The 54,537-nt window shown below is 44.0% G+C and carries 55 protein-coding genes, 4 tRNA genes and 1 pseudogene (1 of these 60 cut by a window edge); 39 read left to right on the top strand and 21 right to left on the bottom strand.

From position 1 onward, the window contains the following. Positions 1-210 precede the first annotated feature (210 nt). From gyrA to dnaA, 7 genes are all read right to left on the bottom strand, one after another. The gene (gene gyrA, locus BTA30_RS05545; protein ID WP_076760225.1) at positions 211-2,688 is read right to left on the bottom strand and encodes a DNA gyrase subunit A; all 2,478 of its coding nucleotides are present in this window, start codon (positions 2,686-2,688) and stop codon (positions 211-213) included. A gap of 201 nt (positions 2,689-2,889) precedes the next feature. Next, positions 2,890-4,803 carry a DNA topoisomerase (ATP-hydrolyzing) subunit B gene (gene gyrB / locus BTA30_RS05540; protein WP_076760274.1) on the bottom strand — a complete coding sequence of 638 codons (1,914 nt, stop codon included), beginning with the start codon at positions 4,801-4,803 and terminating at the stop codon, positions 2,890-2,892. 59 nt (positions 4,804-4,862) lie between these two features. Beyond that, complete coding sequence (gene remB, locus BTA30_RS05535) at positions 4,863-5,105, bottom strand: extracellular matrix regulator RemB (protein WP_076760223.1); 243 nt, start codon at positions 5,103-5,105, stop codon at positions 4,863-4,865. Positions 5,106-5,123: 18 nt separating this feature from the next. After that, positions 5,124-6,236, bottom strand: coding sequence for a DNA replication/repair protein RecF (gene recF / locus BTA30_RS05530; protein ID WP_076760221.1), 1,113 nt, complete (start codon positions 6,234-6,236; stop codon positions 5,124-5,126). A 17-nt stretch (positions 6,237-6,253) separates the two neighbouring features. Beyond that, positions 6,254-6,469: a S4 domain-containing protein YaaA gene (gene yaaA, locus BTA30_RS05525; protein WP_076760219.1), complete on the bottom strand. Its 216-nt coding sequence runs from the start codon at positions 6,467-6,469 to the stop codon at positions 6,254-6,256. A 169-nt stretch (positions 6,470-6,638) separates the two neighbouring features. Next, entirely contained in the window at positions 6,639-7,775 is a 1,137-nt protein-coding gene (gene dnaN, locus BTA30_RS05520; RefSeq protein WP_076760218.1) for a DNA polymerase III subunit beta, read from the bottom strand. A gap of 188 nt (positions 7,776-7,963) precedes the next feature. Beyond that, positions 7,964-9,304, bottom strand: coding sequence for a chromosomal replication initiator protein DnaA (dnaA, locus tag BTA30_RS05515; RefSeq protein ID WP_076760216.1), 1,341 nt, complete (start codon positions 9,302-9,304; stop codon positions 7,964-7,966). Between the two features lie 640 nt (positions 9,305-9,944). Between dnaA and rpmH the strand changes: the two genes are divergently transcribed. The 12 genes from rpmH (at position 9,945) to BTA30_RS05450 (ending at position 20,729) form a co-directional block, all read left to right on the top strand. Further along, complete coding sequence (gene rpmH / locus BTA30_RS05505; RefSeq protein ID WP_003178075.1) at positions 9,945-10,079, top strand: 50S ribosomal protein L34; 135 nt, start codon at positions 9,945-9,947, stop codon at positions 10,077-10,079. Positions 10,080-10,165: 86 nt separating this feature from the next. Further along, on the top strand, positions 10,166-10,525 hold the full coding sequence (rnpA, locus tag BTA30_RS05500) for a ribonuclease P protein component (RefSeq protein WP_076760212.1): 360 nt from the start codon (positions 10,166-10,168) through the stop codon (positions 10,523-10,525). 167 nt (positions 10,526-10,692) lie between these two features. Continuing rightward, complete coding sequence (spoIIIJ, locus tag BTA30_RS05495; RefSeq protein ID WP_083696870.1) at positions 10,693-11,493, top strand: YidC family membrane integrase SpoIIIJ; 801 nt, start codon at positions 10,693-10,695, stop codon at positions 11,491-11,493. After that, positions 11,490-12,113 carry an RNA-binding cell elongation regulator Jag/EloR gene (gene jag / locus BTA30_RS05490; protein WP_076760208.1) on the top strand — a complete coding sequence of 208 codons (624 nt, stop codon included), beginning with the start codon at positions 11,490-11,492 and terminating at the stop codon, positions 12,111-12,113. The genes spoIIIJ and jag overlap by 4 nt, the downstream gene beginning before the upstream one ends. 346 nt (positions 12,114-12,459) lie before the next feature. After that, positions 12,460-13,839, top strand: coding sequence for a tRNA uridine-5-carboxymethylaminomethyl(34) synthesis GTPase MnmE (mnmE, locus tag BTA30_RS05485; RefSeq protein ID WP_076760206.1), 1,380 nt, complete (start codon positions 12,460-12,462; stop codon positions 13,837-13,839). Positions 13,840-13,855: 16 nt separating this feature from the next. Then, positions 13,856-15,742, top strand: coding sequence for a tRNA uridine-5-carboxymethylaminomethyl(34) synthesis enzyme MnmG (mnmG, locus tag BTA30_RS05480; protein ID WP_076760204.1), 1,887 nt, complete (start codon positions 13,856-13,858; stop codon positions 15,740-15,742). 13 nt (positions 15,743-15,755) lie between these two features. Continuing rightward, positions 15,756-16,475 carry a 16S rRNA (guanine(527)-N(7))-methyltransferase RsmG gene (gene rsmG / locus BTA30_RS05475; protein WP_076760202.1) on the top strand — a complete coding sequence of 240 codons (720 nt, stop codon included), beginning with the start codon at positions 15,756-15,758 and terminating at the stop codon, positions 16,473-16,475. Between the two features lie 97 nt (positions 16,476-16,572). After that, positions 16,573-17,424 carry a nucleoid occlusion protein gene (gene noc, locus BTA30_RS05470; protein WP_076760200.1) on the top strand — a complete coding sequence of 284 codons (852 nt, stop codon included), beginning with the start codon at positions 16,573-16,575 and terminating at the stop codon, positions 17,422-17,424. A 56-nt stretch (positions 17,425-17,480) separates the two neighbouring features. Continuing rightward, positions 17,481-18,338: an RNA polymerase sigma-70 factor gene (locus tag BTA30_RS05465; protein ID WP_076760198.1), complete on the top strand. Its 858-nt coding sequence runs from the start codon at positions 17,481-17,483 to the stop codon at positions 18,336-18,338. 66 nt (positions 18,339-18,404) lie between these two features. After that, positions 18,405-18,845 (top strand): carboxymuconolactone decarboxylase family protein, encoded by a 441-nt coding sequence (locus BTA30_RS05460; protein WP_076760196.1) that lies wholly within the window; start codon positions 18,405-18,407, stop codon positions 18,843-18,845. Between the two features lie 281 nt (positions 18,846-19,126). Continuing rightward, a complete protein-coding gene (soj, locus tag BTA30_RS05455) occupies positions 19,127-19,888 on the top strand; it encodes a sporulation initiation inhibitor protein Soj (protein WP_076760273.1) in 762 nt (253 codons plus the stop codon). Continuing rightward, positions 19,881-20,729, top strand: a complete 849-nt coding sequence (locus BTA30_RS05450; RefSeq protein ID WP_076760194.1) for a ParB/RepB/Spo0J family partition protein — start codon at positions 19,881-19,883, stop codon at positions 20,727-20,729. Before soj ends, BTA30_RS05450 begins: the two co-directional genes overlap by 8 nt. Positions 20,730-20,764: 35 nt before the next feature. Here BTA30_RS05450 and yyaC read toward each other — a convergent pair whose 3' ends face one another. After that, positions 20,765-21,382, bottom strand: coding sequence for a spore protease YyaC (yyaC, locus tag BTA30_RS05445; RefSeq protein WP_076760192.1), 618 nt, complete (start codon positions 21,380-21,382; stop codon positions 20,765-20,767). Positions 21,383-21,734: 352 nt separating this feature from the next. Here yyaC and BTA30_RS05440 point away from each other — a divergent pair, with 352 nt between their 5' ends. The 6 genes from BTA30_RS05440 to rpsR all read left to right on the top strand — a co-directional run bounded on the left by BTA30_RS05440 (position 21,735) and on the right by rpsR (position 25,611). Next, entirely contained in the window at positions 21,735-22,748 is a 1,014-nt protein-coding gene (locus BTA30_RS05440; protein WP_076760189.1) for a YkvI family membrane protein, read from the top strand. Between the two features lie 122 nt (positions 22,749-22,870). After that, the gene (locus BTA30_RS05435) at positions 22,871-23,077 is read left to right on the top strand and encodes a DUF951 domain-containing protein (RefSeq protein ID WP_076760272.1); all 207 of its coding nucleotides are present in this window, start codon (positions 22,871-22,873) and stop codon (positions 23,075-23,077) included. A gap of 181 nt (positions 23,078-23,258) precedes the next feature. After that, entirely contained in the window at positions 23,259-24,359 is a 1,101-nt protein-coding gene (ychF, locus tag BTA30_RS05430; protein ID WP_076760187.1) for a redox-regulated ATPase YchF, read from the top strand. 113 nt (positions 24,360-24,472) lie between these two features. Beyond that, positions 24,473-24,760 (top strand): 30S ribosomal protein S6, encoded by a 288-nt coding sequence (gene rpsF / locus BTA30_RS05425; protein ID WP_076760184.1) that lies wholly within the window; start codon positions 24,473-24,475, stop codon positions 24,758-24,760. A gap of 46 nt (positions 24,761-24,806) precedes the next feature. Beyond that, positions 24,807-25,319 (top strand): single-stranded DNA-binding protein SsbA, encoded by a 513-nt coding sequence (ssbA, locus tag BTA30_RS05420; RefSeq protein ID WP_076760182.1) that lies wholly within the window; start codon positions 24,807-24,809, stop codon positions 25,317-25,319. Between the two features lie 52 nt (positions 25,320-25,371). Continuing rightward, positions 25,372-25,611, top strand: coding sequence for a 30S ribosomal protein S18 (rpsR, locus tag BTA30_RS05415; RefSeq protein ID WP_076760179.1), 240 nt, complete (start codon positions 25,372-25,374; stop codon positions 25,609-25,611). A gap of 73 nt (positions 25,612-25,684) precedes the next feature. Here rpsR and BTA30_RS05410 read toward each other — a convergent pair whose 3' ends face one another. Beyond that, the gene (locus BTA30_RS05410) at positions 25,685-26,233 is read right to left on the bottom strand and encodes a recombinase family protein (protein ID WP_076760176.1); all 549 of its coding nucleotides are present in this window, start codon (positions 26,231-26,233) and stop codon (positions 25,685-25,687) included. Between the two features lie 218 nt (positions 26,234-26,451). On the opposite strand from BTA30_RS05410, the gene BTA30_RS05405 reads away from it, so the two are divergent. The 3 genes from BTA30_RS05405 (at position 26,452) to BTA30_RS05395 (ending at position 29,706) form a co-directional block, all read left to right on the top strand. Further along, positions 26,452-27,921: a SulP family inorganic anion transporter gene (locus BTA30_RS05405; protein ID WP_076760174.1), complete on the top strand. Its 1,470-nt coding sequence runs from the start codon at positions 26,452-26,454 to the stop codon at positions 27,919-27,921. Positions 27,922-27,935: 14 nt separating this feature from the next. Then, positions 27,936-28,355, top strand: coding sequence for a universal stress protein (locus tag BTA30_RS05400; protein ID WP_076760172.1), 420 nt, complete (start codon positions 27,936-27,938; stop codon positions 28,353-28,355). Positions 28,356-28,434: 79 nt separating this feature from the next. Further along, positions 28,435-29,706: an MFS transporter gene (locus BTA30_RS05395; RefSeq protein WP_076760170.1), complete on the top strand. Its 1,272-nt coding sequence runs from the start codon at positions 28,435-28,437 to the stop codon at positions 29,704-29,706. 307 nt (positions 29,707-30,013) lie between these two features. Here the strand turns inward: BTA30_RS05395 and BTA30_RS05390 are convergent, their stop codons facing one another. Next, positions 30,014-30,217, bottom strand: a complete 204-nt coding sequence (locus BTA30_RS05390) for a putative holin-like toxin (RefSeq protein WP_076760167.1) — start codon at positions 30,215-30,217, stop codon at positions 30,014-30,016. Positions 30,218-30,453: 236 nt separating this feature from the next. Beyond that, on the bottom strand, positions 30,454-31,752 hold the full coding sequence (locus BTA30_RS05385; RefSeq protein ID WP_076760163.1) for an MFS transporter: 1,299 nt from the start codon (positions 31,750-31,752) through the stop codon (positions 30,454-30,456). Positions 31,753-31,967: 215 nt separating this feature from the next. Between BTA30_RS05385 and BTA30_RS05380 the strand changes: the two genes are divergently transcribed. After that, positions 31,968-33,434 carry a SulP family inorganic anion transporter gene (locus BTA30_RS05380; protein ID WP_076760161.1) on the top strand — a complete coding sequence of 489 codons (1,467 nt, stop codon included), beginning with the start codon at positions 31,968-31,970 and terminating at the stop codon, positions 33,432-33,434. A gap of 17 nt (positions 33,435-33,451) precedes the next feature. Then, positions 33,452-33,871: a universal stress protein gene (locus BTA30_RS05375; RefSeq protein WP_076760158.1), complete on the top strand. Its 420-nt coding sequence runs from the start codon at positions 33,452-33,454 to the stop codon at positions 33,869-33,871. 49 nt (positions 33,872-33,920) lie between these two features. Here the strand turns inward: BTA30_RS05375 and BTA30_RS05370 are convergent. After that, positions 33,921-34,388, bottom strand: a pseudogene (locus BTA30_RS05370) (spore coat protein). A gap of 166 nt (positions 34,389-34,554) precedes the next feature. On the opposite strand from BTA30_RS05370, the gene BTA30_RS23255 reads away from it, so the two are divergent. The 4 genes from BTA30_RS23255 to rplI all read left to right on the top strand — a co-directional run bounded on the left by BTA30_RS23255 (position 34,555) and on the right by rplI (position 38,323). Next, positions 34,555-34,692, top strand: coding sequence for a hypothetical protein (locus BTA30_RS23255; protein ID WP_162274719.1), 138 nt, complete (start codon positions 34,555-34,557; stop codon positions 34,690-34,692). A 233-nt stretch (positions 34,693-34,925) separates the two neighbouring features. Further along, entirely contained in the window at positions 34,926-35,858 is a 933-nt protein-coding gene (locus BTA30_RS05365) for a YybS family protein (protein WP_076760271.1), read from the top strand. Between the two features lie 36 nt (positions 35,859-35,894). Beyond that, entirely contained in the window at positions 35,895-37,877 is a 1,983-nt protein-coding gene (locus BTA30_RS05360; protein WP_076760156.1) for a DHH family phosphoesterase, read from the top strand. After that, positions 37,874-38,323 (top strand): 50S ribosomal protein L9, encoded by a 450-nt coding sequence (gene rplI, locus BTA30_RS05355; protein ID WP_076760154.1) that lies wholly within the window; start codon positions 37,874-37,876, stop codon positions 38,321-38,323. The genes BTA30_RS05360 and rplI overlap by 4 nt, the downstream gene beginning before the upstream one ends. A gap of 41 nt (positions 38,324-38,364) precedes the next feature. Here rplI and nagE read toward each other — a convergent pair whose 3' ends face one another. The 7 genes from nagE to BTA30_RS05320 form a co-directional block, all read right to left on the bottom strand. Then, positions 38,365-39,744: an N-acetylglucosamine-specific PTS transporter subunit IIBC gene (nagE, locus tag BTA30_RS05350; RefSeq protein WP_076760151.1), complete on the bottom strand. Its 1,380-nt coding sequence runs from the start codon at positions 39,742-39,744 to the stop codon at positions 38,365-38,367. 2 nt (positions 39,745-39,746) lie between these two features. Beyond that, a complete protein-coding gene (gene murQ, locus BTA30_RS05345) occupies positions 39,747-40,643 on the bottom strand; it encodes an N-acetylmuramic acid 6-phosphate etherase (RefSeq protein WP_076760148.1) in 897 nt (298 codons plus the stop codon). After that, positions 40,640-41,371: a GntR family transcriptional regulator gene (locus BTA30_RS05340; RefSeq protein ID WP_076760144.1), complete on the bottom strand. Its 732-nt coding sequence runs from the start codon at positions 41,369-41,371 to the stop codon at positions 40,640-40,642. The genes murQ and BTA30_RS05340 overlap by 4 nt, the downstream gene beginning before the upstream one ends. Further along, entirely contained in the window at positions 41,368-42,114 is a 747-nt protein-coding gene (gene nagB / locus BTA30_RS05335; protein WP_076760142.1) for a glucosamine-6-phosphate deaminase, read from the bottom strand. The genes BTA30_RS05340 and nagB overlap by 4 nt, the downstream gene beginning before the upstream one ends. 2 nt (positions 42,115-42,116) lie before the next feature. Next, positions 42,117-43,316, bottom strand: a complete 1,200-nt coding sequence (gene nagA / locus BTA30_RS05330) for an N-acetylglucosamine-6-phosphate deacetylase (RefSeq protein WP_491523021.1) — start codon at positions 43,314-43,316, stop codon at positions 42,117-42,119. 202 nt (positions 43,317-43,518) lie between these two features. Further along, on the bottom strand, positions 43,519-44,724 hold the full coding sequence (locus tag BTA30_RS05325) for a CynX/NimT family MFS transporter (protein WP_076760138.1): 1,206 nt from the start codon (positions 44,722-44,724) through the stop codon (positions 43,519-43,521). Positions 44,725-44,790: 66 nt separating this feature from the next. Beyond that, positions 44,791-44,934, bottom strand: a complete 144-nt coding sequence (locus BTA30_RS05320; RefSeq protein ID WP_076760135.1) for a YycC family protein — start codon at positions 44,932-44,934, stop codon at positions 44,791-44,793. A gap of 137 nt (positions 44,935-45,071) precedes the next feature. On the opposite strand from BTA30_RS05320, the gene BTA30_RS05315 reads away from it, so the two are divergent. Continuing rightward, complete coding sequence (locus BTA30_RS05315) at positions 45,072-45,296, top strand: hypothetical protein (RefSeq protein ID WP_076760131.1); 225 nt, start codon at positions 45,072-45,074, stop codon at positions 45,294-45,296. Between the two features lie 32 nt (positions 45,297-45,328). On the opposite strand, the gene BTA30_RS05310 is transcribed toward BTA30_RS05315, so the two are convergent. Further along, the gene (locus BTA30_RS05310) at positions 45,329-45,526 is read right to left on the bottom strand and encodes a DUF2188 domain-containing protein (protein WP_076760129.1); all 198 of its coding nucleotides are present in this window, start codon (positions 45,524-45,526) and stop codon (positions 45,329-45,331) included. 221 nt (positions 45,527-45,747) lie between these two features. Between BTA30_RS05310 and dnaB the strand changes: the two genes are divergently transcribed. Beyond that, positions 45,748-47,112, top strand: a complete 1,365-nt coding sequence (dnaB, locus tag BTA30_RS05305) for a replicative DNA helicase (protein ID WP_076760127.1) — start codon at positions 45,748-45,750, stop codon at positions 47,110-47,112. Positions 47,113-47,129: 17 nt separating this feature from the next. On the opposite strand, the gene BTA30_RS05300 is transcribed toward dnaB, so the two are convergent. Beyond that, entirely contained in the window at positions 47,130-47,396 is a 267-nt protein-coding gene (locus BTA30_RS05300) for a holin (protein WP_076760125.1), read from the bottom strand. 274 nt (positions 47,397-47,670) lie between these two features. Between BTA30_RS05300 and purA the strand changes: the two genes are divergently transcribed. From purA to BTA30_RS05245, 10 genes are all read left to right on the top strand, one after another. Then, the gene (gene purA / locus BTA30_RS05295; protein ID WP_076760123.1) at positions 47,671-48,963 is read left to right on the top strand and encodes an adenylosuccinate synthase; all 1,293 of its coding nucleotides are present in this window, start codon (positions 47,671-47,673) and stop codon (positions 48,961-48,963) included. A 59-nt stretch (positions 48,964-49,022) separates the two neighbouring features. Continuing rightward, complete coding sequence (locus BTA30_RS05290) at positions 49,023-49,436, top strand: NUDIX domain-containing protein (RefSeq protein ID WP_076760121.1); 414 nt, start codon at positions 49,023-49,025, stop codon at positions 49,434-49,436. Positions 49,437-49,528: 92 nt separating this feature from the next. After that, positions 49,529-49,604, top strand: a tRNA-Lys gene (locus BTA30_RS05285). 8 nt (positions 49,605-49,612) lie between these two features. Further along, a tRNA-Glu gene (locus BTA30_RS05280) sits at positions 49,613-49,684 on the top strand. 89 nt (positions 49,685-49,773) lie between these two features. Beyond that, positions 49,774-49,850 (top strand) — tRNA-Asp (locus tag BTA30_RS05275). 17 nt (positions 49,851-49,867) lie between these two features. Further along, positions 49,868-49,940 (top strand) — tRNA-Phe (locus BTA30_RS05270). A 396-nt stretch (positions 49,941-50,336) separates the two neighbouring features. Beyond that, positions 50,337-51,044, top strand: a complete 708-nt coding sequence (gene walR / locus BTA30_RS05260; RefSeq protein WP_076760115.1) for a cell wall metabolism DNA-binding response regulator WalR — start codon at positions 50,337-50,339, stop codon at positions 51,042-51,044. Positions 51,045-51,051: 7 nt separating this feature from the next. Beyond that, the gene (walK, locus tag BTA30_RS05255) at positions 51,052-52,896 is read left to right on the top strand and encodes a cell wall metabolism sensor histidine kinase WalK (RefSeq protein ID WP_076760112.1); all 1,845 of its coding nucleotides are present in this window, start codon (positions 51,052-51,054) and stop codon (positions 52,894-52,896) included. Continuing rightward, on the top strand, positions 52,886-54,253 hold the full coding sequence (locus tag BTA30_RS05250; protein WP_076760111.1) for a YycH family regulatory protein: 1,368 nt from the start codon (positions 52,886-52,888) through the stop codon (positions 54,251-54,253). The genes walK and BTA30_RS05250 overlap by 11 nt, the downstream gene beginning before the upstream one ends. Next, on the top strand, positions 54,240-54,537 hold the beginning of the coding sequence (locus tag BTA30_RS05245; RefSeq protein ID WP_076760110.1) for a two-component system regulatory protein YycI. It continues 551 nt past the right edge of the window; only the first 298 of its 849 coding nucleotides appear in the window; its start codon is at positions 54,240-54,242; the stop codon falls past the right edge of the window. Before BTA30_RS05250 ends, BTA30_RS05245 begins: the two co-directional genes overlap by 14 nt.

The raw sequence follows: 54,537 nt of genomic DNA, 5'->3' as shown, positions 1-54,537 counted from the left end.
TTAGTTTTCAAAGAACTTCGTTGCCGCTCTCAAAGCGACCACTTAAATATAACATCTGAGAGACGAGCGGTCAATACTTTTTTAAAAAAAGTTTTGCTTTTGCTTTCTTTATAAGCGGCCAAAAAATATTATAGCATATGATTGATTTGGAGAAAAGACCCTAATCTATATTACACAACAATAAAAAATGCAGCCCGCAGGCTGCATTTTTTATGATTCATCGGCTTCAAGCTCTTCAGTTTCCGTGTCATCGATTTCTTCGTCTTTTTCAACCAAGGCTACAGTAGCTACATGCTCCTGATCACCTAACCGGATAAGGCGGACACCCTGCGTTACACGGCCGGTAATGGAAATATCATTAATATCCATCCGTATGATCACTCCGCTGGCGGTGATGATCATCAAATCTTCTTCTCCTTTTGTTGCTTTGACTGTAACAAGAGGCCCGTTGTTTTCCGTGATCTTGCAGGTTTTCAACCCTTTTCCTCCACGGCTTTGCGTTCTGTATTCTGAAGCAGGCGTCTGTTTGCCGTATCCTTTTTCCGTTACGATTAAAACATGGGAATCCTCTTCTAAAATTTCCATGCCGACAACCATGTCGTCACCTGTGAGCGTGATGCCCTTAACACCGGCTGCGGTTCTTCCCATCTGTCTTACATCGGTTTCTGAGAATCGAATCAGCAGTCCGTTTTTCGTTCCAATAATAATTTGCCTGTTGCCGTCAGTCAATCGGACAGCCATCAGCTCATCTTCGCCGCGAAGACTTAAGGCAATTAAACCGTTGTTGCGAATATTGGCGAATTGAGAAAGCGGTGTCCGTTTTGAAATTCCGTGTTTAGTGGTAAAGAACAAGTATGATTCATCATCAAACTCGGAAACCGGAATGATCGCATTGATCCATTCTCCTTTTTCCACTTCAAGCAGGTTGATGATTGGAATTCCCTTTGCAGTTCGGCCGAATTCAGGAATTTCATACCCTTTGGCACGGTATACCTTCCCTTTATTTGAGAAAAAGAGAATCGTGTCATGAGTGGATGTGGAGATCAGGTGTTCAACGAAGTCATCTTCATTTGTTCCCATACCCTGGATTCCTTTTCCGCCCCGTTTTTGGCTGCGGTAAGTGGAAGAAGGCAGGCGTTTGATATAGCCATTATGAGTTAAAGTGACAACGATATTTTCTCTCGTAATGAGATCTTCGTCCTCGATTGTTTCAAGTCCTGACGTCACGATCTCCGTCCGGCGCTCATCATTGAAGCGGTCTTTAATCTCTGTCAGTTCTTCACGGATGATTTCAAGAACCTTTTCTTCGTCTGCTAAAATCGCTTTTAACTCTGCGATCAGCTCAACCAAGCTTTTGTATTCTTCTTCGATTTTTTCACGTTCGAGACCTGTTAACCGCTGAAGACGCATGTCCAAGATGGCTTGTGCTTGTTTTTCAGTCAATGAAAATTTCTCTATTAACCCATTTTTCGCAATTTCAGCCGTTTGCGAGTTTCTGATTAAGGAAATAACTTCATCAAGGTGGTCTAGAGCGATCCTCAATCCCTCAAGGATGTGAGCTCTCGCTTCCGCTTTTCGAAGTTCGAAAGCCGTACGTCTTTTGATCACCACTTTTTGGTGATCGAGGTAATGCTCAAGACATTGCTTTAAGCTCAATACTTTCGGCTGTCCGTCCACGAGCGCTAAAAGATTAATACCGAATGATGTTTGGAGAGCCGTTTGCTTGTACAAGTTATTTAACAGGACGTTGGCATTTGCATCCCTTCTCAGCTCGATAACAATCCTCATTCCGTTTCGGTCTGATTCATCGCGGAGATCTGTGATTCCTTCGATTTTCTTATCCCGGACAAGGTCGGCGATTTTTTCAATCAGTTTCGCTTTATTCACCTGGTACGGTATTTCCGTAATGATGATGACCTGTTTGCCAGAGGATGTTTCTTCGATTTGAGCTTTGGCCCGAATCGTGATTGAACCCCTGCCTGTTTCATAGGCTTTACGGATTCCGCTTCTGCCCATGATCATCCCTGCTGTCGGGAAGTCCGGCCCCGGAATGATTTCCATCAATTCTGCGAGCGTCATCTCAGGGTTCTTGCTGACAGCCAATACACCGTCAATAATTTCACCGAGCTGGTGAGGCGGAATGTTTGTCGCCATACCTACTGCTATCCCGGCAGCTCCATTGACAAGCAGATTTGGAAATCTGGCAGGCATGACAATCGGTTCTCTTTCAGATCCGTCATAGTTGTCCTGATAATCGATCGTGTCTTTATTAATATCTCTCAGAATTTCCATGGATATTTTCGACATTCTCGCTTCTGTATAACGCATAGCCGCAGCCGAATCGCCATCGACAGAACCAAAGTTTCCATGGCCTTGAACGAGCATATACCGATAGTTAAAGTCCTGCGCCATTCTGACCATGGATTCGTAAACGGCAGAATCACCATGAGGGTGGTACTTACCGATAACTTCGCCGACGATCCGCGCGGATTTTTTATATGGTTTGTCACTTGTCATCCCAAGGTCGTTCATCGCGTACAGGATTCTTCTATGCACCGGTTTAAGGCCGTCTCTTACATCTGGAAGAGCGCGGGAAACAATAACACTCATCGCATAATCTAAAAAAGATGTGCGCATTTCCTGACTGATATTAATTTCCTTAACTTGGGGCTTATGTTGTTCACTCATTAAAAAACCTCCCTGGAGAATCTACATGAGTTGTGTGGGAGTAGATTTGTATTTATACTCTTCAACGAATAAGGCTATTCTCCATTATATCAATAATCTTGATTTTATACACATTAAATTACTAGAATATGAAAGGTTTCACCCTTTCATATTTTAGAAAAGACCTTATTTCATTTAAGCGAAAATAAGGTCTTATCGGTGTTAAATATCTAGGTTCTTTACATAGCGGGCATTTTCTTCGATGAAGTTTCGCCGCGGCTCCACCTTGTCTCCCATCAGCATTTCAAAGGTTTCATCGGCATCGATTGCATCTTTGAGCGTCACTTGAAGCAATGTTCTCGTTTCCGGGTCCATCGTTGTTTCCCAAAGCTGAGTCGCATTCATCTCTCCCAAACCTTTATAGCGCTGAAGGCCGGGCTTAGGATTTTGCGGAAGCTCTTTTAAAATTTCTTCAAGCTGCTTGTCATTGTATGCATATTCGACGCGTTTCCCCTGCTGCACTTTATAGAGCGGCGGCTGGGCAATGTAAATATATCCTTTTTCGATGATTTGCCGCATATATCGGTAGAAAAAGGTGAGCAGAAGTGTTCTGATGTGCGCGCCGTCGACATCGGCATCTGTCATGATCACGACTTTTTGATAGCGGGCTTTTTCCAGGTTGAAATCTTCGCCGATTCCCGTACCGAGCGCGGTGATCATTGACCGGACTTCATTGTTGGATAAGATTTTATCAAGACGGGCTTTTTCGACGTTTAAAATTTTACCTCTCAATGGCAAAATCGCTTGGAAATGACGATCCCGGCCTTGTTTTGCCGATCCTCCCGCCGAATCACCCTCAACGATATAGAGCTCAGAAATCGACGGATCTTTTGAAGAACAGTCAGCCAATTTTCCCGGCAGATTCGACACTTCCAGAGCGCTTTTTCTTCGCGTCAGCTCGCGCGCTTTTTTGGCCGCCATGCGCGCTCTTGCCGCCATGACCCCTTTTTCGACGATTTTTTTCGCAGAATCCGGATTTTCAAGCAAGAAAGTTTCCAATGCTTCTGAAAACAAGGCGTCCGTTATGGTGCGGGCTTCTGAATTACCGAGCTTCGTTTTTGTCTGCCCTTCGAATTGCGGGTCCGGATGTTTGATTGAAATGATCGCTGTCAAACCTTCACGGACATCTTCACCGCTTAAGTTCGGGTCGTTTTCTTTGAATACGCCGTTCTTTCTGGCATAATCATTGATGACGCGGGTCAAGCCTGTTTTAAACCCGGCTTCATGCGCTCCGCCTTCATACGTATGAATGTTATTGGCAAATGAATAGATGTTGCTTGTGTAGCTGTCATTGTATTGAAGCGCTACTTCAACAGTAATCCCGTCTCTCGATCCTTCAATATAGACCGGCTCCTCGTGGACCACTTCCCTTGAACGGTTTAAGTGTTCAACATAGCTTTTAATTCCGCCTTCATAGCAATATTCATTTTTCTGTTCTTTTCCTTCACGCTTATCTTCAATTGTGATTTTTACGCCTTTTGTCAAAAAGGCGAGTTCACGAACACGAGTGGCAAGCGTATCGTAGTCATACTCGATTGTTTCTGTGAATATTTCACGATCAGGAATGAAGTGAGTGGTCGTTCCTGTTACATCGGTCTCGCCGATCACTTTCAAATCGGCCTTCGGAACGCCCCGTTCAAATTCTTGGTAATGAATTTTCCCGTCCCTGTAAACCGTTACATCCAGCTGGGTTGAAAGGGCGTTGACAACAGAAGCCCCTACGCCGTGCAAACCGCCGGAAACCTTATAGCCGCTTCCGTCAAATTTACCTCCGGCGTGCAGGACTGTCATGATGACTTCGACAGCCGGACGGCCCATTTTTTCATGAATACCGACCGGAATCCCCCGACCGTTGTCTTTTACCGTGATGCTGTTGTCATTTTCAATGACAACATTGATTTCAGTGCAGTAACCGGCCAAAGCTTCGTCAATGCTGTTATCGACGATTTCCCATACTAAATGGTGCAGACCTTTGCCGCTTGTCGACCCGATGTACATCCCCGGTCTTTTTCGAACGGCTTCCAATCCCTCTAGAACCTGTATCTGATTTTCATCGTAATTATTATGCTGTTCCATTGCCACGCACATTCACCTACACTTTTCTTCAAACATAATAAATTTATAGTAAAGATTCTTTATGAATCAATTTCCGGCTTGGATTGCGCCCGCTTTTTCAACGTGCCTGAGGCTAAAGGAGAAAAATAAATCGTTTGTACTGTGACAACAATTGATTTGGGCGTGCTGTTTGAAGAGACAATCCGCTTTTTTTGTTTCGTTAAGAACTCTTCAACGATCGGAGATGCCTTTGCCTTATAATCAAAAATAGCCACAATTTCACGTGTCGAGACAACAAAGTCGTCACCTAAATGGATATACAATCCCTCACCCCATTTTTCTCAGTCCAATAGCGTGCCATTTTCAACACGAAAGATACCTGCTTCATTTAAGGTTTCATGATCAATTCCATCAACGCTTGTCGTAGTAACGAATGTTTGAACACGGCCTTGGATAGTGTGGAGCAAGTGAGACTGCCGATAGTCATCCAGCTCTGATAATACATCATCCAAAAGCAGAATCGGATATTCCCCAATTTCCTCCTGAATCAAATCAATTTCCGCCAATTTCAGGGACAGTGCTGTCGTCCGCTGCTGGCCTTGCGATCCGTAAGTCTGTACATCCCGCCCATTGACATAAAAAAGAACATCATCTCTGTGAGGACCTGAAAGGGATACACCCCGTTCAATTTCTTTATCTCGTAATTTAGAAAACGTTTCTTGATAACTATTGATCATTTTCGACAAATCAGGCGAATCTGATACGTGAAGAGATGTATGATACTTCAAGGTCAGTTCCTCCAGCCCTCTTGAAATTCCTGAATGGATGGGCTGAGCCCATTTTTCGAGCTGATCGACAAACTGAAGTCGTTTCATCACAACCTTTGCCGCGAATTCCGTGAGCTGTTCCGTCAGCACATCAAGCATTGTTTGATCAGTCTGTTTTCTCGTTTGGAGCTGCTTCAAGAAGTGATTTCGCTGTGAAAGGATTTTTTGGTAAAGAGAAAGGTCATGAAGATAGACTGGTGATACTTGGCCGATTTCCATATCGAGAAATCTTCTTCTGACCTGGGGGCTGCCTTTTACAAGATTCAAATCCTCCGGCGCAAACATAATCGTGTTAACGGCCCCGACATACCGGCTGAGCTTCTGCTGCTCAATATGATTCACTTTACCTTTTTTTCCTTTTTTGGAAATCACAAGCTGAATGGGAACAGAACCGTTTTTTTTAATGACCCTGCCTTCTATTTTAGCATAGTCTTCATCCCATCGTATGAGTTCTTTATCATTTGAGGTTCGATGAGATTTTGCCATTGCAAGCACATAGATCGCTTCCATCAAATTTGTTTTGCCTTGGGCGTTCTCTCCAATGATCACGTTTACTTTGTTCTCAAATTGGAGCTCAAGGCGCTCATAGTTACGGTAAGATGATAATGTAAGATTTTGGATATACAATCAATATCACCTGCTTTTTAGCCGACGACTTGAAATGAACCGAACCCTTCAATCGTCACGACATCTCCAACATATAGCTTCCGGCCGCGGCGGTTATCCGGCTCACCGTTCACGATCACTTCATATTCTGATAAAAACCATTTTGCCATCCCGCCTGACTGAATGACATCCGCTAATTTCAGAAACTGACCGAGGGTAATCATGTTTGTATCAATAGCCACCGTCTTTGTCATTTTATCGACCTCTTTCAATATCACTAATATCTAATTGTACTAAAAAATAGGGAAAGAAGGAAAGGGGAAACTTGTGGCATCAAAAACAGCGGCAGGGCAAGATCATCTTTTCTCCCATGAAATAAGAGAAGCTGCCGGATTGGCCGGCAACTTTCTCTAGGTTTCGAAATTAATACGTCCGGACAGGAAGAATTAATTGAACGATTGAATCATCATTCGGAGTGCGGATCAGAAAAGGTCTCATTGCGCCTGTAAAGCTGACATGAATGTCCTCTCCTTCAAGAACTTTAAGAGCATCCAGCATATATTTCGGACTAAAGGATATCTTTAAGTCTTCCCCTTCAATTTGTTCGGCATTCACCGTTTCTACAACCTTTCCGATTTCTGGAGAGTTTGAGGAAATTTCGATGGACTCATTGGCAACAGTCGAAAGTTTTACCACATTGTTCCGTCCTTCTCTTGCCAGAAGCGAAGCCCTGTCGATCGCCTGAAGAAATTCCTTTGTATTGATGATCATGTTCGTTTTGCTTTCCTGAGGAATCAGGCGGTTTGTGTCAGGATAATTGCCGTCAAGCAGTCTTGAGAAGAACAGTACGTTTTTTGTCTTAAACAGCACTTGCGTCTCTGTAATGACAATATCGACAAGCTCCTGATGATCATCAAGGATCTTGCTCAGCTCGGTCAAGCTTTTTCCGGGGATGACGACATTGTATGAGCTTTCCTCATCGATATCGAGCTTCGCTTTTCGCAGTGCCAGACGGTGGCTATCCGTCGCAGTGCATATTAATTCACCGTCTGTGACGTTCCAGTTTACACCTGTCAAGATTGGGCGTGTTTCTGAGGTGGACACCGCAAAGACGGTTTGGCGAATCAAGTTTTTTAATAGGTCAGTCGGAATTTGAAAAGCATGATGTTCTTCGATTTGCGGTAAAAGCGGATATTCGCTTGCGTCCAGCCCGTTTAGGTTAAATTCTGCTTTTCCTGAACGAATGATCGTCAAATATTGATTCTGAACTTCAATCTCCACCGTTGACATAGGCAGTTTTTTGACGATTTCACTAAAAAAACGAGCTTGAAGAACGATGCTTCCCGGCTGTTCGATTGTCACGATCTCCAAATCGCCGTCTTCTTTTGGAATGAACGATTCTATTGAGATATCTGAGTCGCTTCCTGTCAGCGAAACACCTTCATCAGAGGCGACGATCTTAATACCGGTTAAAATCGGAATCGTTGTTCTTGAAGAAACGGCCTTTAACACATCTTGGACACCTTCGACTAAACGATCTTTTTGAATTGTGAATTTCATAATCATCCTCCTTGCGGAAATCTATTAATTATTATGTTTTATAAAAATAGCAGAAGTACTAGTAGGGGCTGTGGATTTGTGGATAAGTGGAGAGAGTGAACGGAAATACAGCCTATCCACATGTGGACAGACTGTGCAAGACTATGTTTCAGTTATTCACACTTTCCCATTCTCCACTTGAATGAAGATTACCTCAGCTGCTCTTTTATTTCTTTAATCTGCTGCTGAAGTTGTTCATCATTGCTCAGCAGCTTCGATATTTTTTCATGGGCATGGATGACCGTTGTATGGTCGCGCCCTCCAAATTCTTCGCCGATTTTTGGGAGCGAGGAATCTGTCATTTCCCTTGATAGATACATAGCGATCTGCCTCGGAAATGCCACGGATTTCGTCCGTTTTTTCGCTTTGAAATCTTCCAGTTTGATATTAAACTGCTGCCCGACAATTCTTTGAATGTCTTTGATCGTGATGACTTTCGGCTTTGAAGAAGGAATAATATCTTTCAAAGCTTCCGCGGCTAAATCGGCATTGATGTCTTTATTGATCAAAGAAGAGTATGCGACAACACGGATTAAAGCCCCTTCAAGCTCTCTGATATTGCTGTCGATCTGATTGGCAATATAAAGCATGACTTCATTAGGGATATCTAGTCCCTCTGCTTTTGCTTTCTTTCTTAAAATTGCGATTCTCGTTTCCAGATCAGGAGGTGTGATATCTGTGATCAATCCCCATTCAAAACGGGAGCGCAGGCGGTCTTCAAGCGTCGGAATCTCTTTAGGCGGCCGGTCGCTGGAAATCACGATTTGCTTTGTTTCCTCATGCAGCGTATTAAACGTATGGAAAAATTCTTCTTGCGTCTGTTCTTTTCCAGCCAAAAATTGAATATCATCTATCAAAAGAACGTCGACATTTCGGTAGCGATTGCGAAAATCGACAGCCTTATTGTCGCGGATCGAGTTGATAAATTCATTTGTGAATTTTTCAGAAGACAAATAAACCACTTTTGCAGACGGATTATGATCAATGACATAGTGTCCGATCGCATGCATTAAGTGAGTTTTTCCAAGTCCGACTCCCCCATAAATAAACAGCGGATTGTATGCTTTCGCCGGCGCTTCGGCCACCGCTAGGGATGCAGCATGGGCAAATCGGTTTCCTGACCCTATAACGAAAGTGTCGAATGTGTATTTGGGATTCAGCATGTTTTGCGGAAAGTCAGCCGGTTCTTCTTTCGACATTTTTTTGATTGGAGACTTCGGCATAAATTCTTCTTCATTTTGATTCTGAGGAATGACAAATTTAATGCTCAGCTCTTCCCCGGTTAAATCGTAAATCGTATCGGCTATCAAGTGAAGATATCTTGATTCAAGCCAATCTCTTGCGAACTCGTTCGGAGCGGTAATGATCAGCGTGTCCCCCTGTAATGAATGAGCCTTTGTCGACTTCATCCATGTTTCAAAACTGGGCTTGCTCAATTTTTTTTCGATCTGCCCAAGGGCTTGACTCCAAAGATCTGAAATGTTTTTCATAATGGCGGTTCGTCCCTCCTTTACCAGAAATATTTGCGTGTTCATCATCTGTTATAGAACACAAAAAAAGAGCAAATGGATGGCTCCATTCGTTGATGAAATGTTGAAAACATATAATATAGTAGAAAAACGTCTTTTCGACATCATTCACAAGATGTGGACAAATTCTTGCACACCCTGTGAAAAAACTTTCCACATGTTATCCACAGTTTGTGGATAACGATATAACAGCCAATTTGTTATCAAGAGTTAAAACACAAATATAATATCAGAATAAGAGAGACGTTGCAATGGTTGACAGGAACTTATCCACACACTATACAAACTGTTGAAAAAATATTGTCCACAACGGTTAGTTTTGTGAAAATGTTGTCGATAATGATTGTGGATAGAAAAAATGAGGCGAAAGATATCCACATTGGATATTTTCGATCAGGAAGTCGACATTTCCCGCTTCCAAAAAAATCTTTTAAGCTAAAATTGAGGAAAAATGAAAATAGACTTTCGGAGTCGATTCATCTGTGTTATCCTATTATGGTGCGAAAAAGAAATGTATGAGCAAAGTTGACAATGAACGGCTCATCCAAATATAATAAATTAGACTGTCTTTAACAGCTATTCCTCGAGGGAGGTGTCATACATGAAAAGAACATTTCAACCAAATAACCGTAAGCGCAGCAAAGTTCATGGCTTTCGCAGCCGTATGAGTTCTAAAAATGGACGTCTTGTATTAGCACGTCGCCGCCGCAAAGGAAGAAAAGTATTATCAGCTTAGGCCACTGAATAATGTCAGTGGTCTTTTTTACATAGAGGAATGACCAGGGCCCTTTTTGCCAGCTTGTTATCGGAGTGAAGGAAGACATGAAAAAGCGAAATCGATTAAAAAAAAATGAAGATTTTCAAAAGGTATTTAAAAAAGGCAAATCGATGGCAAACCGGCAGTATGTTTTATATGTGCTTCATCAGCCTGAGGCGAAAGAGTTTCGGGTCGGTCTGTCGGTCAGCAAGAAAATCGGGAACGCCGTCGTGCGTAACCGGGTAAAGCGGCTGATTCGCCAGGTCATCCAAGAAGAGCGGAATCAATTAAAACAAGAAAATGACTACATCATTATTGCGAGAAAACCAGCTGCTGATTTGACATATGAAGAAACAAAGAAAAGCCTGCAGCATCTTTTCAGAAAGTCGTTTGTTTACCGGAAAAAATCGAATAAGCCATCATAACCCGAGTAAATAAATAAGCCATAGCCGCATATTTTTAAGCGCTTCCTTTTAGCTTGAAAAATGTCAGCGCCCATTCAGTGGTGAAAGATGATAAAATACGATAAAGTATGTCTTTTTAATGATCATAACCACATTAAAACGGTTTAAGAATGAAGATTTAGGAGGAAATGTTGTTGAAGAGGCGAATTTTATTATTATTCAGTATGATCGGCGTTCTCGTGCTTTTAGCTGGATGTACGGAAATCAATCAGCCGATCACTTCAGAAAGCGAAGGATTTTGGAACAACTACATCGTTTACCCTTTGTCACAGCTGATTACGTACGTTGCAAATGTAACGAATAAAAACTTCGGGCTTGCGATTATTGTCGTGACGATTTTAATCAGACTTTTGATTTTGCCGCTGATGATCAAGCAGACAAGAAGCTCCAAAGCGATGCAGGCTCTGCAGCCTGAAATGCAAAAACTTCGCGAAAAATACAGTTCAAAAGATCAGAAAACACAGCAGAAACTTCAGCAGGAAACAATGGCTCTCATGCAGAAGCACGGGGTTAACCCGCTTGCAGGATGTTTCCCAATCTTAATTCAAATGCCGATTTTAATCGGATTCTATCATGCGATTATGAGAACGCGGGAGATCGCGGAGCACAGCTTTTTATGGTTTGACTTGGGAGAGCGTGATCCGTATTTCATCCTTCCGATTCTAGCGGGTGTGTTCACTTTCATCCAGCAAAAACTGATGATGGCCGGAACAGCTCAGCAAAATCCGCAAATGGCGATGATGCTTTGGCTGATGCCGATCATGATCGTTGTATTCGCTATCAGTTTCCCGGCGGCTCTTTCTCTGTACTGGGTAGTCGGCAACTTGTTTATGATTGCTCAAACCTTCTTTATTAAAGGTCCTGATTTAAAGGCAGAGAAGCAAGAAGCGGCAGCCGGAGGAAAAAAATCCGGAGGTAAGAAAAAGTGAAGGAACTGACTGCTACTGGACGTACCGTCGATGAAGCAGTGCAATCCGGGCTTAAACAGCTGGAACTTCAAGCAGACGATGTTGAAATTGCCGTGATAGACAAAGGAAAAAAGGGATTATTCGGCATTTTCGGCCATCAGCCTGCAGTTGTTAAAATTCGAGAAAAAGCAGATCCTATCAAAGAAGCCAAACAGTATTTGGAAAATGTTATTTCAAATATGGGAATTCAAGCACAGGTGATGGCAGAAGAGGAGCCAAAAAGGGTCGTTTTCCGATTACAAGGAGATAAAACCGCACTTTTGATCGGAAAAAGAGGACAAACATTAAATGCCCTTGAAACATTGACACAGCTCGTAATCAATAGGCATTCCGACCGCTATATCCATGTGGTTGTCGATGCTGAAGGATACCGTGCCAAGCGAAAGGAAACATTGACACAGCTGGCATTGAAGCTGGCCGATCAGGCAAGCAGGCAGAAAAAAGACATTCATCTTGAGCCGATGCCTTCCAGCGAGCGGAAAGTGATCCATGACATCCTTTCAGGCTATTCAAAAGAAATTGAAACATACTCTACCGGAGAAGATCATAACCGGCACCTTGTCATCTCATATAAAAAATAACATGAAAACCGAAGTTCTCAAAAACGGGGACTTCGGTTTTTTGTGATGCCAAAACGACCTGAATTTCATTTATCACCGGCTATATCCGTTTTAGTTCGGCTCTTTTCAGTGTAAGCTGTTGATGAAAATGAAATTTAATTGTTATTCACATGTGGATAAGTTAAAGTAATTAATGATGGCTTGCAGCAGTTGTGGATAACGGTTCAAGTCACTTCCACTTCAATTCAAACTATGTTATCTTTAAATTTTGATTACAATAAAAGTTTTTCATCTATTTATATTGTTTGGAAGATGACCCGTCAAATGGGGATAATAGATAAAGGAATGAAAAAGAGAGGTGAAAGCCATGGATACAATCGCTGCGATTTCAACGCCGATGGGAGAAGGAGCGATTGCGATCGTCCGGATGAGCGGCCCAGAAGCACTGTCGATTGCAGATAAAGTATATAAAGGACCTCGCGGGAAACGGTTGAGCTCTGTTGATACACACACCATTAATTATGGCCATATCGTTGATCCGGAAACAGAAAAGGTCGTTGAAGAAGTGATGGTGTCCGTTTTAAAGGCACCGAAAACTTTTACAAGAGAAGATATTGTGGAGATCAACTGTCACGGCGGAATTGTGACAGTCAATCAAGTGCTTCAGCTTGTCTTGAGAGAAGGAGCGAGACTTGCTGAGCCTGGAGAATTTACGAAAAGGGCCTTTTTAAACGGGAGGATCGATCTTTCCCAGGCGGAGGCTGTCATGGATCTCATCAGAGCGAAAACGGACCGCGCCATGAATGTAGCCATGAATCAGATGGAAGGAAGGCTTTCTTCACTGATCAAACGATTGAGAGCCGAGCTTCTTGAGACGTTGGCCCATGTAGAAGTAAATATTGACTACCCGGAATACGATGATGTTGAAGAAATGACGCATAAGCTCTTAATCGAAAAGGCGACAAAGGTCAGAAATGAAATCGAGGCGCTCCTTACGACATCAGAGCAGGGTAAAATATTAAGAGAAGGCATCTCAACGGTTATTATCGGCCGGCCCAATGTCGGGAAATCATCGCTGTTAAACAGCCTCGTTCACGAGACGAAAGCGATTGTAACAGACATTCCGGGTACGACGAGGGATGTCATTGAAGAATATGTGAATGTAAGAGGCGTCCCGCTGCGTCTTGTCGATACAGCAGGAATCCGCGAGACCGAAGATATCGTCGAGCGCATCGGCGTTGAGCGCTCCAGGCAGGTATTAAAAGAAGCGGATTTGATTCTGCTTGTCCTCAATTACAGCGAGTCTCTGTCAGAAGAAGACATCAAGCTTTTCGAAGCAACGAAGGGCATGGATTTGATTGTCATCGTCAATAAGACCGACCTCGAGCAAAAGCTTGATCTCGATCGTGTTCAGGAATTGGCCGGAGAACGTCCTGTCGTTACAACCTCTTTATTGAAAGAAGAAGGAATTGACGAGCTGGAGGAAGCTATTCAATCGCTGTTTTTTACGGGAGCGATCGAGAGCGGCGACTTGACGTATGTCAGCAATACAAGGCATATCTCCCTCTTGCATGAGGCTAAGCGCGCCATTACAGACGCTCTTGAGGGAATTGAGAATGATGTGCCGATTGATATGGTTCAAATCGATTTAACAAGATGCTGGGAAGTTCTCGGGGAGATCATTGGCGACGCCGTGCATGAAAGCTTGATCGACCAGCTCTTTTCCCAATTTTGCTTAGGAAAATAAAGGAGGAACAAAGCATATGGGCTATGAAGCAGGCCAATATGACGTCATTGTCGTTGGCGCCGGCCACGCCGGGGTCGAAGCGGCGCTGGCATCGGCCAGACAAGGCGCAAAAACGCTTGTCTTAACCATCAACCTTGATATGGTTGCTTTCATGCCGTGTAATCCGTCTGTCGGCGGTCCCGCTAAAGGGATTGTCGTCCGCGAAATCGACGCGCTGGGCGGAGAAATGGCTAAAAATATTGACAAAACCCACATTCAAATGAGGCTTTTAAATACAGGAAAAGGCCCGGCCGTCCGGGCGCTCCGCGCACAGGCGGACAAATTCCAATATCAGCATGAAATGAAAAAAACGCTTGAAAATGAACCCAATTTGACATTGCTTCAAGGAATGGCGGAATGCCTTTTGATCGAAGACGGAGAATGCCGCGGCATTATGACCCAAACAGGGGCGGAGTACCGTTCCAAAACGGTGGTGCTGACGACGGGAACATTTTTAAGAGGAAAAATTATTCTTGGAGATCTGTCCTATTCAAGCGGACCGAACAACCAGCAGCCCTCTATCAAGCTTTCTGAGCATCTGGAAGAGCTCGGGTTCGATCTCGTCCGCTTTAAAACAGGGACACCGCCGCGGGTCAACAGCCATTCGATTGACTACAGCCAAACGGAAATCCAGCCCGGTGATGAAGTGCCGCGGGCCTTTTCGTATGAGACGGTGGAATACATTACAGATCAGCTTCCTTGCTGGCTGACCTATACGAGCCCGGAAACGCATGAGATCATCGATGACAATCTTCACCGTTCACCGATGTATTCCGGCATGATCAAAGGAACGGGGCCGAGATACTGCCCTTCTATTGAAGACAAAGTCGTCCGCTTTAACGATAAGCCGAGACACCAGATCTTTCTCGAGCCTGAAGGACGCAATACACAGGAAGTCTATGTACAGGGACTGTCAACAAGTCTTCCTGAGGACGTTCAGAAAAAAATGCTGTCAACAATTCCGGGACTTGAAAAAGTGGAAATGATGCGTGCAGGGTATGCGATTGAATATGATGCGATCGTACCGACTCAGCTTTGGCCGACACTTGAAACGAAAAAAATACCGGGGTTGTTCACAGCAGGGCAAATCAACGGGACGTCAGGATACGAGGAAGCGGCCGGACAGGGAATCATGGCCGGCATTAATGCGGGCCGCAAAGCGCTTGGCAGAGAAGAAGTCATTCTCAGCCGTTCAGACGCCTACATCGGCGTGCTGATTGACGACCTTGTGACAAAAGGAACAAATGAACCGTACCGGCTGTTGACTTCCCGTGCGGAATACCGCCTGCTTCTCCGCCATGACAACGCCGACTTGCGCCTTACGGAGATCGGCTATGAAGTCGGCTTGATATCTGAAGAAAGATATCAAAAGTTTCAGGAGAAAAAAGCGGCCATTGAAGCAGAGAAAAAACGACTGCATTCTGTTATTATCAAACCGTCCAAAGAAAATCAAGAATACATCCGGTCATTGGGCGGAAGCGAGCTGAAAGACGGCATCCGTGCCACCGACCTTATGAAGCGGCCGGAGATGAACTACGAAACCGTCACAGCGCTTGCCCCTGCGGAAGAACAAGTCGCCGGCGATGTGGCCGAGCAGGTTGAAATTCAAATTAAGTATGAAGGATATATTGAAAAGTCCTTACTGCAAGTTGAAAAACTTAAGAAAATGGAAAATAAAAAGATTCCCGACAGAATTGACTATGACGCGATCAAAGGCATTGCGACAGAGGCCCGCCAAAAACTGAAAGAAGTCAGACCGCTGTCTGTCGCACAGGCCTCACGGATTTCCGGGGTAAACCCTGCTGATATTTCCATTCTGCTTGTTTACCTTGAGCAGGGCCGGATCGCCAAGGTTGCGGAATAGAAAGGATGACGGCATGAACATTGAGCAATTTACATCCAGCCTGGAGGAGAAGGGGATCTCCCTTTCTCCCTTCCAGCTTGAGCAGTTTGAAACCTATTATGAATGGCTTGTTGAGTGGAATGAGAAAATTAACTTAACCTCCATTACCGAGAAAAAAGAAGTGTACTTAAAGCATTTTTACGACTCGATCACCGCTTCTTTTTATGTCGATTTCAACAAGCTGAACAGTTTGTGTGACGTTGGGGCGGGCGCCGGATTTCCAAGCCTTCCGATTAAAATCTGCTTTCCTCATCTTCATGTGACAATCGTCGATTCATTAAATAAACGAATTAACTTTTTAAATCAGCTTTCTGATGCTTTAAAACTGGAAAACACAGCTTTCTACCATGACCGGGCAGAAACATTCGGGAGATTGAAAGACAAGCGGGAAAGCTTTGATGTCGTGACAGCACGGGCGGTTGCCCGGCTTTCTGTTCTAAGTGAACTGTGTCTTCCGCTTGTTAAAAAAAACGGTTTATTCCTAGCGTTAAAAGCTGCTTCAGCTGAAGAAGAAATTGAAGCGGGCAAAAAAGCCATAAAAGTGCTTGGAGGCCAAATTGAAGCCGTGCATTCTTTTCAGCTGCCGATAGAAGAAAGCGACAGAAACATCATTGTGGTCAAAAAGGAATCACAGACACCGAAGAAATATCCAAGAAAACCTGGAACACCTAATAAATCTCCAATTGAAGGTTAAATTATTCGTTTTCTTCAAAATTCGTGATGTCCATGAAGGAAAATTCATGAGAAAATAGAATTATAAAAATGGCAGTGTTTAAAGGTGGTGTAGGTACATGAAGCATTCATTCTCTCGTCTCTTCGGAATTGGTGAAAAGGAAGAAGAAGCAGAGATTGCTGAACATGATACAAACAAAGAAGAGATTCAAGATATTCCAGTAGGCGATATTATTCCTAACCGTTTTCAGCCGCGCACCATTTTCTCAGAAGAAAAAATTCAAGAATTAGCCGCAACCATTCATACACACGGCATTATTCAGCCGATTGTCGTCAGAAAAACAGACCGGGAAGGACAATACGAACTCATTGCAGGGGAGCGGCGCTGGCGAGCGGTTCAAACGCTCAATTGGGAGAAGGTTCCCGCCATTATTAAGGATTTTTCAGATACAGAGACAGCTTCTGTTGCTCTGATTGAAAACCTCCAAAGGGAGGAATTATCTTCGATTGAAGAGGCGCATGCATATGCAAGGCTCTTAGAGCTTCATGATTTGACACAGGAAGCTCTTGCACAAAGGCTTGGCAAAGGACAGTCAACGATCGCCAATAAACTCAGATTGTTAAAGCTTCCGGAAGAGGTTCAGGAAGCGATATTGAAAAAAGAAATATCAGAGCGTCATGCAAGAGCGCTCATACCGTTAAAACAGCCTGAACTTCAGGTCAAACTGTTAAACGAAGTCATTGAAAAAAACTTAAATGTCAAACAAACCGAAGACCGTGTCGTCAAAATGCTGGAACAGGATAAGCGAAAGCCTAAACCAAAGAGAAAAGCGTTCAGCAGGGACGCGAGAATCGCGATGAACACGATCCGCCAGTCCTTATCGATGGTGGAAGACAGCGGTGTCAAACTGAATACGGAAGAAGAGGAATTTGAAGAATATATTCAGTTTACGATACGGATACCGAAATAAAAGCTCCCTAAGAGCTTTTATTTTTTTAGGTCAAAATATCTAGGATGGGGGCAGCGATGGAATATTATCAAACATATCGTTCATTGCTTTTTTCAATTGCTTATCGAATGATTGGATCCATACAAGATGCCGAGGATATGGTGCAGGAATTATTTGCTGATCTTCAAGAAAAAGATATCAGCCAAATGGAACATGTTCAATCATATTTAACGAAATCAATAACAAACCGCTGCATTAATTTTTTGAACTCAGCCCGAAACAAGCGCGAGGTTTATGTGGGAGAGTGGCTCCCTGAACCGCAGGTGATGCTGTCAGACCAGAATCCGGCTGACTTCGTTGAAAAAAAAGAAATGGTCTCCTATGCTTTTATGGTCATCATGAGCCGGTTGAATCCTGTTGAAAGGGCGGTATTCATGTTTAGGGAAGTGTTTGGGTATCAGTATAAGGAAATATCGTCCATTATCGGAAAATCAGAAGCAAGCTGCCGGAAGATCTACAGCCGGCTGCAAAATAAATTAGAAATGGACATTTCTGCTTTATCCAAACCGGAAGAAGAGCAGCAGCTGGCAGAGTTGTTTATCGATTCAGCTAAAACCGGAGATTTCAAAGAGTTTGCCAGAAGATTGACCGAAGAGGCCGTTTTATTTACCGACGGCGGCGGAAAAGTACGCAGCGCCTTAAGACCGATCTATGGAAGAAGCCGAATTTTTGCGTTCTTTACAGGGATTGTTTCAAAAGGGCGCTTTACAGGCCGTTTCGTGCCCGCAGAAATCAACGGCCAAAAAGGCGTGCTGATCGTACGGAACAATCGTCCGATTTACATCATCTGTTTTGCTTGGAATCCAGAAGGGAACTCAATTAAAAATGTCTACATTGTTTCCAACCCAGATAAATTAAAACAAATCAAAATGTAGTGTTTCCTGTCACAAATCGAATGCCTTACTTGTTATATAAGTGAATCAACAAAAGGAGGAATTGATATGGAAACAAGATTTTTAATGGAAGAGGCAAACCCGAAGGGCTACGCCGGCATGTTCGAGCTTGAAAAAGCACAAGCTTCTTCAAGTATTGATCCCGTTTTAAAGGAGCTCATCAAAATCCGCGCTTCACAAATGAACGGATGTGCTTTCTGTCTGAATATGCATACGAAGGATGCGAGACAAAACGGAGAGACAGAACAGCGCATATACGCGCTCAACGCTTGGAAAGAAGCGCCTTTTTACACAGAAAAGGAACGGGCCGTATTGGCATTGACCGAAGCCGTAACGAGAATTGCAGATGCCGGGCTGCCAGATGCCGTTTATAACGAAGTAAGGGCACACTTCAGCGAAGCCGAAACAGCGGAGCTCATCATGCTGGTCGTGACGATTAACGCATGGAACCGCATCGCGGTGGCCACCCGGAAAATGCCTGCAAATTGATTAATGTGAACCCCTTGGAAACCCTTGTATGCGTCAGAGGGTTTCCCCTCTTTTTGTTATATTAATATAATTTAAATATTATCTTCTTTTTCAACCAATCCCTTTTGAAATGAAAAAATATGTTTTTTATTGTCAAACCATGGAGGATCATTGCCGATCCAATTTGAACAAAACAACACTCTTTCAAAAACAAAAATTCAAAAAAAAGCAAACGGCTGATTCTTTTTTTGTTAAAATAGAGAAATGAGAGAAACTTGTTCAATGTGAAAGTAGGTGACATTGTGGGGAAAATTATTGCGATCACAAACCAAAAAGGGGGCGTTGGCAAAACAACAACCTCTGTTAACCTGGGAGCTTGCTTGGCTTATATCGGGAAAAGGGTTTTGCTAGTCGACATAGACCCGCAAGGAAACGCAACAAGCGGAATTGGCGTAGAAAAAGCTGATGTTGATCATTGTGTGTACGATATATTAGTAGATGATGCAGATGTCAAAGACGTGATAAAAACAACATCCGTCGAAAACTTGGATGTCATTCCTGCAACGATCCAGCTTGCAGGGGCGGAAATTGAACTGGTTCCGACCATTTCCCGAGAAGTCAGGTTGAAGAGGGCTTTGGAATCCGTCAAACAAAATTATGATTTTATGATCATTGATTGTCCGCCTTCATTGGGGCTGCTGACAATTAATGCGCTTACGGCTTCAGATTCCGTCGTGATACCGGTTCAGTGTGAGTACTACGCTTTGGAAGGACTGAGCCAGCTGCTCAATTCAGTGCGGCTTGTACAAAAACATTTAAATACCGACCTCATGATAGACGGCGTATTGCTGACAATGCTTGATGCAAGGACGAATTTAGGCATACAGGTCATAGAAGAAGTGAAAAAGTATTTCCGCGATAAAGTTTATCAAACTGTCATTCCCCGGAACGTCAGATTAAGTGAAGCACCAAGTCATGGAAAGCCGATTATTTTATATGATCCGCGTTCACGAGGAGCGGAAGTCTATTTAGATTTAGCAAAGGAAGTGGCTGCGAATGCCTAAAGGTCTCGGAAAAGGGATTAATGCACTGTTTTCAAATGTTGATTTATCTGAAGAAACGGTTGAGGAAATTAAGCTGCACGATTTGCGGCCAAATCCTTATCAACCAAGAAAAACGTTTGATGACCAATCGTTAAAAGATTTAAAGGAGTCCATTTTACAGCATGGCGTATTGCAGCCCATTATCGTCAGAAAGTCAATCAAAGGCTACGATATTGTAGCCGGAGAACGCCGCTTTCGAGCTGCAGAAAAAGCCGGTTTAGAAACCATTCCTGCGATTGTGCGAGAGCTGTCAGAATCCCTGATGATGGAGATTGCCCTATTGGAAAATCTTCAACGAGAAGACCTGTCTCCGCTTGAGGAAGCCAAAGCATATGAATCTTTGTTAAAACACCTTGATATGACACAAGAACAGCTGGCGAAAAGGCTCGGGAAAAGCAGACCTCACATTGCCAACCATCTAAGATTGCTGACGCTGCCTGAAAAAGTCCAGTCTTTAATAGACAATGGCACATTATCGATGGGGCATGGACGTACATTGCTGGGGCTGAAAAACAAGAAAAAGCTCGAACCGCTCGTTCAGAAAGTTGTATCCGAACAGCTCAATGTCCGTCAGCTTGAAAAGTTGATCCAACAACTGAATGCTGATGTTCCACGTGAAACAAAGAAACCGAAACAAGTAAAAGATGCCGTCATAAAAGAGCGGGAGTCCTATTTGCAAAACTACTTTGGAACACCGGTCACCATTAAAAAGCAAAAGAAAAAAGGTCGAATTGAAATTGAGTTTTACTCAAATGAAGATTTGGATCGTATTCTTGAACTTTTATCCGAAGAAAATTCATAAGCCGCAAAAACCATCTGAAGACACAGATGGTTTTTTTACATCCTCCCCGTCAATCGCTGAATCGGAGTGACATGGCGCTGCTGCCATCCTGCTGATTTCTCTAGATGTGATAAACCTTCGGCGAGAACATTTGCCATGCTCATGACAAGATTGAGCCGGGTATTTTGCAAAACAAAATACTCCATAAAACCGCTCACATTGACAATCCCGTTGATGTGTACGTGGCCCACTTCAGGCAAACTTTTTTGTACTCCGGCTCCCGGCTTTAAAGGTCCTTTGCCGATCTGAAAAGATCCCACGCTTTTGGTTCGTCCAAGACAGGCATCAATTGCGATCATAAAAGGATTTTGATGCTCCAAATGGATGTTCTCCAGCTTCTCATTTAAGTTGACGGCGTGAACCGGATCAGCAAGCGTTCCATAAACATGAAAACGCGTCAGCTGTTTCGCGGCAAGCTTCATTCCAACGAGAGGGCCGAGAGAATCACCTGTAGAGCGGTCAGTACCAATGCAAACGACTACGATTGGCCGGCTGCCTGCCTCCTTTAAATAAACAGAAAGAACCTTCTCTATTTGTTTCACAGCTAACGGGTCTGAATGAGAAATATATTCTTTTATCGGTTCTTGAGAGAAAATCCCGCCTTTGCGATTCATAGGGCTTCACATCCTTGTCAAAATGGTAACAGCATTCCTTGGCGTGTTTTTTTGCGTATGAATGGTTGTTTACAGTATATCCAGCAGTCTCTTTTTTTATGCTTTGGATGTTCATCCAGCGGGGCTGAATCTTTTGATGAGGAAGTGTGGTGTTTTATAGATGGTAGAAGGAGTGAAAAATATGATCTACCTCCACTTTTCTATTATATTGATATAATTTTAGTGTTTTTGGTGAAAAAATTCTCTGCAATGGTCTTTCGATAATTCCATGAATTTTTATTGTGAAAGGACAATATAGTGTCAGTAGATGCGTAAACAAGCTTAAAACTGATTCTGATGGGGTGAGAAAATCGTGTGGAGAGCCGGACTGAAGTGGATGCTTCTTATTTTAGGGAGCTTAATAGGCGCAGGATATGCATCCGGCCAGGAGATATGGCAATTTTTTGGTGATGAAAGCGGACTGGCTATCCTTTTATTCACGATTATGTTCAGCCTGTCGACCTATATTGTCATGAAGATCAGCTATGAAGAGAAATCGGCGCATTTTCTGCCTGTTCTTGAAAAATTGATCGGCCCTCTGCTGGCGAAAGTGTATGATTTGCTGATCATTCTTTATTTGTTTACAACTACGATTGTGATGATCGCCGGAGGCGGGGTAACTCTGCAAATATTTCATGTCCCGTTTTGGGCGGGAGTCGTACTGTTTTCTTTATGTGCCGGGCTCCTCTTTCTGTGGGGCCTGAAAGGAATTTTATCGGTCAACAGCTATTTGATTCCGATTTTAGTAGCGGGATTGCTGTACGTGCTGATTTCTTTTCAAACGGCTCGCCACCAGCCGTGGCTGCTCAATCTAAACCATCAGTACAATTGGCCCGCCGGCATCGCATTCGCTTCGCTGAACATTTTATCAGTCGTGGCCGTTTTATCTGCGGTCGGCAAAGAGCTCAAAGGAGTCGGTGAAGCCAGGATTGCCAGTATTTTAAGCGGTTTGGTCTTCGGCGCTATTTCATTTATGTACAATGAGACGCTCGTGGAGCTTGCCGGTGAACTATCACATTATGAAATTCCTTTATTCGCGGTTTTGGAAGGCGCCCCTTTTCCCATTTTTATTTTTATGACAGCCGTGCTTTGTGTGGCGATTTATACGACAACCATTTCAAGCATTCTTGGCCTCTCAAGCCGTTTTCTTTCGCTTGTGAACTGGCCGAGATGGATCATGGTATTCTTGCTTCTTTTGATTATGCTTCCTTTCACCTCTTTTGGATTTTCAAATTTAATCGCTTTTTTATATCCAATTTATGGGTTGTTGAATTTGTATTTATTGGTTAATATCTTGTTGTACCCTTTATTAAGTAAATGGAAATAAAAAGATAGTATATGTTATTTTGGAATATACCATATTATGATATTTTTATTGAGCAATTGCCCTTTCCTTGTCGTTTTTTGTACAATAAGATCACAACAAAGCAAGCAAAGAGGTGAACGATGTTGGCCGATAAAGAATTTGGCCTGAATGACGTGGTCGAAATGAAAAAGCCGCATCCCTGCGGTACAAACCGCTGGAAGATCATTCGGATGGGAATGGACATCCGAATTAAGTGCGAGGGCTGTTCTCACAGTGTCATGATCCCCCGCAAAGAATTTCAAAGAAAAATGAAAAAGATCTTAGTCAAGCATGAGGAGTCCGATTCTTAATATACACGGACCCCCTCATGCTTTTTTATCACTGTAAAGGTAAAAATTGATTTTCGCACTGTTTCAGTTATTGAAAAGCAAGTTTTGTCAGCTTGTCTTTTACAGTAATCATCCTTATAATTGTTGCAGGTTTACATTACACGACTACACACGGATGTTTAATGATAGAGGAGATGAAAGAATGGCTTTAACAGCTGGGATTGTTGGTTTGCCGAACGTTGGTAAATCAACCTTGTTTAATGCGATTACACAGGCCGGGGCAGAATCGGCCAACTACCCGTTTTGTACAATTGACCCAAACGTCGGGATCGTCGAGGTGCCTGATGAGCGGCTGCAAAAACTGACAGAACTTGTCAATCCGAAGAAGACCGTTCCAACCGCGTTTGAGTTCACAGATATTGCTGGTATCGTAAAAGGGGCATCTAAAGGTGAAGGACTTGGGAATAAGTTCCTTTCCCACATTCGCCAAGTCGATGCCATTTGTCATGTTGTCCGCTGCTTTGCAGACGACAATATTACACACGTCTCCGGAAAAGTAGATCCGATCTCTGATATCGAGACGATCAATCTCGAGCTGATATTGGCTGACCTGGAAACTGTTGAGAAGCGGATCGGCCGGGTAGGCAAGATGGCCAAGCAGAAGGATAAGGAAGCTGTTTTTGAATTTGAGATTTTGACAAAGTTAAAGGAAGCATTTGAACAAGAAAAACCTGCACGCTCTGTTGAATTTACAGAAGAGCAGCAAAAAGTGCTGAAACAGCTTCATCTGTTAACAACCAAACCTGTATTATATGTGGCAAATGTCAGCGAGGACGAGGTGGCTGATCCTTCAGGAAATGAGTACGTTCAGAGGGTGAGGGAATTTGCCGCTGCTGAAAATGCGGAGGTCATCGTCGTCTGTGCGAAAATCGAATCTGAAATTGCCGAGCTTGAAGGTGAAGAAAAGGCGATGTTCCTTGAAGAACTCGGCATTGAAGAATCAGGACTCGATCAATTGATTAAAGCATCCTATTCCCTGCTCGGTCTTGCTACTTATTTTACGGCGGGGGAACAGGAAGTCAGAGCCTGGACGTTTAAAAAGGGAATGAAGGCTCCGGAATGTGCGGGCATCATTCATACTGATTTTGAACGCGGCTTTATCCGGGCGGAAACGGTGGCGTATGCCGATCTGGTTGAAGCAGGGAGCATGTCTGCCGCAAAGGAAGCGGGAAAAGTCCGCCTTGAAGGAAAAGAATATATCGTGAAAGACGGCGATGTGATTCATTTCCGTTTCAACGTATAACACAGTTGAAAAGGGACTAGAGCTTTGATATAATATAAAATTGTGAGTAATAGAATTATTGCTTCTTGCCCAATATGATGGGCCGCTTAGTCCAAAAGGAGGTGCAAATACAAATGAGAAAGTACGAAATCATGTACATCATCCGCCCAGACGTTGATGAAGAGTCTAAAAAGGCTGTTGTTGAACGTTTTAACAACATTTTAACGACAAACGGTGCGGAGATCACTGAAACTAAAGATTGGGGAAAACGCCGTCTTGCTTACGAAATCAACGATTTACGCGACGGATTTTACCAAATCGTATACGTTCAATCTGGTTCTGAAGCAGTTCAAGAATTTGACCGTTTAGCTAAAATCAGTGATGACATCATTCGCCACATCGTGGTTAAAGACGAAGAATAAACAGTATTGAATTATATATTCTAAAGCAAAAGGATGGTCTCTCAATATGCTTAACCGAGTTGTTTTAGTCGGCAGACTGACAAAGGACCCAGAGCTTCGTTATACTCCCAGCGGTGCAGCTGTTGCCACCTTTACGCTCGCTGTAAATCGTACGTTTACGAATCAACAGGGCGAACGTGAAGCTGATTTCATCAACTGTGTCACTTGGAGAAGACAAGCTGAAAACGTAGCGAATTTCCTTAAAAAAGGAAGCCTTGCGGGTGTAGATGGCCGTTTGCAAACGAGGAACTATGAAAACCAGCAGGGACAGCGTGTGTTCGTCACAGAAGTTCAAGCTGAAAGTGTTCAATTTCTGGAGCCTAAAGGCGGCGGTTCTGGTTCCGGCGGTTATAGCGGCGGCCAGGGAGGCCAATACTTTGGCGGCGGACAAAACGAACCGAATTCATTTGGCGGCAATCAAAACAACCAGAATCGCAATCAAGGCAACAGCTTTAATGATGATCCATTTGCAAACGATGGAAAGCCGATTGACATCTCAGATGACGATTTGCCATTTTAATGGATGACGGACGATCTTATAAAAAAACAGAACAGAAAGGAGGGAAATAACAATGGCAGGAGGACGCAGAGGCGGCCGTGCGAAACGCCGTAAAGTGTGTTATTTCACTTCTAACGGCATTACGCACATCGACTACAAAGATGTAGATCTTCTTAGAAAATTTATCTCTGAGCGCGGTAAAATTTTACCACGCCGTGTAACAGGAACAAGTGCGAAATACCAACGCAAATTGACTGTTGCCATCAAACGCGCTCGTCAAATGGCTTTACTTCCATACGTATCAGGCGAGTAAGCCGAAATATAAAAAGAACAAGAACCGTTAAAGGTCTTGTTCTTTTTTGTTTATATGGATTAACGGCTTTCATTCAGCAATCATCTTCCAAATAACGATACAGCGTTGTTTTGCTGATTCCTGTCTCCGCGGTGATTTGGGCGATGCTGTATATTTTGCTCTGATACATGTCTAATGCACGTCTGACGTTATGATCTGGCTTTCTCGGACGGCCTCCGGTTTTCCCCTTCAATTTTGCTTCATAAATCCCTGCTTTTGTACTTTCACTTAAAACATCATGCTGAAAATCTCCAATTTTATCCAGGAGTTTAAAGAATATTTTCCCTTCTGCGGTTGAAGTATCCACTTGGTCAGTGATCGAGATAAAGTCAATATTTTGCTGCTGAAATCGTTGAACCAAGTCTATTAAATGCCGGGTTGAGTCGGCGATATTATACAGCTTGTATACGATGACTTGATCTCCGCTGCTGAGGGTATGAAACAGGCTTTTTAATTCCGGCCGGTTTTTTGCCGAGCTTGTTTGTTCCTTAAAGATCTTGTCACAGCCATGCTTTTCAATGGCGTTGATTTGCAGCTTAAGATCCTTGTCTTGGCTGAATGGACGTACATAACCAAAAATCACTTTATCATCTCCAAGAATAGAGCTTTCAGTCATTATACCAAAATATTGTTGCAGCTTGTATGATTTATATCGACAGTACCAAAAAAGATCGTTTTTGGAACAAAAAATTATAGACATTTAATTGATGATCTGTTAAATTTAAATATGTTGCAAACGGCCCCGGCTTCTATGAGAGTTAGAAGTCATTCAAATCAAAATAGAGAGGTGTTTTTCAATTGATGTTAAAAAAACTAAATAATGAATGGTTTCCAAATGTGAAAGGGGACGTTTTAGCCGGAATCGTCGTTGCCCTCGCGCTTATACCCGAGGCCATTGCTTTCTCGGTGATCGCGGGTGTAGATCCGATGGTCGGCCTGTATGCGTCATTTTGTATAGCAGTTGTCATTTCGTTTATGGGAGGCCGTCCTGCGATGATATCAGCCGCGACCGGAGCGATGGCTCTTTTAATGGTCACTTTGGTGAAAGATCACGGCATCCAGTATTTATTTGCGGCGACGATTTTAACTGGAATACTCCAATTGATATTTGGGGCGCTGAAAATTGCGCGCTTTATGAAATTTATTCCGCGTTCGGTTATGGTAGGTTTCGTAAATGCGCTGGCCATTTTAATCTTTATGGCACAAGTGCCTCATTTTGTTGGAATTTCCAATATGACCTATGTGATTGTAGGCGTTACGTTGGCGATTATTTATCTGCTGCCCCGCTTCACAAAAGCTGTTCCGGCACCGCTTGTGGCGATCGTGGCGATGACCGTTCTGGCGGTATTCGGCCATTTTGATCTTCGGACTGTCGGAGATTTGGGACAGATCTCAAGTTCTTTGCCTGCATTTATGATTCCAGATATTCCTTTTAACCTTGAAACGCTCTCGATCATTTTTCCGACCGCTTTGGCACTGTCGATTGTCGGTCTGCTCGAGTCATTATTAACCGCTTCTATTGTCGATGATATGACAGATACGGAAAGCGATAAAAATAAAGAAAGCCGCGGACAGGGAATAGCCAACATCGTAACCGGTTTTTTCGGAGGCATGGCTGGATGTGCCATGATCGGCCAGTCCGTGATCAATGTGAAATCAGGCGGAAGAGGCCGCTTGTCCACTTTTGTGGCCGGAGTCTTCTTAATGTTTTTAATCCTGGTGCTGGGAGATTGGGTCGTTCAAATTCCGATGGCTGCATTAGTCGGTGTCATGATTATGGTTTCGATTGGAACATTTGACTGGTCATCGCTTCGAGCGTTGACAAAAGTTCCGTTGTCAGACTCGATCGTGATGATAGTCACCGTTGTGACGGTCGTAGCAACCCACGATTTATCTAAGGGAGTTTTTGCGGGAATTATTCTAAGCGCCATATTCTTTGTTGCGAAAATATCAAAAGTGCGGGTAGAGGCTTCAGCGGCTCCTTCAGAAAGGGAAACCGTTTATGATATAAAAGGACAAATTTTCTTTGCTTCAGTGCAAGACTTTATTCAATCATTTTCTTTCCATGAGGCAAAAGAAAAAGTTGTGCTGAATTTTGCAGACGCACATATTTGGGATGATTCAGCTGTGGCTGCAATCGATAAGGTGGTTTTAAAATTCAAGGAACAGAAGGTGGATGTCACGCTGGCGGGATTAAATGAGTCAAGCCGCCAGTTGGTCAAAAGGCTGGCTACTTATGATCAGCCGAATGCAAAAGCATCCAGTCACTAAAGGGAGGCAAGATGATGTATCAAAAAATCCTGCTGGCTGTTGACGGATCAGCTCACTCGGAGAGATCGGCTGATCATGCCATAAAAATTGCAAAGCTTACGGCAGAAGCCGAAGTGGAGCTTATCTATGTGCTGGACTATTCCAAATCCAAAAGCGAAGTTTTGCATAGTGCGAGTTTAGCAGAATTAGAGAGTGCCAGACGGAATAAACTAAAAAATATAGAAGAAAAATATCAAACAGCAGATGTCTCTTATCAAATTACAATGAAGCACGGCGAACCGGGCCCGACCATCGTTTCCCATGCCAATGACCACGATTTTGATATGGTGATTGTAGGAAGCAGAGGATTGAATTCTTTGCAGGAAATGGTGCTTGGAAGCGTCAGCCACAAAGTAGCCAAACGTGTGAATTGTCCGGTTATGATCGTCAAGTAGGGGTCTATAGAAAGCAAGCCGATTTTCCCGCAAAGCAGGGGAAAGTCGGTTTTTCATTTTTAACTCGGGGGAATATTTTATGAAAGGAAAAATACAGCAATTACCGTTTTATTATGGATGGACGATCGTATTGATTTCTGCCTTGGGCGTCTTTTTTTCAGGGCCCGGTCAAACGTATTCCAACTCGATTTTTATTGATGAATATATTCACGATTTTGGCTGGTCGCGGTCTGAGGTGTCCGGCATATATTCGGCTGCTACTTTATGCGCGGGGATCTTGATGATGTTTGTCGGCAGGTTTGTAGATAAACTGGGCCAGCGCAAAATGATGGTGATCGTCGGTTCTGTTCTTGGTGCTGCTTGTTTTTTTAACAGCTTTGCGGTGAACATATGGATGGTGGCTGTTGGCTTTTTTCTGATCCGTTTAGTCGGGCAGGGAGGCATGACACTGCTGCCAAACACACTTGTTCCGCAATGGTTTATTAAAAAAAGAGGCCGAGCGATGAGCTTTATGGCTGTCGGCAGTTTTGCGAGCGCGGCCTTATTTCCTGTGCTGAATGCCTGGATGATTGAGAAATGGAATTGGCAGTTTACTTGGCAGGTGTGGGGCTTTCTGCTGCTGTTTTTCTTTGTGCCTGCAGCTTTTTTCGGCGTCAGAAACCGTCCGGAAGATATCGGATTGCTGCCGGACGGCGGTATGGATGATGGTGATGCTCATCAAGATATTGCCATGCGTCCGAACCGGCCAATCGCTGAAGAGGATTGGACACTAAAAGAAGCAATGAAAACCGCTTCCTTCTGGTATGTCCTAATATGCGTCGGGATTCCCGCATTAGTGAATACCGGCATCACCTTTCACCTTCTGTCTATTTTGGGAGAAAACAGTCTGTCGCCCCAGACTGCCGCTACAGTCCTAAGCTTGATGGCTCTGATCGGATTTCCGATTTCCATGGTTTCTGGATTTATATTGGAAAAAATAAAAACAAACCTGCTGCTTGCGTTTATTTTTATCATGGAAATGATTTTGCTTTTCCTCCTTTTGGCGACGAAAAGCACAGCGGCTGCCGTTCTCTTCGGTGTCGTCTGGGGAATGGCAAACGGTCTGGAGCGGATTACGCTGAATATCATTTGGCCGAATTACTTTGGCCGCCGCTATATCGGCAGCATCAACGGGATCGCAATGGCTGTAATGGTTGTCGGTTCCGCATTTGGTCCGCTCCCGCTCGGCGTAGGGTTTGACTTTTTCCACAGCTATACACCCGTCTTGCTGATGATGATGATCTTGCCCGGCGCAGGTTTCATTTGCGCCCTTCTTGCAAAAAAACCTGTCAAACAAAAAAGCCCGTCATAACGATCTGAAGCCCCGCAACAAAATATCGGCGCTTTAGATGGCTATCCATTTTTAGTCAATATAATAAGGCTTTCTGAAAACTGCTCAAGCAATGCAATTGTTTTAAGAATTGATACACTCTCATAGCGATGATGAGCTGCTTCAAAGTGAAATAAATCCAGTTTGTCTGTTCCAATATATTCATCATATTTCCTAAAGATAGCTAAGGTTTTGGTTTACTTCACTGTGAGGCATGGCTTCGTATTTCACAGTGATTCACCGCATCTATTGTCGCAGGAGAAACTCAAAATCCCTCTCATGGTATTTTTTATGGAAAAGTTCTTTTTATTGTTGCTAAAATAGCTCCTGTAAGGGAGTCGGTTTTTTTCCTAAAGTCTAACTTATAAGTGGGAACGCCTTGATGGACGGTCAGGGGCGTTCTTACTTTTTTTCGTGAAATTGCTAGTGTCAGAATCCCTACAATAAGGATGCCGAAGGAAAGCATCAATTGAAGTGCGCTTTCTGTTGCCATGCTCTCACCTCCCTTCTTAATTTTCACTTTATAGGAATTGATTGAAGAACATAAGACCCCCATCTTTTTTAGGATGGGGTGGTCTATTAAGGTATTTCTAGGCTGCTTTTCTTCTTTCTGCTTTCCTAATCACGCCGTCGCCTGTCAGGCACAAGTTTGCTTAAGGCCAGGACTTCACACTGATCTTGAGAGTGTGTAAAGTCTTTGGAAAACTGGAGAGCCGTCATAACAGCACTTTATTCATGTTTCGCAATCTGAATCCGCTCTATATCCCCGAGGACAAAAAGGTAAAACACCAGCCCCAGCAATAATACTACACCTGCCACTAAAAAACTGAGGGTAAACGAACCCGTCATATCCACCAAATATCCAGTTAGTGAAACCGCGATAATGCCGCCGAATAAGTTATTCGCCAGATTGACCATTGAACTGAGAAGCGAGAGTGAGCCTGCCGGTGCAATGTCGGCCGAGATGGACCAGCCGACAGGCGCCGTCGCGGAAATTCCGGCCAAACCGACGGAAATACAGATGATCGCAATGATGATATTGTGCGTTAAAATGGCGCCTAAAAAAGTAAACCCCAAACTCATGCCGATGATGATAATCGTCTGATATACTTTCGTATTTGAATGTCCCTTCTTAATTAAGAAATCGACAAGCCATCCGCCGACAATGATTCCGGAAATCGTCGAAATCAGCCAAGGAACGGCTGTAAATAATCCTGAGGACATGATATCCATTCCATAGGTTTCTTTAAAAAATGTAGGAAGCCATGTTAACAGCAGGTTGAATGTATAGCCGTAGCCCGTGAAACCGATCATCAGCCCCCATGCTTTTCGATTTGTCAGCATCGCTTTCAGAGCGGTCATTGTGCGCTCTGATATGTCTTCACCGGAAACGGCATTGCGCTTTTGAATATAATGTAGTTCTTCCTTTGAAATTCGTTTATGCCGATCAGGCTGCTCATAGTACCGCCAGAAAAAAATCGTAAATAACACATTGATGATGCCGATCGTTAAAAAAGCGGCACGCCAGTCAAATGTCGTGACCAGAAATGCAACGAGGGGTGCACCGATGACATTTGCGAATTTTGCGGCTGAATCAAACAGCGAGTTGGCAAGGCCGCGTTCATTTGGCGGAAACCATAATGCCGTAGCTTTGGAAGCGGCCGGAAAAGCAGATGCGCTTGTCAGACCGATCAAAAAACGAACGATATATAAAAGCAGTATTCCTTGTAGAAAAGCTAATATGATGGTTAAAAAACTCCAGATGGTCATCCCGATTCTTGTGACCCAGGCGACGCCGAATCTGTCCAGCAGACTGCCGACCGGAATCTGCATCAGCGTATAGGAGTAGGTATAGATTGAAAAGACAATGCCTAATTGTGTTGCCGTCAATTGGAAGGAATTCTGGATCGCAGGAGCTGCGACGGAAATGGCAACACGGTCAAAGTAATTTAAAATGATCATGCTGCTTAATAAGGATGAAATATACCATCTCGTATGCCCGGGCCGTTTTTCCAGCTCTTCTGCCATGTTGAAGCCTCCTCTTTTCCTTAGATTGGACTCTTTTCTGAAATTACATTCTCTCTTTCTTGTGTTCATTTCCACGGGGTTCTTTCCGGTAAACTGAAGTGGCAAAAAAACCTTATAGACAATTGTATACAGGTTTGCTAAAGTGAAACATGTTAAAAACAGTTTGGCTTCTATGAGAGTTAGAAGCAAATCATGATAAAAGAGGTGTCGATTCTTTGAATGTCAAACAATTAAATAGTGAATGGTTTTCAAATGTGCGGGGAGATATCCTTTCGGGTATCGTCGTAGCGCTAGCTCTCATTCCCGAAGCCATTGCGTTTTCCATTATTGCGGGCGTCGACCCGATGGTTGGCTTGTACGCGTCATTTTGTATTGCCGTCGTGATCTCGTTTACAGGAGGCCGGCCGGCGATGATTTCGGCTGCAACTGGAGCGATGGCTCTCTTGATGGGCACTTTGGTTAGGGATTATGGGATCGAATATTTATTTGCAGCTACGATCTTAACAGGAATCATCCAATTGATATTTGGGGTGCTGAAAATTGCGCGCTTTATGAAATTTATTCCGCGTTCGGTTATGGTAGGTTTCGTAAATGCGCTGGCCATTTTAATCTTTATGGCCCAGGTTCCTCATTTTGTTGGCGTGTCTAATATGACGTATGTTGCGGTCGGTATTACATTGTTGATTATTTATATTCTCCCCCGTTTTACAAAAGCTGTTCCGTCTGCTTTAGTTGCGATTATTGCAATGACTGTATTTGCTATTTTCAGCCATTTTGATCTGCGCACTGTCGGGGATTTGGGAGAAATAAAGCAATCACTGCCTGCTTTTATGATCCCAAATATTCCTTTCAATTTTGAGACATTGTCGATCATCTTCCCAACCGCTTTTGCGCTATCTATTGTCGGTTTGTTGGAATCATTATTAACATCTTCTATTGTCGATGATATGACAGATACGGAAAGCGATAAAAATAAAGAAAGCCGCGGGCAGGGGATAGCCAACATCGTGGCTGGGTTTTTCGGAGGCATGGCTGGATGTGCTATGATCGGCCAGTCCGTGATCAATGTGAAATCGGGCGGAAGAGGCCGCTTGTCCACTTTTGTGGCCGGAGTCTTCTTAATGTTTTTAATCCTGGTGCTGGGAGATTGGGTCGTCCAAATACCGATGGCTGCTTTGGCAGGTGTCATGATTATGGTATCGATCGGAACTTTTGATTGGTCTTCATTTAAGATGTTGACGAAGGTGCCGCTCACTGATTCTATTGTCATGCTGGTGACCGTTATTACAGTCGTGGCTACACATGATTTGTCCAAAGGGGTATTTGCGGGTGTTATTTTAAGCGCGATCTTCTTTGTGTCGAAAATTTCCAAAGTGAAAATTGAGCAGACATCAGCGGGAAATGAAATGAAGTACACGATCAAAGGACAGATATTCTTTGCATCGGTCCAGGATTTTGTAAAGTCCTTTCATGCCGATTCAAATGCGAAAAAAGTTGTCCTTGATTTTTCAGAAGCCCATATTTGGGATGATTCCGCTGTGGCGGCAATTGATAAAGTCGTTTTGAAGTATAAAGATCAGGGGACTGACGTTGAATTGATAGGCTTGAATGAATCAAGCTGGCGGTTAGTCGAAAAATTAGCAACTTATGATCAGCCTCATCGTTCAGTATCAAATCACTAAGAAACGGGTGATGAAGGGTGTATAAAAATATTCTGTTGGCTGCGGATGGCTCCAAGCATTCAGAAAGAGCAGCTGATCAAGCGATCCGTATGGCTTCTCTTTCAGATCAAGCGGTTGTCGAGATCATGTATGTATTAGATTATGATAAAGCGAAAAATGAAGTGCTGCACAGTGAAAGCCGCGCAAAACTTGAACGTGAGAGAAGAAGCAGACTCTTGGCGGTTGAAAACAAATTTAAACATGCAGCCGTTCCTTATAAAATGACGATGAAACACGGTGATCCGGGTCCGACGATTACAGCTTACGCAAATGAGCATGATGTTGATATCGTGATTATAGGCAGCAGGGGGCTGAACACTTTGCAGGAAATGGTGCTGGGGAGTGTCAGCCATAAAGTCGCGAAAAGAGTGACATGTCCTGTTTTGATCGTGAAATAAAGGAAAATCATGATGAAGCCAGCGGGGATCATATCCTTGCTGGCTTTTTTTAGCGCATCGAAATCGCTTTTTGCGCGTGCATTGCGTCTGCTTTTAAAAGTTCAGCGAGATTGTACGCCGGGTATAATCCCTTTTGATACATATAATAAAAGACTTGTTCATGCAGTTTAATGACTGTGTTGATCTGTTTAACCAGCACTCTTCTCTGCCGTTTCTGTAATAGCAATCGCATCATTTCGGATAGTCGTTTTCACTAAGACTAATAAATCTCCTGCACCAAAATAGAGGTCCGCTCTTTCTTCTTCCCGCTGAAAAACCGGAGCTTTAGACAAAAAAGGAAGAAGCTCTTTCAAATTCTGCTCCATCGATTTTGCTGACACGCTGTACAGCTGTTTCGATTGGGGGGCGCTGATCTTTTTAAGGCTTTTCTTCACCTTCCCCAATCCAACAGATTGAGCCGCGATCATTCATGCAATTCCATTGTTTCATGCCATGCCAATGTTTTCGTCGTATTCATTTGCATTCTCCTTCATCGTTTAATCTTGGATAACATATGCCCAAATGAGTTGAACGGTGAATCGGATTCAACAAAAGGAGACGTTTTAGACCGTTTTTGAAAGGGGAATTCATATACCACAGCATGTTTTCAGCTTAGGGATATACATGGAGAGGTGATGAAGGTGTTGGATATTTTGAAGGACTTTTTTTTATTTTTAAGCGGCGGGCTTCGAATCACGGCGCTGATCATGATTTTAATCATCGTTTTATTGATCAGAAAAGCGAGACAAAAAAATAAAGATAAATCCGGATTTTTAGATTGATCCAGAGAATGTTTCACATGGAACATAAAAGGGAGTTCTGGAGGCCGAATTCTCATGTCCTGCAATCGTTTTACTTAAGATTTGACCTTATGTTAAAATAAAGAAACAATGAGAGAAGGGCGTGCACCTGCTCATGTTATCGTCTTATTGAAAACGAAAATTGCGACGTTAAAAAAGAGCAGTCGTTTATGCTGCTCTTTTTGATTCATGAAAAAAAAATACGAGGTGAACAAGTGAAACAAACAAGAGCTTTGGTAGAAGGCGCTATATTGATCAGTCTATTTGCCGTTTTAATGATGGTAAGCCTCTATATCCCTTTAATCGGAACGTTTCTCTTATTTACTTTGCCTTTGCCTGTTATGATGCAAACGATCAGACATGGAGTAAAGCCCGGGCTTTTGATGGGGCTGGTGAGTGTGCCCGTTTCATTGATTGTCGGTTCCTTGAGCGGGATGATGCTGGCTTTTTCCGTCAGTGCGGCCGGGGTTATCATGGGCTATCACTACAGGAAAAAAGAGCCTGTGCATGCGATTGCTTCAGCAGCTGTTACATACATGGTTTCAATGGTGCTGCTGCTTTTCATTAGCATTCAATTTTTTGGGTTAAACTTAATAGAAACAGCCAATCAAACATATAATGAAACATTCAAAATCTTTGAATCAAGTTTAAAACAGTTTGGAAATGATAAAGAGACGGCAAAACAGCTGGAACAGATGAAAGAACAGTTAAAGCAGATACAATATTTATATCCGATGGTGATTGTGATGATGTCCGGCATTGCCGCTTTTTTGAACCATCTCATTGCAAAGCCGATCCTTCGGCGTACTGCTGTGCAAATACCGTCTTTAAAGCCGTTTAGGGAGCTGAGGTTTCCGCAAAGCATCATCTGGTTCTACTTGCTGACGATTGTTCTCTCGCTTGCTCCTTCTGAAGAGGGTAGCGTGTTTTACTCCATTATTTTAAATGCGAGTATGATTATGGGATTCATCCTGGCCATCCAAGGTTTTTCATTTGTGTTTTATTTCTGTCACGCGAAGAAGATGCCAACGGTCCTGCCGGTTCTTTTTTTGATTATTGGACTTCTTTCGCCCTTGCTGTTCCTTGTTCGTATCTTGGGTATAATTGACATAGGTTTTAACTTAAGAGAGAAAGTAAAAAAATCGTAAGATGATGTTCTCTCCAATGGTGAGGAGTTGATTTGAGTGCCAAGTTTTTATGAAAAGCCGTTATTTCGATATCCCATTTATTCTTTAATTGTCGTCACAATCATTTCTGTCCTCATCAACATCTATTTTAATTGGGTGGCAGGAGCGGCCGGCGTAGTGATTCTCGGCGTCATTTTATTCTTTTTAAAGCGTGCGGACTCTCAAATCAGAAAAGAGCTGGACGATTATATATCGACTTTGTCTTACCGGCTTAAGAAAGTGGGAGAAGAAGCGCTGCTCGAAATGCCGATCGGGATTATGCTGTTTAATGATCAATTCTATATAGAGTGGGCAAATCCGTTTATGGCGTCATGCTTTAGCGAAAATACGCTTGTCGGCCGGTCGCTTTACGATACTTGTGAATCTGTTGTCCCTTTGATTAAGCAGGAAGTGGACACAGAAACGATTACGTTAAATGACCGGAAATTTAACGTGGTCATTAAAAGAGAAGAAAAACTGCTGTATTTCTTTGATGTCACAGAGCAAACACAGATTGAAAAGCAATATGAAAATGAAAGAACGGTTCTCGCCTACATATTTCTCGATAATTATGACGATGTGACACAAGGGCTTGATGATCAGACAAGAAGCACGATGAACAGCGAAGTGACATCACTTCTTAATCAATGGGCCCAGCAGTACGGAATCTTCTTGAAGCGGGTTTCTTCCGAGCGGTTTATCGGTGTTTTGAATGAGCATATTTTAAGCGAACTGGAAGCATCGAAATTTTCAGTCCTTGATGAGGTTCGCGAAAAAACGTCCGTGCATACGATTTCACTTACGCTAAGCATCGGGATTGGAGCATCTGTTGCCTCATTGAAAGAGCTTGGCGATCTTGCGCAATCCAGCCTTGATCTCGCACTCGGGCGAGGAGGAGATCAGGTGGCGATCAAGCAGCCGAACGGAAAAGTGAAATTTTACGGCGGAAAGACAAATCCGATGGAAAAACGGACGCGCGTCAGAGCCCGGGTCATTTCACATGCTTTGAAAGAAATTGTTTCTGAAAGCAGCAATGTCATCATCATGGGGCATAAGTTTCCCGATATGGACTCCATCGGTTCAGCCATCGGAATTTTAAAAGTTGCGCAGGCGAATGGCAAAGACGGTTTTGTCGTCATTGACTCCAATCAGATTGGGGCCAGCGTTCAGCGGTTGATCGGGGAAATCAAAAAATATGAAGACCTGTGGTCCCGTTTTATTACACCGGAAGAAGCGATGGACATCGCAAAAGATGATACGCTTCTTGTGATTGTCGATACACATAAGCCTTCCTTTGTTATCGAAGAAAGGCTGGTCAATAAAATTGAAAATGTCGTCGTGATCGATCATCATAGAAGAGGGGAAGAGTTTATCAAAGATCCGCTGCTTGTCTATATGGAGCCGTATGCTTCATCTACGGCAGAGCTTGTGACAGAGCTGCTTGAATACCAGCCGAAACGCTTGAAAATCAATATGATCGAAGCAACCGCACTTTTAGCGGGAATTATCGTCGATACAAAAAGCTTCTCGCTTCGCACCGGTTCCCGTACGTTTGATGCGGCGTCATACTTGCGTGCAAAGGGTGCGGACACCGTATTGGTGCAAAAGTTTCTAAAGGAAACAGCCGATCATTATATTAAAAGAGCGAGGCTCATTCAGCATACATCTTTTTATAAAAATGGCATCGTCATCGCTTCTCTGCCGAGCGGTGAGGCGGACGAATACTTTGACCAGGTCATTATTGCACAAGCAGCGGATTCTCTTTTGTCCATGAGCGAGGTTGAAGCTTCTTTCGCAGTGGCGAGAAGGGATGACAGCACGGTATGCATCAGTGCGAGATCGCTTGGCGAAGTGAACGTTCAAATCATCATGGAGACTCTTGAAGGCGGAGGGCATTTAACAAATGCGGCCACACAGCTGACAGATCTATCTGTTGAGGAAACGCTCAGCCGTCTGAAAGAAGCGATTGACGAGTATTTTGAAGGAGGCATTCAAAAATGAAGGTAATTTTCTTACAGGATGTTAAAGGCAAAGGGAAAAAAGGCGAGGTTAAAAATGTAGCGGATGGATACGCGCATAACTTTCTGATCAAAAAAGGTCTTGCTGTTGAAGCGACATCCGCCAATATCAGCGCGCTTGAAGGCCAGAAGAATAAAGAGAAAAAAGAAGCGGCCGAAGAACTGAAGCAGGCGCAGGAGCTGAAAAAAACGCTTGAAACGATTACGGTTGAGCTTTCTGCTAAATCCGGGGAAGGCGGCCGTCTATTCGGCTCTGTCACAAGCAAGCAAATTGCCGATGCGCTCCAAAAAGCCCATCAATTAAAAGTCGACAAACGCAAAATTGAACTAAATGATGCGATTCGTTCTTTAGGATATACAAATGTTCCGGTTAAGCTCCACCAGGACGTGCAGGCGACACTGAAAGTGCATGTGAAAGAGCAATCATAAATGCCGAATGCCCCTTCTATAAAATAGAAGGGGCTTATCTTTTATTCCGTATGTTTTCGCATTTCATTTGCCAAAAATTCGACGTCTGTACCGACGATGACCTGGACCTCATGCTGGTTGAGCTTCACGATACCTTTCGCTCCCATGGCTTTCAGCGCTTTTTCATCCAGTTTGGCTGCATCATAGATTTTGAGGCGGAGACGGGTGACACAGTTGTTCAGCGTTTCGATGTTTTCTGTTCCGCCTAGCGCATCAAGATATTGAACCGCAAGCGCTTCGTATTTGGAAGAACCCGATGCTGTGCTGACTGGTTCTGGCACATTTTCCTGTTCTTCTTCATCTTCCCGTCCCGGCGTTTTCAAATTCAGCTTCGTGATCAAGAAGTAAAAGATAATGAAATAGATGATACCGTATACAAGTCCGACCGGCAGCAAGAGCAGCGGTTTAGTGGCGATTCCAAAGTTTAAGAGATAGTCAATCGTTCCCGCTGAAAAGGTAAAGCCGTGATGGATGCCGAGCATATTGGTTACAGTCATGGCACTTGCGGTTAACAGGGCGTGAATCCCGAAAAGCAGCGGCGACAGGAACATGAATGTAAACTCAATCGGTTCCGTAATACCCGTTAAAAATGAGGTGAACGCGAGTCCGATCAATAAACCGGCTGTTGCTTTGCGGCGGTGTTTTTTCGCAGCGGCAATGATCGCGAAACATGCCGCGGGCAGACCGAACATCATGATCGGGAAGAACCCTGTCATAAAGGCGCCTGCACTCGGGTCTCCGGCGAAAAATCGGTTCATATCACCCGTTTTGCCGGCAAATTCCCCAAAGACCATCCAAACCATGTTGTTTAAAATGTGATGGAGGCCAAGCGGAAGAAGGAGCCTGTTTAAAAGACCGAATATTCCGACTCCTAAAGCCCCGGCTTGAATGATCCAGCTGCCGACGGCATCGATTGCTTGCTGTGCATATATCCAGACAAACCCGAAAATCCCTGCGAGAATAATAGAAGTAAAGGCTGTCATAATCGGAACGCTGCGTTTTCCGCCAAAGAATCCGAGCCAATCCGGCAGCTTTGCATCTTTAAAGCGGTTATACATAAGCGCGGCGACGACACCTGAGATAATTCCGCCGAGAACCCCCATATTAAGATCTGTGTTTATAGCTGCAAGGCCGCCCGTTAATACAAAATAACCGATGGCTCCAGACAGTGCGGCGGCGCCGTGGCCATCCTTTGATAAGCCGATGGCAACGCCTATCGCAAAGATGATCGGCAATTGATCAAGAATCGACTGTCCTGAAGCGGCGATAAACGGAATGTTAAATAAATCTTCCCTTCCCAAGGCGAGCAGCAGTCCCGCGGCAGGAAGAACGGCGATCGGCAGCATCAGCGCGCGGCCGATATTTTGAAGAAATCCCAACATCATTAAAACCCCTTTCGATAATATTGAATCGCTTTTTTTAAATGTCCATTTTCATGGGATAAACAGCGGCTGGCATCTTCCAATGTTCCGTTTGTCAGCACCATAAAAATCGCTGCTTTGATGTTATAGCGGCTTTCTTTTAAAACGTGTGATGCTTCATCCTGTGATAGGCCGGTTGTATTCATTAATATGCTGACGGCCCGGCTGGACAGCTTTTGATTGAGCAATTTCATATTTACCATCTCGTTTTGATAAACATGGCCCAGCCGAACCATTGCAGCGGTAGACAGCATATTAAGGATCATTTTTTGAGCGGTGCCGGCTTTTAAGCGGGTTGAGCCGCGGAGAATTTCAGGTCCAGTCTGGACCTCGATCGCAATGTCGCTGAACTTGGCTGCTTCTGTTCCTTTATTGCAGCTGATCGATACCGCAGCGGCTCCCAGCTGTTTTGCATAGGATAAGGCCCCAAGTACATAAGGGGTTGAACCGCTCGCTGTAACGCCGATTAACACGTCGTCTTTTGAAAATGAGTGTTCCTGTAATTGGGAAACGATTTTTTCCCGGTCATCTTCATTTTCTTCAAGCGGTTTCCACATTGCTTCATATCCGCCCGCCATAAGGCCGACCCACTGATTTTCGTCAATGGAGAAAGTAGGCGGCAGTTCGGCGGCGTCAAGGACAGCTATTCTGCCGCTTGTGCCGGCTCCGGCTGTAAACACTCTGCCGCCTTTCTCAAGGCGGCTGACAATCGTATCAGCGGCACAGGCAATCAGGGGAAGGCAAGGTGTAATGGCACGCGAAACCGTATGATCTTCCTCATTCATCAAGGTGACGATATCCAACGCGTTCATTTCATCAAGTGCTCTGCTTTTTTCGTTTGCTTCTTCTGTCTTTTTCATATTTCTTTCCTCTTCATATCGATGACAAATTTATAACGGTCGCCTCTGTAGATGGATTTGACCATTTCAAACGGTCTGCCGTCTTCCAAATAGCTGCATCGCTCAATGAGCAGAACAGGCGCGCCTTCATCAATGTCCAGCGGTTCGCTCTCAGCCTGTGAGGCGACGGACGGCTCCAGTGTTTGCGCCGCTCGCTCGATTGTAAGAGACAGCGTATTTTCGACATAGTCATACAATGAGGCGCTCATAATGTCTTCTGTCAGGCCTTTTATCAAATCGGCCGGCAGATAAGAGATTTCGTAAGCCATCGGAATATCATCGGCAAGGCGGATCCGCTTCACTTCATAGACGGGGGAGCCTTCCGGTATCTCGAGTTTGCGTGCTGTGCTTTGATCACAAGGGATGATGCCGAATCCGAGCATTTTAGTGCCTGGTGTCATGCCTCTTGATTTCATATCCTCAGAAAAGCTTGTCAATCCTTTAAGGGGCTGCTCAATCTTAGGCTTGGCAATAAATGTACCTTTTCCCCGCTGCCTGACGAGAATCCCTTCATTGACAAGGTTGTTGACTGCTTGCCGAACGGTCATTCTGCTTACTTCGTATTTTTCCGCAAACTCCCTTTCCGACGGAATCAAATCCCCGGGTTTCAAATCCTTTGTTTCGGCAAGCTTCTTGATTTCCGTTTCAATCTGGTAGTAAATCGGAATGTGTGAATCTTTTTTGATCAATAGGTGATACCCCTTTCTTTCACAATCGATAAGGCGTCACTGTCAGCGATGATGACTACGTCTTGATGCATTTTTAATAAGGAGGCGGGAGTGTCTTCATTCGGTTCTTCACTGAGCAGCTTTGCCAGAATATCGGCTTTTTTCGCACCTGAGACGAGCAGTAGTATCTGTTTGCTTCTCATGATTGTAGAAATGCCCATTGTCACAGCTTGAGACGGGACAGATGAAAGAGAATCAAAATAACGGGCATTGGCTTCCCTCGTCGAGTCTGTCAATTCGACCGTATGAGTTTCTGATGAAAACGGTGTGCCCGGCTCATTAAAGCCGATGTGGCCGTTCAAGCCGAGTCCGAGCAATTGCAGGTCAACGCCACCCAACCGTTCGATCAACGATTCATAGCGTCTGCATTCAGCCTCCAAATCTTCGGCCATGCCATCAGGCAAATGGGTATGGCTGGGCGGGATGTCAATATGGTCAAAGAGCTGTTTTTTCATATAATACGTGTAGCTGTTGTTATCATCAGGCGCAACCCCGACATACTCATCCAAGTTAACGGTGTACACGTGTTTGTAGGAGGTTCCATTGTTCTCGTGATCCTCCCGCAGGCATTGATAAGTCGCAAGAGGTGTCCCTCCGGTTGCTAATCCAAGCACTGGAGCAGGTAAACGATTCACTTTTTCAATGATGAATCGGGCGGCTTTTTGGCTCATATCCTGATAATGTTTAGCTTCAATCAACTTCATGGTTAAACCTCCCTTTTACTGAAAGCGATAGCCCCTCTGCATAGTGTCATCACAACTTCATTTTTTTCATTCAAAACGATCAAATCGGCATCTTTTCCACTTTGAATGCTGCCTTTGCGGTCAAAGACGTTAAGCTGTTTGGCGGGGTTTACCGCTGTCATATAGACGATGTCTTCGAGTGAACAATCCGAGAATTCCATCATGTTCAGTGCAGCCTGATCCATCTTCAGAATGCTGCCTGCCAGCGTGCCGTCCTTTAACACGGCTGTTTCGCCGTTGACAAAAACCTCCTGTCCGCCTAAAGTATAAGTGCCATTTTTTAGACATTTGGCTCGCATGGCATCCGTGATTAAAATGATGCCTTCTTTCTGTTTTCGCTGGAATGTCAGTTTAATGACGGCAGGGTGGACATGGATGCCGTCGGCAATCAGCTCTGTCGTAAGTTCATCATGCAAAAGGGCGCTGCCCGCTACGCCCGGCTCACGATGATGCAGGCCCCGCATGCCGTTGAACATATGTGTGACATGTGAAACACCTGCTTTCATCCCGGCTTCCATTTCCTTTAATCCCGCGTCGGAATGTCCGGCTGAAGCGACGACACCGGTTTCTTTCAAATAGGAAATCAGTTCTAAAGCCCCTTCAAGCTCAGGTGCGATGGTGACGAGTTTAATATGATGACCCGCAAGCTCCTGCCATTTCTTAAATAAAGACAGATCCGGCGGAGTGATGGCGTCAAGCGGCTGGGCGCCGCACCGCTTTTCTGAAATAAAAGGGCCTTCTAAATGAACCCCTAATACTTCAGCAGTGCCGGACTGAATGTCAGCCTCCATATAATGTTTGACATTTGCCAGTGCATGTTCGATGGTGGCTGCATCCTGGGTCATCGTTGTTGCGAGGAAGCTTGTTGTGCCTTCCCTCGGAAGGGCTTCAGCCATCGTGTTTAAAGCCTCAGCCGTTCCATCCATGACATCTGCGCCGTTTGCACCGTGAATATGAACATCAATCATGCCCGGCAGCACTTTAAAGGTATCCGGAAATGTCAGCGGCTCAGCCGAGTGTGCAGAATCGGGAAGATCAGCCATTGATCCGTAAGCCTCAATCTTTTCTCCGTCAGTCAGGACAAATCCGTCTTCTATCATTCCATTTTCACTGTAAATATGAAGGTGTTTAAAAACAAAGCGTTGAGATTGGTTAGTTTTCACAGTCAAAAGTCCTTTCTTGAAAACGTTATCATCAGTATAGAACATTATAGATCTAGTTGTCTAGACCATTACACAAAAATATTTTTTGAATATATTAGATCATATACCATTCCATCCGGTGTGGCTGCTTGTTTGTCAGGTTAAGTGACGCTGTTCTTTATGCGCCAGCCCAATAAAAAAACCGACAAGAATGTCGGTTTTCTTATGCAGCTTTGGCATAGATGTATTGATTTCTTCCCGCCCCAAGTCCTGCACCAATTAAAGCGACCAGCGCAGTGATGAAAAGCAGAATCGGTCCGTTCCATGAATGCGTATGATCGTACAGAAACCCGACAAAACTAGGGCCGATTGCCGCCAGCAGATAGCCTGCCGATTGCGACATCCCAGATAGAGCGGCGGCTTGATCGGCGTTTTCGCTTCGCAGCCCGATTAAAGCCAGAGCTAAGCTGATGCTTGAGCCTTGTCCGATTCCGATCAAAATTACCCATAAGGTCAGCATGGCCGTATTGCCTCCGTAAAGAAGACCTGACATGCCGGCTAAGTAAAGAATGCCGAGCCCGAGGACAATGCTTTTTTGACTGCGGAAACGGTCGGCGAGAACCGGTGTTAAAAATGTTGACGGCAGACTGGCAAATTGCATAAGCGACAGCATCCAGCCGGCAAGCGAAATGCTCATCCCATGAGAGCGGAGAATTTCAGGAAGCCAAGCGATCGTACAATAAAACAAAAAAGACTGGATGCCCATAAAGAACGTCACTTGCCAGGCGATTTTCGAGCGCCAGACGGTTTGTCCATCCGTTTGAATTTGGACCGTGCGGTTTGTCGTATCATGATAGCGAAGCTGGGGAATCCAGATCAAAATCGCAAAGAATGCGAGGCCCGCCCAAACCATCAGGGAAGCGCTCCATCCCCACTGTAAACCGTGTGACAGCGGAATGCTGATGCCTGAAGCGATCGCCGCGAATATCGACATGGATGTCGTATAGAAACTCGTCATGATGCCCGCTTTATCCGGAAATTTGTGTTTGATAAGGCTTGGCAGCAGCACATTGCAGATGGCAATCCCGACTCCGATCAGAGCGGTTCCTGCCAATAGTGTAAAAGCATCCCCATAGGAACGCAGCAAAATGCCGATCAACAGAACGACCAATCCAACCCACAGGGTTCTTTCATTGCCCAGCTTCTGTCCGAGCTTAGGGGCGATTGGAGAAAGTAAGGCAAAAGACAAGAGTGGCAAAGTCGTCAAAAATCCTGCCATCCCGTTTGTCATATCCAAATCGGAGCGGATCGAACTGATCAATGGACCGACTGATGTGATAGCGGGTCTTAAATTAAAAGCGATGAATATGATGCCCGCAATAAGCAAAATGTTGTTTATACGGGTGCGCTGATCGTCAATGTTGTGCATGCTGTATTCTCCTTTGCTTTCAGGTGAAAAAGTACATGAAAAAGAAACCCGGAGCATGATCCAAGGTTACTTTTGGTGATCTTGCTTCTGTATTTCGGCAAGTTTCGCCAGCAGAATGTGCTGCGGCATATGCATAATTTGTTCAAGAGGGAGATTTAAGGATTTCGAAAGTTTTTGTGCCGTTTCGGCAGATATTTGTAAAGGTCTCATATTTTCCTCCATTTTCTATTGTACTCGAGCGGTAATGGGACGCAACAGTAAATATCAACATTTATTGTAACATCATATAACAAATGAGTTGGAAGAAAAAGAGAAGGAGGATATAAATAAAATAGGAGGTGACGGTCATGAAAACGACCATATCGGCATTGAAAAAGAAATTGTATGAGCAGCAGATCAGATCAAAAGGGCTCTACACGTTCGAAGAGTACAAAGATATGCGCAATGTGCTGCAAATGCTCAGGCTGAAATTTGCCGCTTATGAAGAATGGGAATTATATCAAAACGCGACCGACCTGATGGTGAGCATGCTGTTCAAAAACAACTGGAACGGCAGGAACGATTTGTACTGAGGGACAATAAAAAAACACCTCAAGGAAGGTGTTTAATAAGTTCGTTCCTCTTCTTTCTTGTCCTGCCGATCATAGATGATCAGTTTTGCAGGACGGTTCTCTTTCGCCATTTCCTCTCCTTTTTCCACCGCCTCTGCCCTTGTGTCATAAAGGTCAACAGGCGCGGTATCTTCCATTTTCACAAACCATCCATCCGCATCAACATGTGGTGTTACGGTATATATTTTCATCGGTAAGGAGCCTCCCTATCTATCATATTTATATGTGTCTTACCCGGAAACAAAAAAGGATGAAACATGATAATTGGCCAAAAAACATGCCGAAGCTGGATGCATCGCTTCTCACTATGAAAATATTTCTAAAATAAGGGATTTGGCTAGAGTCTATTTTTTTTCTGCAAAAATGGTAGAATAGACGTTGGGTTATTTTTAATGGGAGGACGGTGCTTAACATGACAGATCTTCTGAATGACAGGCTGCCGCCGCAAAATATAGAAGCCGAACAGGCCGTGTTAGGTGCTGTTTTTTTAGAGCCGTCGGCATTAACTTTAGCGTCAGAAGTCTTAATTCCAGATGATTTTTACAGAATGTCGCACCAAAAAATATTTAACGCCATGCTTGTTCTCGGAGACCGCGGCGAGCCTGTAGACTTAGTGACAGTCACATCAGAGCTTGCGAATACGGATCTTTTGGAAGAAGTCGGTGGAATTTCTTATTTGACGGATATTGCAAATTCTGTGCCAACAGCGGCTAATATAGAGTATTACGCAAAAATCGTGGAAGAAAAATCGATTCTCCGCCGCTTGATCCGTACGGCAACGACGATTGCACAAGATGGATATACAAGGGAAGATGAAGTCGAGGATCTCTTAAGCGAAGCAGAAAAAACGATTATGGAAGTGGCCCAGCGCAAAAATTCAGGGGCCTTCCAGAATATTAAAGATGTTCTTGTTCAAACGTATGATAATATTGAACAACTTCACAACCGCAAAGGGGATATTACCGGAATCCCGACCGGTTTTACAGAGCTTGACAGAATGACGGCCGGCTTTCAGAGAAACGATCTGATCATCGTTGCTGCACGGCCTTCTGTCGGTAAAACCGCTTTTGCTTTGAATATCGCGCAAAATGTAGCGACAAAAACGGATGAAAGCGTCGCGATCTTCAGTCTTGAGATGGGAGCGGAACAGCTTGTCATGCGGATGCTTTGCGCAGAGGGCAACATCGATGCCCAAAATCTCCGTACCGGTAATTTGACGGAAGAAGACTGGGGCAAGCTGACAATGGCGATGGGAAGCTTGTCAAACAGCGGTATCTTCATCGATGATACACCTGGCATCAGAGTCAGCGAAATCCGTTCGAAATGCAGACGGCTGAAGCAGGAGAACGGTCTTGGGATGATTTTAATCGACTATTTGCAGCTCATCCAAGGAAGCGGCCGTTCAAAGGACAATCGCCAGCAGGAAGTATCGGAAATCTCCCGTGCGCTTAAATCGCTGGCGAGAGAACTTGAAGTGCCGGTTATCGCGCTTTCCCAGCTTTCCCGCGGCGTCGAGCAGCGCCAGGATAAGCGTCCGATGATGTCGGACATCCGGGAATCAGGAAGTATCGAGCAGGATGCCGATATCGTTGCTTTCCTATATCGTGATGACTATTATGACAAAGAATCAGAGAACAAAAACATTATCGAAATTATCATTGCAAAACAGCGGAACGGCCCTGTCGGCACCGTTTCACTCGCATTTGTAAAAGAATATAATAAGTTCGTGAACCTGGAGCGCCGCTTTGATGATGCGGGTGTTCCGCCTGGTGCATAAAACCCTGAGCCATGTTCTCAGGGTTTTTTCTTTTGTCTTGTATCGCGGTTTTTACCGATTTCAAAAAGTCCTGTCGCCGTTAAACCTGCCAGTCCGCCAGCCCAAAGCCGTAAAACCAAATCAAGGTCGGTAAACGGATATGCAGCGGCGCCGATCAATAAACCAATCAGCAGTGATACAAGCGGGATCAAATTTTTAGGCACCCTGAACGTTTTTTTCACCAGTTCGACAAGCGCTAAAATGATAGGCGATAAAACGGATGCAAAAATCAATACGGTCTCCATCGGCATCTCCCTCCTTACTTTATTAAGTATTGAGGGAGATGTCTTTTTATGTGTCTTTGTCCAAGAAATTTAAAAATAACTAGTTTTTGAGTTTTTAACTAAAAAATTAACCCGCAAAAAGAAAATATATAAAATTAAATTTATAATAACGAACAAATGTGTTTTGTTTTAAAAACAATGTTCGGATTTAAGATTGACTTTATATCATGACACTGATAAACTGAATTTGTTTGATATTGATATCGTTTGAAAAGGTTAACGGAGGTGCACGGATATGTCTTCAGTAGTTGTTGTCGGTACGCAGTGGGGTGACGAAGGAAAAGGTAAAATTACCGATTTCCTATCAGAAAACGCAGAGGTAATCGCACGGTACCAAGGCGGAAATAACGCAGGACATACGATTAAATTTAACGGGGTAACGTACAAGCTACACTTAATTCCATCCGGTATTTTTTATAAGGATAAAAAATGTGTGATCGGCAACGGAATGGTCGTTGATCCGAAAGCATTGGTAACAGAACTTGCATATCTTCATGAACGGAATGTCAGTACAGATAACCTGAAAATCTCGAACAGAGCCCATGTCATTCTCCCGTATCATTTGAAGCTTGACGCGGTGGAAGAAGAACGGAAAGGGGCAAATAAAATCGGCACGACGAAAAAAGGAATCGGCCCGGCTTATATGGATAAAGCTGCACGCGTCGGAATCCGCATCGCCGATCTGTTGGACCGGGAAGTCTTTGAAGAAAAGCTTGCCCGCAATCTGGAAGAAAAAAACCGTCTGCTTGAAAAAATGTATGAGGCGGAAGGATTTAAAATAGAAGACATTTTAGATGAGTACTATGAATACGGTCAGCAAATTAAACAATACGTCTGCGACACGTCAGTCGTCTTAAACGACGCGCTTGATGACGGACGCCGCGTCTTGTTCGAAGGGGCGCAAGGGGTTATGCTCGATATCGACCAGGGAACATATCCGTTTGTCACTTCTTCAAACCCTGTCGCCGGCGGCGTAACGATCGGCTCAGGAGTAGGGCCTACAAAAATCCAGCATGTCGTTGGTGTATCTAAAGCTTATACAACGCGTGTCGGAGACGGTCCTTTCCCGACCGAGCTTGAGAATGAGATCGGAGACCAAATCCGCGAGGTCGGCCGCGAATACGGCACGACGACTGGACGGCCCCGCCGTGTCGGCTGGTTCGACAGCGTGGTTGTCCGCCATGCCCGCCGCGTCAGCGGAATTACGGACCTTTCTTTAAACTCAATCGATGTATTGACCGGTATTGAAACGCTGAAAATCTGTGTCGCGTACAAGTATCGCGGAGAAATTCTGGAAGAGTTCCCGGCAAGCCTGAAAGCTTTGGCCGAATGTGAACCAGTCTATGAAGAAATGCCAGGCTGGACTGAGGATATCACAAGCGCTAAAAACCTGAGCGAACTGCCTGAAAATGCCCGCCATTACCTTGAGCGAGTTTCTCAGCTGACAGGCATTCCGCTTTCCATTTTCTCTGTCGGCCCTGACAGATCTCAGACCAATGTAATCAGAAGCGTGTACCGTCCGAACTAATGTTGAAGCCTCTGCAACTCGCAGAGGCTTTATTTTTCGGGTGAAAAGGAGGAGAACAAATGAAGCGCGTTGATGTCGTTTATTCATTCGCAGAAGAGAACGGGCAAGTCCTGATGGTCAAAAATAGAACAAATCAGTCTTGGACGCTGCCGGGCGGCAAGGTTGAAGCGGGAGAGTCCCTGCCTGAAGCGGCAGCAAGAGAAATGAAGGAAGAAACGGGCTGCGGCATTGAGCTCCTCGGGATTTTAGCTTTAAATGAAGCGGTGATCGATGACGAGCACGTGTATTTTATTGTGTTTAAAGCACAGTTCACAGACCGTCCCGAGACTATCACATTCGATGAGAACATTATGGAAGCGAGGTGGATGCCTCTAGATGAGGCGAATCGGCTGTTGTTGGTATTTCATCCGCACGGAATCATGCACTGGGTAAACAGCGAAGGAGCAGAGTATTATCATGAAGGAGAAAAATAAACAGAAAAAATATAAAAAATATATTGCCACCTTTGTTTGTTCTATGATAATATAAATCTCGTTGTTGCGAAAATGAATTTGGACAGCATGAAGAGCCATTAGCTCAGTTGGTAGAGCATCTGACTTTTAATCAGAGGGTCGAAGGTTCGAGTCCTTCATGGCTCACCATTTTCCGAGGCCCGTTGGTCAAGCGGTTAAGACACCGCCCTTTCACGGCGGTAACACGGGTTCGAATCCCGTACGGGTCATTGATTTACTTTAGCGTTATTGCTAAATCCCCGCTTGCTTCGGGAAGACCACGATTCCTTTCCGAAGCAGGTACTGTAAAAAAACATACGGTCCGGTAGTTCAGTTGGTTAGAATGCCTGCCTGTCACGCAGGAGGTCGCGGGTTCGAGTCCCGTCCGGACCGCCATTTAAAATTTGATACTCGGCTCGGTAGCTCAGTTGGTAGAGCAACGGACTGAAAATCCGTGTGTCGGCGGTTCGATTCCGTCCCGAGCCACTTTAATAAAGCGCGTCTGTCTATTATGCAGATGCGTTTTATTTATAGGGTGAAATTGAAACATACTGAAGTGTATGAAGAGAGGAAAAAAAGGGAGGCCGGAGGACCGGCCGAAGAAGAAGACGTTACTATATAGACGTTTTAAACAGAAAAATGTTTCATTTTTCAGTAAAAAAGGTCACATAAATGTAATGGTTGTGACAGAAATAAAAAAATCCCGATCGGATGATATGTCCAAACCTTTTCCTTTGAACTATTTTTTTAACTTTTGCCGCATTAACGTTATAATGTATAAGAAATCTATTTTAATGAATGTGATTTTAAAAACGATTTGATATAAAACATAACAGCATTTTATGAGTGCTGTATCTCATTCTGAACCAGGAGGAATTCAAAATGGAAAAAAAGATACTCGTTGTAGATGATGAAAAGCCGATTGCTGATATTTTAGAGTTTAACCTGAAAAAAGAGGGCTATGAGGTCCATTGCGCTTATGACGGAAATGAGGCGCTGCAAATGGTCGAGGAGCTGAACCCAGATTTAATCCTCCTTGACATCATGCTTCCCAATAAAGACGGTGTGGAAGTATGCCGTGAAGTCCGTAAAAAATATGACATGCCTATCATTATGCTGACCGCCAAAGATTCAGAAATCGATAAAGTCATCGGCCTTGAACTCGGTGCCGACGACTATGTGACAAAGCCGTTCAGCACCCGTGAACTTTTGGCCAGGGTGAAAGCCAACCTGAGAAGACTGAACACAGCAACACCGGCTGAAGAAGAAACGTCTTCAAACGAAATTCAAATCGGGTCGCTCGTTATTTTTCCGGATGCCTATGTCGTTTCCAAACGCGATGAAACAATCGAACTGACACATCGGGAGTTTGAGCTTCTGCACTACCTTGCAAAACATATCGGACAAGTCATGACCCGCGAGCATTTACTGCAGACCGTGTGGGGGTATGACTACTTTGGAGATGTCCGCACCGTTGACGTTACGGTTAGACGCCTTCGTGAAAAAATTGAAGATAATCCGAGCCACCCAAGCTGGATTGTCACGAGACGCGGCGTCGGTTACTACTTGAGAAATCCAGAACAGGACTAAAGCCCAAATGAATAAAGTCGGTTTTTTTCGCTCCATCCACTTTAAGTTTACTTTAATATATGTCCTGCTGATCATCGTCGCCATGCAGATTATCGGGGTCTACTTTGTCAAGCAGATGGAGGAATCCCTCCTGACATCTTACAAAGATGCACTTGACCAGCGGGTGAACAACCTCTCGTACTATCTTGAGCAGGAGATGACGAAGGACAGAAGCAATGATTCCTCTACAACGTTGAAAGACGATGCAGAGCGGATACTAAATGATTTCAGCAAGGAAGGCGAAATCCTTGAAGTCAGCTTGATTGATAAAAGCTATGAAGTCATCGCAACCTCCAATCCGTACAATCGGGAGGTAGCCGGTAAAAAGACAACAGAGGGCATCATAAAAAGAACATTGCTTGTCGGTATCCCATATGAAAATAAATTTTTTGATCCGGAGCGGGACAGCAGAGTGCGGATTTCCGTCACACCGATTAAAAAAACCAATCAAGAAACGATCGGGGCCATTTATGTTGTCGCTTCGATGGATAATGTCTATGCGCAAATCACGACGATCAATACGATTTTAGCGTCTGGAACTTTAATTGCGCTTGGGATCACCGCGTTCCTGGGGATTTTTGTCGCGCGGACGATCACCCATCCGCTTTCAGATATGCGCAAACAGGCCATTGAGCTGGCAAAAGGGAATTTCTCGAGAAAAGTCAGGAAATATGGAAACGATGAGATCGGTCAGCTGGCCACGACTTTTAATTATTTAACGAGAGAGCTGAAGGAAGCCCAATCGATGACAGAAGGAGAACGAAGAAAACTATCCTCTGTTATTGCATATATGACAGACGGGGTTATCGCGACCAATCGCAACGGTGCCATTATTTTATTAAATTCACCGGCTTTAGAGCTTTTAAATGTTTCACGTGAAACGGCTCTGGAAATGCCGATCACCTCATTGCTCGGTATTGAGAATGAATATACGTTTGAAGATTTAGTCGAGCAGCAGGAATCTCTTCTTCTTGAAATTGAGCAGGAAGAACGAACTTCTGTGCTGCGCGTCAATTTCTCGGTGATTCAAAAAGAACACGGAAAGATTGACGGGTTAATCGCGGTTATTTACGATGTCACCGAACAGGAGCAGATTGACCAAGAGCGCAGAGAGTTTGTGGCAAATGTCTCACACGAGCTCAGAACACCGCTCACGACGATGCGGAGCTATTTAGAAGCGCTTGCGGAAGGCGCTTGGGAGGATCCAAACATTGCACCTCGTTTCTTAAATGTCACGCAGAATGAAACGGAGCGGATGATCAGGCTCGTCAACGACCTGCTGCAGCTTTCAAAGTTTGACAGCAAGGATTATCAATTCAACAAGGAATGGATCCCTTTTATGCGCTTCTTCTCACTTATTATTGAGCGCTTTGAAATGACGAAGGAGCAGCACGTTGATTTTATCAGCCACCTGCCGGACAGAGATTTATATGTTGAAATGGATCCGGACAAAATTACACAAGTGCTGGATAATATCATTTCAAATGCATTGAAATATTCGCCTGAAGGAGGCCATATCACGTTCTCCGTTGGTGTCAATGAAGAAGAGGAGCTGCTTTATATCAGCGTGAAGGATGAAGGCGTCGGCATTCCGAGAAAGGATATGGACAAGATTTTCGAACGTTTCTACCGTGTGGATAAAGCCAGAACAAGAAAGCTTGGCGGCACCGGACTCGGTCTGGCGATCGCAAAAGAAATGGTGCAGGCCCATGGCGGCGACATTTGGGCGGACAGCATCGAAGGAAAAGGAACGACCATAACATTTACCTTGCCATATAAGGAAGAACAAGAGGATGATTGGGATGAAGCGTGAGACAATTAAAACAGTAGTACTGTCCCTTTTGATTTTGATCAGTCTTCTTTTTACCTTCAATATTTGGGGGGGGCAGGGAGATTACGAAAAAGTTGAAGATTCACAGGCACAAGTCAGTGATAAACAGCCGATTACAAACCAGACAAAGTTGTTAAATGAAGCCGTTAAGCCGCAGCAGATGTTCATTCACGACAATGGGAATCATTATTTGCTGAATGATATGACACTCTATTCCCAGCTTTGGGATGACATGAGCCGCTGGGAAGTAAAGTCGTTGAGAGACGTCTCGGACGAATTTGACAAGCAGCAGTTTAAAAATTGGCTGTACGCGAAAAACAAATTCGCGTCTAAATTGGATCTCGTCTTTAGCGACAATATTCCAATCGATGTGTTGCAGCCGCTGTTTAAATGGTCTGCAAATTCTTATGAATATAACTCGTTTGACCGAATTGTTCTTCCTTTCAATGGAGGAAGCGGTACGAAAAAGATTTATTTTGTCTCCTTTAGTAAAGAAACGGTTGTTGAATCGGTAATTGAATCGGCAAATTACCGAAACATTCTTTCAGACATCGATAAAGAAAAAGCGCAGATGCCTCTTTATAAAGATTATCAAATCAACTCAAGAAGAGATGTTCTGCTTCCGGTAAAACGGCTGAAGATGTCTGAAAAAGAATTTTTCACAGAAACAATCAGCCCGACGAGTTTTAAAAAGGCATTATTTGATGATCCTCAAACCGTACGGCAGGAAACGAACTTAAACAGGCCCGTATATTCGGATGGAACAAGCCTTTTGGAGGTTTACTCAAACAACAGAGAGGTTAAGTTCCAGCATCGCAATTTGGAGCCGAGTTCCTCCTATCAAAATGGAGAGCTGATCAATAAAAGCTTTAAGTATTTAAATGATACAGGAAGCTGGACGGACGATTATCAGTTTTTCGGCTTGAATGAAAATCAACAGGTCAACTTTAACTTATTCATGGATCAGCTGCCGGTCGTAAACAGCCAAAGGCAGCCTTTTGGAACAACATCTATTGAGCTTCGCTGGGCAAACAATGACATCTTGGATTATAAACACCCGACATATGTCTTGGGGGCGAATGCAAATCCAGTCAGCAAAAAAGATAAAGAAATCATGAGTGGAGCCGAATTGATTAAGTACTTGAAAGAGAATGAAGAGTACAGCTTTGACAAGATTGAACAAATTTTCCCCGCTTATGAAATGGTTTCAGTATCAGAGGAACAAGACCCGCTTGTTAAACTGGTGCCGACATGGTGCATTAAAATAAACGGCACAATGCAGCCGGTTTCGAAGAAGGATGCAGCGGTGAAGGAGGGCGTTGAAAGTGGAGTGGAATAGGACAAAAACGATCTTTATCATCGTCTTCCTCATCCTGGATATCTTTTTGGCGTTTCAATACTTTGATAAGCGAAGAATCAACCAGTTCCCGATTTTAGAAAAATCGACGCTGCAGGAAGATATGAAAGCTGACCATATTTCTTATGGTAATTTGTCTAAGGAGTCTTCAAAAGGCTCCTCAATCTCTGCGCAAAAGAGGATCTTTAAAGAGAGCGAAATTAAATCGTTAAAAGGACAAAAGCCGAAACCGTTAATGAACATGTCAAAAGGTGACCCTGTGACAG

The sequence above is a fragment of the Bacillus swezeyi genome, from assembly GCF_001969815.1.
Classification (GTDB): domain Bacteria; phylum Bacillota; class Bacilli; order Bacillales; family Bacillaceae; genus Bacillus; species Bacillus swezeyi.
This window is presented reverse-complemented; position numbering and strand designations above follow the sequence as displayed.

What these genes read in the sequence shown, in the direction of transcription:
- BTA30_RS05310 (WP_076760129.1), bottom strand. Translation starts at nt 45,526, where the DNA reads ATGAAAATATATACCGTAACACCACATGTTGATGCGGATGGATGGTTT.
- dnaN (WP_076760218.1), bottom strand. Translation starts at nt 7,775, where the DNA reads ATGAAATTCACAATTCAAAAAGATCGTTTAGTCGAAGGTGTCCAAGAT.
- dnaB (WP_076760127.1), top strand. Translation starts at nt 45,748, where the DNA reads ATGACAGATCTTCTGAATGACAGGCTGCCGCCGCAAAATATAGAAGCC.
- gyrA (WP_076760225.1), bottom strand. Translation starts at nt 2,688, where the DNA reads ATGAGTGAACAACATAAGCCCCAAGTTAAGGAAATTAATATCAGTCAG.
- murQ (WP_076760148.1), bottom strand. Translation starts at nt 40,643, where the DNA reads ATGAAAAAGACAGAAGAAGCAAACGAAAAAAGCAGAGCACTTGATGAA.
- walK (WP_076760112.1), top strand. Translation starts at nt 51,052, where the DNA reads ATGAATAAAGTCGGTTTTTTTCGCTCCATCCACTTTAAGTTTACTTTA.
- rnpA (WP_076760212.1), top strand. Translation starts at nt 10,166, where the DNA reads ATGAAAAAGCGAAATCGATTAAAAAAAAATGAAGATTTTCAAAAGGTA.
- purA (WP_076760123.1), top strand. Translation starts at nt 47,671, where the DNA reads ATGTCTTCAGTAGTTGTTGTCGGTACGCAGTGGGGTGACGAAGGAAAA.
- nagE (WP_076760151.1), bottom strand. Translation starts at nt 39,744, where the DNA reads ATGTTGGGATTTCTTCAAAATATCGGCCGCGCGCTGATGCTGCCGATC.
- yyaC (WP_076760192.1), bottom strand. Translation starts at nt 21,382, where the DNA reads ATGAATCGCAAAGGCGGGATTTTCTCTCAAGAACCGATAAAAGAATAT.
- yaaA (WP_076760219.1), bottom strand. Translation starts at nt 6,469, where the DNA reads ATGACAAAGACGGTGGCTATTGATACAAACATGATTACCCTCGGTCAG.
- BTA30_RS05405 (WP_076760174.1), top strand. Translation starts at nt 26,452, where the DNA reads ATGTTAAAAAAACTAAATAATGAATGGTTTCCAAATGTGAAAGGGGAC.
- rplI (WP_076760154.1), top strand. Translation starts at nt 37,874, where the DNA reads ATGAAGGTAATTTTCTTACAGGATGTTAAAGGCAAAGGGAAAAAAGGC.
- dnaA (WP_076760216.1), bottom strand. Translation starts at nt 9,304, where the DNA reads ATGAAAAACATTTCAGATCTTTGGAGTCAAGCCCTTGGGCAGATCGAA.
- BTA30_RS05400 (WP_076760172.1), top strand. Translation starts at nt 27,936, where the DNA reads ATGTATCAAAAAATCCTGCTGGCTGTTGACGGATCAGCTCACTCGGAG.
- rpsR (WP_076760179.1), top strand. Translation starts at nt 25,372, where the DNA reads ATGGCAGGAGGACGCAGAGGCGGCCGTGCGAAACGCCGTAAAGTGTGT.
- BTA30_RS05465 (WP_076760198.1), top strand. Translation starts at nt 17,481, where the DNA reads ATGGAATATTATCAAACATATCGTTCATTGCTTTTTTCAATTGCTTAT.
- gyrB (WP_076760274.1), bottom strand. Translation starts at nt 4,803, where the DNA reads ATGGAACAGCATAATAATTACGATGAAAATCAGATACAGGTTCTAGAG.
- ssbA (WP_076760182.1), top strand. Translation starts at nt 24,807, where the DNA reads ATGCTTAACCGAGTTGTTTTAGTCGGCAGACTGACAAAGGACCCAGAG.
- BTA30_RS05325 (WP_076760138.1), bottom strand. Translation starts at nt 44,724, where the DNA reads ATGCACAACATTGACGATCAGCGCACCCGTATAAACAACATTTTGCTT.
- ychF (WP_076760187.1), top strand. Translation starts at nt 23,259, where the DNA reads ATGGCTTTAACAGCTGGGATTGTTGGTTTGCCGAACGTTGGTAAATCA.
- BTA30_RS05460 (WP_076760196.1), top strand. Translation starts at nt 18,405, where the DNA reads ATGGAAACAAGATTTTTAATGGAAGAGGCAAACCCGAAGGGCTACGCC.
- rpsF (WP_076760184.1), top strand. Translation starts at nt 24,473, where the DNA reads ATGAGAAAGTACGAAATCATGTACATCATCCGCCCAGACGTTGATGAA.
- mnmG (WP_076760204.1), top strand. Translation starts at nt 13,856, where the DNA reads ATGGGCTATGAAGCAGGCCAATATGACGTCATTGTCGTTGGCGCCGGC.
- mnmE (WP_076760206.1), top strand. Translation starts at nt 12,460, where the DNA reads ATGGATACAATCGCTGCGATTTCAACGCCGATGGGAGAAGGAGCGATT.
- BTA30_RS05385 (WP_076760163.1), bottom strand. Translation starts at nt 31,752, where the DNA reads ATGGCAGAAGAGCTGGAAAAACGGCCCGGGCATACGAGATGGTATATT.
- spoIIIJ (WP_083696870.1), top strand. Translation starts at nt 10,693, where the DNA reads ATGTTGTTGAAGAGGCGAATTTTATTATTATTCAGTATGATCGGCGTT.
- BTA30_RS05315 (WP_076760131.1), top strand. Translation starts at nt 45,072, where the DNA reads ATGAAAACGACCATATCGGCATTGAAAAAGAAATTGTATGAGCAGCAG.
- walR (WP_076760115.1), top strand. Translation starts at nt 50,337, where the DNA reads ATGGAAAAAAAGATACTCGTTGTAGATGATGAAAAGCCGATTGCTGAT.
- rpmH (WP_003178075.1), top strand. Translation starts at nt 9,945, where the DNA reads ATGAAAAGAACATTTCAACCAAATAACCGTAAGCGCAGCAAAGTTCAT.
- BTA30_RS05320 (WP_076760135.1), bottom strand. Translation starts at nt 44,934, where the DNA reads ATGAGACCTTTACAAATATCTGCCGAAACGGCACAAAAACTTTCGAAA.
- BTA30_RS05450 (WP_076760194.1), top strand. Translation starts at nt 19,881, where the DNA reads ATGCCTAAAGGTCTCGGAAAAGGGATTAATGCACTGTTTTCAAATGTT.
- rsmG (WP_076760202.1), top strand. Translation starts at nt 15,756, where the DNA reads ATGAACATTGAGCAATTTACATCCAGCCTGGAGGAGAAGGGGATCTCC.
- BTA30_RS05395 (WP_076760170.1), top strand. Translation starts at nt 28,435, where the DNA reads ATGAAAGGAAAAATACAGCAATTACCGTTTTATTATGGATGGACGATC.
- BTA30_RS05290 (WP_076760121.1), top strand. Translation starts at nt 49,023, where the DNA reads ATGAAGCGCGTTGATGTCGTTTATTCATTCGCAGAAGAGAACGGGCAA.
- noc (WP_076760200.1), top strand. Translation starts at nt 16,573, where the DNA reads ATGAAGCATTCATTCTCTCGTCTCTTCGGAATTGGTGAAAAGGAAGAA.
- BTA30_RS05390 (WP_076760167.1), bottom strand. Translation starts at nt 30,217, where the DNA reads ATGGCAACAGAAAGCGCACTTCAATTGATGCTTTCCTTCGGCATCCTT.
- BTA30_RS05250 (WP_076760111.1), top strand. Translation starts at nt 52,886, where the DNA reads ATGAAGCGTGAGACAATTAAAACAGTAGTACTGTCCCTTTTGATTTTG.
- nagB (WP_076760142.1), bottom strand. Translation starts at nt 42,114, where the DNA reads ATGAAGTTGATTGAAGCTAAACATTATCAGGATATGAGCCAAAAAGCC.
- BTA30_RS05300 (WP_076760125.1), bottom strand. Translation starts at nt 47,396, where the DNA reads ATGGAGACCGTATTGATTTTTGCATCCGTTTTATCGCCTATCATTTTA.